Source organism: Azospirillum lipoferum (assembly GCF_024170005.1).
In the GTDB taxonomy this organism is placed as follows: domain Bacteria; phylum Pseudomonadota; class Alphaproteobacteria; order Azospirillales; family Azospirillaceae; genus Azospirillum; species Azospirillum lipoferum.
In genome coordinates this window covers 110,560-168,230 of the sequence record NZ_JALJXJ010000015.1, presented here as the reverse complement: position 1 = coordinate 168,230, position 57,671 = coordinate 110,560, and the positions used below count along the sequence as shown (strand labels likewise).

Annotated in this window: 49 protein-coding genes and 1 tRNA gene (2 of these 50 only partly in view); 24 read left to right on the top strand and 26 right to left on the bottom strand. The window is 64.3% G+C overall.

The annotated features are described in order from the left end of the window. The 7 genes in view from J2848_RS28590 to J2848_RS28560 are tightly spaced (at most 40 nt apart) and all read right to left on the bottom strand, a layout consistent with a single transcriptional unit that may run on beyond the window. Nucleotides 1-369, bottom strand: partial view of a CheR family methyltransferase gene (locus J2848_RS28590; RefSeq protein WP_149233900.1) — the 5' portion only. Its footprint begins 510 nt before the window's first position; the window shows 369 of its 879 coding nt (coding positions 1-369); its start codon is at nucleotides 367-369; the stop codon falls past the left edge of the window. A gap of 2 nt (nucleotides 370-371) precedes the next feature. After that, nucleotides 372-1,019, bottom strand: a complete 648-nt coding sequence (locus J2848_RS28585; protein WP_149233901.1) for a HEAT repeat domain-containing protein — start codon at nucleotides 1,017-1,019, stop codon at nucleotides 372-374. 26 nt (nucleotides 1,020-1,045) lie between these two features. After that, on the bottom strand, nucleotides 1,046-2,155 hold the full coding sequence (gene cheB / locus J2848_RS28580; RefSeq protein WP_149233902.1) for a chemotaxis-specific protein-glutamate methyltransferase CheB: 1,110 nt from the start codon (nucleotides 2,153-2,155) through the stop codon (nucleotides 1,046-1,048). 19 nt (nucleotides 2,156-2,174) lie between these two features. Continuing rightward, nucleotides 2,175-3,770, bottom strand: coding sequence for a chemotaxis protein CheW (locus J2848_RS28575; protein ID WP_246194182.1), 1,596 nt, complete (start codon nucleotides 3,768-3,770; stop codon nucleotides 2,175-2,177). A 5-nt stretch (nucleotides 3,771-3,775) separates the two neighbouring features. Continuing rightward, nucleotides 3,776-5,761, bottom strand: a complete 1,986-nt coding sequence (locus J2848_RS28570) for a methyl-accepting chemotaxis protein (protein WP_149233903.1) — start codon at nucleotides 5,759-5,761, stop codon at nucleotides 3,776-3,778. Between the two features lie 40 nt (nucleotides 5,762-5,801). Beyond that, entirely contained in the window at nucleotides 5,802-6,470 is a 669-nt protein-coding gene (locus J2848_RS28565; protein WP_149233904.1) for a chemotaxis protein CheC, read from the bottom strand. Nucleotides 6,471-6,495: 25 nt separating this feature from the next. Further along, on the bottom strand, nucleotides 6,496-6,891 hold the full coding sequence (locus J2848_RS28560; RefSeq protein ID WP_149233905.1) for a response regulator transcription factor: 396 nt from the start codon (nucleotides 6,889-6,891) through the stop codon (nucleotides 6,496-6,498). Nucleotides 6,892-7,102: 211 nt separating this feature from the next. Between J2848_RS28560 and J2848_RS28555 the strand changes: the two genes are divergently transcribed. After that, nucleotides 7,103-10,774 (top strand): tetratricopeptide repeat protein, encoded by a 3,672-nt coding sequence (locus J2848_RS28555; protein WP_246194183.1) that lies wholly within the window; start codon nucleotides 7,103-7,105, stop codon nucleotides 10,772-10,774. Here the strand turns inward: J2848_RS28555 and J2848_RS28550 are convergent. Genes J2848_RS28550 through J2848_RS28530 form a run of 5 tightly spaced genes read right to left on the bottom strand, consistent with a single transcriptional unit; the run spans nucleotide 10,746 to nucleotide 14,355 of the window. Continuing rightward, nucleotides 10,746-11,537 (bottom strand): MetQ/NlpA family ABC transporter substrate-binding protein, encoded by a 792-nt coding sequence (locus J2848_RS28550; protein ID WP_149233907.1) that lies wholly within the window; start codon nucleotides 11,535-11,537, stop codon nucleotides 10,746-10,748. The two genes, J2848_RS28555 and J2848_RS28550, sit on opposite strands and share 29 nt — an antisense overlap. Before the next feature lie 40 nt (nucleotides 11,538-11,577). Next, nucleotides 11,578-12,246, bottom strand: coding sequence for a methionine ABC transporter permease (locus tag J2848_RS28545; RefSeq protein ID WP_042695118.1), 669 nt, complete (start codon nucleotides 12,244-12,246; stop codon nucleotides 11,578-11,580). Continuing rightward, complete coding sequence (locus J2848_RS28540; RefSeq protein ID WP_149233908.1) at nucleotides 12,224-13,276, bottom strand: methionine ABC transporter ATP-binding protein; 1,053 nt, start codon at nucleotides 13,274-13,276, stop codon at nucleotides 12,224-12,226. The genes J2848_RS28545 and J2848_RS28540 overlap by 23 nt, the downstream gene beginning before the upstream one ends. A gap of 43 nt (nucleotides 13,277-13,319) precedes the next feature. Beyond that, nucleotides 13,320-14,099, bottom strand: coding sequence for a MetQ/NlpA family ABC transporter substrate-binding protein (locus J2848_RS28535; RefSeq protein WP_149233909.1), 780 nt, complete (start codon nucleotides 14,097-14,099; stop codon nucleotides 13,320-13,322). 55 nt (nucleotides 14,100-14,154) lie between these two features. Beyond that, entirely contained in the window at nucleotides 14,155-14,355 is a 201-nt protein-coding gene (locus J2848_RS28530; RefSeq protein WP_149198674.1) for a hypothetical protein, read from the bottom strand. Between the two features lie 519 nt (nucleotides 14,356-14,874). Between J2848_RS28530 and hisG the strand changes: the two genes are divergently transcribed. The 4 genes from hisG to J2848_RS28510 are packed head-to-tail and all read left to right on the top strand — an operon-like array spanning nucleotide 14,875 to nucleotide 17,885. Next, nucleotides 14,875-15,585 carry an ATP phosphoribosyltransferase gene (gene hisG / locus J2848_RS28525; protein WP_412506753.1) on the top strand — a complete coding sequence of 237 codons (711 nt, stop codon included), beginning with the start codon at nucleotides 14,875-14,877 and terminating at the stop codon, nucleotides 15,583-15,585. Beyond that, entirely contained in the window at nucleotides 15,569-16,873 is a 1,305-nt protein-coding gene (hisD, locus tag J2848_RS28520; protein WP_149233910.1) for a histidinol dehydrogenase, read from the top strand. Before hisG ends, hisD begins: the two co-directional genes overlap by 17 nt. Before the next feature lie 37 nt (nucleotides 16,874-16,910). After that, nucleotides 16,911-17,396 carry a UPF0262 family protein gene (locus J2848_RS28515; RefSeq protein ID WP_149233911.1) on the top strand — a complete coding sequence of 162 codons (486 nt, stop codon included), beginning with the start codon at nucleotides 16,911-16,913 and terminating at the stop codon, nucleotides 17,394-17,396. Between the two features lie 15 nt (nucleotides 17,397-17,411). Further along, nucleotides 17,412-17,885: an arsenate-mycothiol transferase ArsC gene (locus J2848_RS28510; protein WP_149233912.1), complete on the top strand. Its 474-nt coding sequence runs from the start codon at nucleotides 17,412-17,414 to the stop codon at nucleotides 17,883-17,885. Nucleotides 17,886-17,907: 22 nt separating this feature from the next. On the opposite strand, the gene J2848_RS28505 is transcribed toward J2848_RS28510, so the two are convergent. Continuing rightward, nucleotides 17,908-19,086 carry a PepSY-associated TM helix domain-containing protein gene (locus tag J2848_RS28505; protein ID WP_246194187.1) on the bottom strand — a complete coding sequence of 393 codons (1,179 nt, stop codon included), beginning with the start codon at nucleotides 19,084-19,086 and terminating at the stop codon, nucleotides 17,908-17,910. A 379-nt stretch (nucleotides 19,087-19,465) separates the two neighbouring features. Between J2848_RS28505 and J2848_RS28500 the strand changes: the two genes are divergently transcribed. From J2848_RS28500 to J2848_RS28470, 7 genes are all read left to right on the top strand, one after another. Further along, nucleotides 19,466-21,802, top strand: coding sequence for a hybrid sensor histidine kinase/response regulator (locus J2848_RS28500; RefSeq protein ID WP_246194189.1), 2,337 nt, complete (start codon nucleotides 19,466-19,468; stop codon nucleotides 21,800-21,802). A gap of 112 nt (nucleotides 21,803-21,914) precedes the next feature. Continuing rightward, nucleotides 21,915-23,099: a lysozyme family protein gene (locus tag J2848_RS28495; RefSeq protein ID WP_149233913.1), complete on the top strand. Its 1,185-nt coding sequence runs from the start codon at nucleotides 21,915-21,917 to the stop codon at nucleotides 23,097-23,099. A 167-nt stretch (nucleotides 23,100-23,266) separates the two neighbouring features. Further along, nucleotides 23,267-23,485 carry a translation initiation factor IF-1 gene (gene infA, locus J2848_RS28490; RefSeq protein ID WP_012977999.1) on the top strand — a complete coding sequence of 73 codons (219 nt, stop codon included), beginning with the start codon at nucleotides 23,267-23,269 and terminating at the stop codon, nucleotides 23,483-23,485. A 25-nt stretch (nucleotides 23,486-23,510) separates the two neighbouring features. Beyond that, nucleotides 23,511-24,152, top strand: a complete 642-nt coding sequence (locus J2848_RS28485; protein ID WP_149233914.1) for a Maf family protein — start codon at nucleotides 23,511-23,513, stop codon at nucleotides 24,150-24,152. Continuing rightward, nucleotides 24,149-25,396: a ribonuclease E/G gene (locus J2848_RS28480; protein WP_149233915.1), complete on the top strand. Its 1,248-nt coding sequence runs from the start codon at nucleotides 24,149-24,151 to the stop codon at nucleotides 25,394-25,396. The genes J2848_RS28485 and J2848_RS28480 overlap by 4 nt, the downstream gene beginning before the upstream one ends. 32 nt (nucleotides 25,397-25,428) lie before the next feature. Continuing rightward, entirely contained in the window at nucleotides 25,429-25,662 is a 234-nt protein-coding gene (locus J2848_RS28475; RefSeq protein ID WP_149233916.1) for a DNA gyrase inhibitor YacG, read from the top strand. 284 nt (nucleotides 25,663-25,946) lie between these two features. Beyond that, nucleotides 25,947-26,345: a hypothetical protein gene (locus tag J2848_RS28470; protein ID WP_149233917.1), complete on the top strand. Its 399-nt coding sequence runs from the start codon at nucleotides 25,947-25,949 to the stop codon at nucleotides 26,343-26,345. Here J2848_RS28470 and J2848_RS28465 read toward each other — a convergent pair. Further along, nucleotides 26,342-27,343, bottom strand: a complete 1,002-nt coding sequence (locus J2848_RS28465; protein WP_149233918.1) for an IS1595 family transposase — start codon at nucleotides 27,341-27,343, stop codon at nucleotides 26,342-26,344. The two genes, J2848_RS28470 and J2848_RS28465, sit on opposite strands and share 4 nt — an antisense overlap. A gap of 147 nt (nucleotides 27,344-27,490) precedes the next feature. Further along, nucleotides 27,491-28,431 (bottom strand): IS630 family transposase gene (locus J2848_RS28460; protein ID WP_246194191.1). Its coding sequence is split into 2 segments (ribosomal slippage): nucleotides 27,491-28,092 and nucleotides 28,092-28,431, totalling 942 coding nucleotides; the frame shifts between segments, so codons are not numbered across the junction. 211 nt (nucleotides 28,432-28,642) lie between these two features. On the opposite strand from J2848_RS28460, the gene J2848_RS28455 reads away from it, so the two are divergent. The 5 genes from J2848_RS28455 (at nucleotide 28,643) to J2848_RS28435 (ending at nucleotide 34,435) form a co-directional block, all read left to right on the top strand. Then, nucleotides 28,643-28,718 (top strand) — tRNA-Phe (locus J2848_RS28455). Nucleotides 28,719-29,048: 330 nt separating this feature from the next. Next, nucleotides 29,049-30,302, top strand: a complete 1,254-nt coding sequence (locus J2848_RS28450) for a tyrosine-type recombinase/integrase (protein WP_149233919.1) — start codon at nucleotides 29,049-29,051, stop codon at nucleotides 30,300-30,302. Between the two features lie 172 nt (nucleotides 30,303-30,474). Further along, complete coding sequence (locus tag J2848_RS28445) at nucleotides 30,475-30,843, top strand: hypothetical protein (RefSeq protein WP_149233920.1); 369 nt, start codon at nucleotides 30,475-30,477, stop codon at nucleotides 30,841-30,843. Between the two features lie 444 nt (nucleotides 30,844-31,287). Further along, nucleotides 31,288-33,123, top strand: coding sequence for a hypothetical protein (locus tag J2848_RS28440; RefSeq protein WP_149233921.1), 1,836 nt, complete (start codon nucleotides 31,288-31,290; stop codon nucleotides 33,121-33,123). A gap of 73 nt (nucleotides 33,124-33,196) precedes the next feature. After that, complete coding sequence (locus J2848_RS28435; protein WP_149233922.1) at nucleotides 33,197-34,435, top strand: hypothetical protein; 1,239 nt, start codon at nucleotides 33,197-33,199, stop codon at nucleotides 34,433-34,435. A gap of 40 nt (nucleotides 34,436-34,475) precedes the next feature. On the opposite strand, the gene J2848_RS28430 is transcribed toward J2848_RS28435, so the two are convergent. Further along, nucleotides 34,476-35,045: a tyrosine-type recombinase/integrase gene (locus tag J2848_RS28430; protein ID WP_149233923.1), complete on the bottom strand. Its 570-nt coding sequence runs from the start codon at nucleotides 35,043-35,045 to the stop codon at nucleotides 34,476-34,478. Between the two features lie 534 nt (nucleotides 35,046-35,579). Between J2848_RS28430 and J2848_RS28425 the strand changes: the two genes are divergently transcribed. Together J2848_RS28425 and J2848_RS28420 are read left to right on the top strand one after the other, a co-directional pair. Further along, nucleotides 35,580-38,558: a site-specific DNA-methyltransferase gene (locus tag J2848_RS28425; RefSeq protein ID WP_246194210.1), complete on the top strand. Its 2,979-nt coding sequence runs from the start codon at nucleotides 35,580-35,582 to the stop codon at nucleotides 38,556-38,558. Beyond that, the gene (locus J2848_RS28420) at nucleotides 38,558-41,698 is read left to right on the top strand and encodes a BPTD_3080 family restriction endonuclease (RefSeq protein ID WP_149233924.1); all 3,141 of its coding nucleotides are present in this window, start codon (nucleotides 38,558-38,560) and stop codon (nucleotides 41,696-41,698) included. Before J2848_RS28425 ends, J2848_RS28420 begins: the two co-directional genes overlap by 1 nt. Before the next feature lie 140 nt (nucleotides 41,699-41,838). Here J2848_RS28420 and J2848_RS28415 read toward each other — a convergent pair whose 3' ends face one another. Then, entirely contained in the window at nucleotides 41,839-42,039 is a 201-nt protein-coding gene (locus J2848_RS28415; protein WP_149233925.1) for a hypothetical protein, read from the bottom strand. A gap of 752 nt (nucleotides 42,040-42,791) precedes the next feature. On the opposite strand from J2848_RS28415, the gene J2848_RS36205 reads away from it, so the two are divergent. Beyond that, on the top strand, nucleotides 42,792-43,118 hold the full coding sequence (locus tag J2848_RS36205) for a DUF6626 family protein (protein WP_366520492.1): 327 nt from the start codon (nucleotides 42,792-42,794) through the stop codon (nucleotides 43,116-43,118). Between the two features lie 12 nt (nucleotides 43,119-43,130). On the opposite strand, the gene J2848_RS28410 is transcribed toward J2848_RS36205, so the two are convergent. Beyond that, nucleotides 43,131-43,325, bottom strand: a complete 195-nt coding sequence (locus J2848_RS28410; protein ID WP_149233926.1) for a hypothetical protein — start codon at nucleotides 43,323-43,325, stop codon at nucleotides 43,131-43,133. On the opposite strand from J2848_RS28410, the gene J2848_RS36200 reads away from it, so the two are divergent. The 3 genes from J2848_RS36200 (at nucleotide 43,247) to J2848_RS28395 (ending at nucleotide 45,157) form a co-directional block, all read left to right on the top strand. Beyond that, a complete protein-coding gene (locus tag J2848_RS36200) occupies nucleotides 43,247-43,981 on the top strand; it encodes a DUF6641 family protein (protein WP_366520491.1) in 735 nt (244 codons plus the stop codon). The genes J2848_RS28410 and J2848_RS36200 overlap by 79 nt on opposite strands. After that, nucleotides 43,978-44,319: a DUF3768 domain-containing protein gene (locus J2848_RS28400; RefSeq protein WP_246194193.1), complete on the top strand. Its 342-nt coding sequence runs from the start codon at nucleotides 43,978-43,980 to the stop codon at nucleotides 44,317-44,319. The genes J2848_RS36200 and J2848_RS28400 overlap by 4 nt, the downstream gene beginning before the upstream one ends. A gap of 574 nt (nucleotides 44,320-44,893) precedes the next feature. Continuing rightward, complete coding sequence (locus J2848_RS28395) at nucleotides 44,894-45,157, top strand: hypothetical protein (protein WP_170307190.1); 264 nt, start codon at nucleotides 44,894-44,896, stop codon at nucleotides 45,155-45,157. 446 nt (nucleotides 45,158-45,603) lie between these two features. Here J2848_RS28395 and J2848_RS28390 read toward each other — a convergent pair whose 3' ends face one another. The 3 genes from J2848_RS28390 to J2848_RS28380 all read right to left on the bottom strand — a co-directional run bounded on the left by J2848_RS28390 (nucleotide 45,604) and on the right by J2848_RS28380 (nucleotide 47,333). Then, on the bottom strand, nucleotides 45,604-46,011 hold the full coding sequence (locus J2848_RS28390; RefSeq protein ID WP_149233929.1) for a 3TM-type holin: 408 nt from the start codon (nucleotides 46,009-46,011) through the stop codon (nucleotides 45,604-45,606). Nucleotides 46,012-46,120: 109 nt separating this feature from the next. Further along, complete coding sequence (locus J2848_RS28385) at nucleotides 46,121-46,465, bottom strand: hypothetical protein (protein WP_149233930.1); 345 nt, start codon at nucleotides 46,463-46,465, stop codon at nucleotides 46,121-46,123. 307 nt (nucleotides 46,466-46,772) lie between these two features. Further along, nucleotides 46,773-47,333, bottom strand: a complete 561-nt coding sequence (locus tag J2848_RS28380; RefSeq protein WP_149233931.1) for a glycoside hydrolase family 108 protein — start codon at nucleotides 47,331-47,333, stop codon at nucleotides 46,773-46,775. Nucleotides 47,334-47,474: 141 nt separating this feature from the next. On the opposite strand from J2848_RS28380, the gene J2848_RS28375 reads away from it, so the two are divergent. After that, complete coding sequence (locus tag J2848_RS28375; RefSeq protein ID WP_149233932.1) at nucleotides 47,475-48,290, top strand: FkbM family methyltransferase; 816 nt, start codon at nucleotides 47,475-47,477, stop codon at nucleotides 48,288-48,290. A 130-nt stretch (nucleotides 48,291-48,420) separates the two neighbouring features. Here the strand turns inward: J2848_RS28375 and J2848_RS28370 are convergent, their stop codons facing one another. The 5 genes in view from J2848_RS28370 to J2848_RS28350 are tightly spaced (at most 11 nt apart) and all read right to left on the bottom strand, a layout consistent with a single transcriptional unit that may run on beyond the window. Further along, entirely contained in the window at nucleotides 48,421-48,750 is a 330-nt protein-coding gene (locus tag J2848_RS28370; RefSeq protein ID WP_149233933.1) for a hypothetical protein, read from the bottom strand. An 11-nt stretch (nucleotides 48,751-48,761) separates the two neighbouring features. Beyond that, nucleotides 48,762-50,954 (bottom strand): hypothetical protein, encoded by a 2,193-nt coding sequence (locus J2848_RS28365; RefSeq protein WP_149233934.1) that lies wholly within the window; start codon nucleotides 50,952-50,954, stop codon nucleotides 48,762-48,764. Further along, complete coding sequence (locus J2848_RS28360; protein WP_149233935.1) at nucleotides 50,954-51,817, bottom strand: hypothetical protein; 864 nt, start codon at nucleotides 51,815-51,817, stop codon at nucleotides 50,954-50,956. The genes J2848_RS28365 and J2848_RS28360 overlap by 1 nt, the downstream gene beginning before the upstream one ends. Next, the gene (locus J2848_RS28355) at nucleotides 51,814-53,328 is read right to left on the bottom strand and encodes a hypothetical protein (RefSeq protein ID WP_149233936.1); all 1,515 of its coding nucleotides are present in this window, start codon (nucleotides 53,326-53,328) and stop codon (nucleotides 51,814-51,816) included. Before J2848_RS28355 ends, J2848_RS28360 begins: the two co-directional genes overlap by 4 nt. A gap of 4 nt (nucleotides 53,329-53,332) precedes the next feature. Continuing rightward, nucleotides 53,333-57,671, bottom strand: the 3' portion of a protein-coding gene (locus J2848_RS28350; RefSeq protein ID WP_149233937.1) for an ATP-binding protein. Its footprint extends 113 nt past the window's final position; the window shows 4,339 of its 4,452 coding nt (coding positions 114-4,452); the start codon falls outside the window, past its right edge; it ends in the stop codon at nucleotides 53,333-53,335.

Genomic DNA, 57,671 nt, shown 5'->3' with positions numbered 1-57,671 from the left:
CTCCTCCCCGGTGGCGCAGCCGGCCGACCAGATGCGCAGCCGCGAGCCCTTCGGCCGTCCCCGCACCAGTTCGTCGAGGACGGAGTTCACCAGACAGTCAAACTGGTACTTCTCGCGGAAGAAATAGGTCTCGTTCACCGTCATCAGGTTGACAAGCCGTTGAAGCTCCTCCCCCGACGCCTGGAAGCGCAGCAGGTTCATATAGGCGCGCAGATCCGCCGCCCCGACCGCCTGCATGCGAGTGGCGACGCGGCGATCGACGAAATAGCGCTTGGCCTCGGTGAAGGACAGGCCGGTGCGGTCCCGCAGAAAGCCGCAGAGCGTCGCATAATCCTCCGGGGACAGGCCTTGCGGCTCGGCATCGGTCACTGTCACCCACCGCGGAAACTGGAACGGGCGGCATCGACGGCGAAGGCGACGAAGGCGTCGCCGGGAAAGCGGCGGGCCAGCGTCTCCAGGCTGGACAGCGCTTCCGGACTGCCGGCCTCGGCCAGCGCCTCCACAGCGGCGAGGCAGACATTCACGTCGGCGTCACGCTCCATCACCCGTGCCAGCCAGTCGGCCCGTCCAAAGGTAGAATCGCCGGGATGGACGAGGCTGCCCAGCCCCTGCACCGCGAAGATGCGCAGGTCGGCGTCGGCATGGTCGAGCAGCGGCAGCAGCGCCGGGGCGGCGACCTCCGCCGGCATCTGCTGCAGGCTTTCCAGAGCGGCGTTGCGCAACGCCGCATCCTCGCGGTCGAGAAAGGGGACCAAGGCCGCCGCCGCGTCGGGGGTGGCGATCCGGGCGAGTGCGGTCAGGATGGCCTCGCGCACGCCGGCATCCCCCTCCGCCTGAAGCCGGCGGGCCAGCGCCGCCTCCGCACCCGGAACCACCGCATGGCCCAGCGCGTGAGCGGCACCGCGGCGCACCGCGGCGTCGGCATCCTCCAGCGCTGCCAGCGGATCGCGCGCAGCCTCGGATCCGGTGGGCCCAGCCGGGCTGGTTTCCGGAGCGGCCTTCTTCTTCACCAGCCCCATGGCGTCACTCCTTCCCTATTCCGGCCTTACCCAATTCCGGCCCGCCGGGGGGCAGGCATCAGCCAGCGGGTCAGCTGGCCGGCGATCCGGTCCGACGGCAGCACGATATTGGCCCCGCCGCGCCGGATCAGCTCCTGCGGCATGCCGAAGACGACGGCGCTGTCCTCCGACTCCGCGACGGTGCGGCCGCCGCGGGCGTGAAGTTCCGTCATCGATACCGCCCCGTCATTGCCCATCCCGGTCAGCAGCACGCCCACCAGCCGCTCCGGCGGCAGCAGCCGCAGGGCGCTGGTCACCAGCCGGTCGGCATTGGGGTGCCAGGGCCGGTCGGGCGAAGCCGGGACGCTGACCGCCTGCAACCGCCCGCCGCGCCGCGCCAGCTCCACGTCGGCGCCGCCGCGGGCGATGCAGATCATGCCCGGCTCCAGCACCGTCGCCCGCTCCACCTCCACCACCCGCAGGGCGCACAGCTCGTCCAAACGGCGGGCCAGCGTCGCGGTGAAGGCGACCGGCATATGCTGCGCCACCACCACCGGCCAGGGGAAGCCGGCCGGCAGCAGCGGCAGGATGTCCTCCAGCGTGCTGGGACCACCGGTGGAGACGCCGACCAGCACCACCCCCTCGCCCTCGCCGCCCACCGCCACGCCCGCGGCCGACACCGCCGGCTGCAACGCCTCGGATGACACGAAATCCTCTCCGGCGATGCGGGCACGGGCCAGCCGCAGCCGCTCGCGCAGCCCCCGTACCCGGCGCGGGCGGGAGGATGCGGCGGCGCGCACCGTCTCCACCAGTTCCTCGCCGATGCGGCCGATGGAGCCGGCGGCCGGCTTCTGCACCGCCTCCACCGCACCCAGCCGCAAGGCCTCCAGCGTCTCCTCCGCCCCCGCCCCGGTGAGGGCGGAGACCATGACGACCGGCTTGGGATGCTCCACCATGATGCGGGCAAGGCAGGTCAGCCCGTCCATGCCGGGCATGGTAATGTCCAGCGTCACCACGTCCGGGTCGACGACCGGCAGGCGGGCCAGGGCCTCCTCCCCCGTCGCGGCGGTCTCTACCCGGAATCCAGCCTCGCCGAGCAGATCCGCGATGCGCCGGCGCATCAATGCGGAATCGTCGACCACCAGGACCGTCAGCACGCCGTCCCCCCTCCAACGATCATTGCGGGGTAACGAACAGGTCGGCCAGCCGGTCCATGTCGAGCAGGCTGTCCGCGTCCATCAGCAGGATCAGGCGGGCGCCGGCCGCGGAGTCCAGCGTCGCCACCCGGCGGATCAGCCGCCGCTGCGCCGCCGACACCGCCGGGGCCGGACCGATCCGTTCCGCCGGGACCGCCAGCAGGCCGGACAGCCCGTCCACCAGCAACCCAACCAGCAGCCCGTCGCGCCCGACCACCACCACCCGCCCGCGTTCCAGCCCGGAAGCCGAGTTGGCCACGGCGGCCGGCAGGTTCAGCAGCCGGCGCTGGTCGATCAGCGGCAGCACCTCGCCGCGCAAGGTCAGAACACCGGCGACGAAGTCGGGCGCGTTGGGAAGCGGCGTGATGCTGTCGGGCCGGCGCAGCACCTCGCGCACGGCGGATACCGGCAGGCCGTATTCCGCCCCGGCGAGGCGGAAGACGACGAAGCGTTCCCCACCCCCGTACCCCTCCGCAGGCAGCACCGGTTCCATCCCGTTTCCCTCCCCGCCCGCATCGGCGGCGAGCGCCGCGCCGTGGCGGAACAGCCGCTCCGCCGAAAGAACCGAGACCAGCCGCCGTCCACCGCCGTTCCCGCCATCCGCTCTGGCGATGCCGTCCAGATCCTCGAACTCCGGCTCGCGGGCCAGCAGCGGCGGCACCGGGTCGATCAGCGCCGGGTCGAGCCGCAGGATCTCGCGCACCTCGTCCACCAGCACCCCGACCGGCGCCTGCCCGCCTCTGGATGTCCCAAGGCCGGAGCGCACCACGACGACGCGGCGACCGGCGGCCTGTTCGCCGGCCGTGTCCAGCCCGAACAGGGCGCGCAATCCCACCAGAGGCAGCAGCCGGTCGCGCACCGCCATCACCCCCAGCAGATGCGCCTTGGCCCGCGCCATGCGGGCGACCTCGCTCGGGGCCGGCAGAATCTCGCGCACCCGGTCCACCGGCAGGGCGAATTCCTGCCCGGCGACCCCGAACACCAGCAGGGTCTGCCGGTCGAGCCCGACCGCCGACGCCGTCTCCCTGACCGTCGCTGGTCCTAAGCCGACCGCAGCGGCTCCCCGATCAGCCCGCTCCGCCTCGGCCCCGTCACCGAACTGGCGGTCGATCAGCGTGTCCAGCTTCAGGATGGTGGCCGGGCCGTCGCGCAGCAGACCGTCCAGCAGGACGGGGTCGAGCCCGCCCTCCTCCTGCGTCACCGGGTCGATGCGGTCGGGATCGGTGCGCAGGATGCCGGCCATGGCGTCCACCCGCAGCCCCACCGGCTGGCCGCGATGCCCGACCAGCACCACGCGCGTCTCCCGCGTGGCGGGTACTCCGCCCTGCCGGTCCAATGCTCCGGCCCCCAGTGCCTTCCCAAGGTCGAGCACCGGCACGGCCTCGCCATGCCACTGCGCCAGCCCGTCCAGGCTGGGCGGCCCGAGTGGGATGCGCACCAGCTCCGGCAGCCGGATCACCGCGCGGACCGCCGCCAGCGGCAGGGCGAGCCGCAGCTCGCTGACCATCACCGTGACGAAGGCGAGGGCGCTGCCGTCCCCCCCGCCATCCCCCTGGCCTGCCGCGTCCCCGGCCACGGCGGTCAAACCGCGCCCAGCAGGCTGTCGGCCATCGCCGCGATCTCCTCGATCGCCGACGCCAGCTCTTCGGCCCCCTTCGCCTGTTCCCGCGCGGCCTTGGCGGCTTCGGAACCGGCGAGGTTCGCGGCGGCGGCGGCGGCGGCCACCTGCTCCACCCCGACGCGGGTCTCGCGCAGGGCGTTGGTGGTCTCGGTGGCGGCGTCCAGGATCTCGCGGCTGCCGGCGGTGACCACCCGCAGTTCCTGCGCGCCGGCGGTCAGGGTGACGCCGAAGGCGCGGTGGCGGGCGATCTCCGTCACCGCCGTCGCCGATACCTCCTCCACGTCGCGGCGCACCCGCATCATCTGGTCCTGGATGTCGCGGACGATGTCCTTCACCCGTTCGGCACTGTCTGCGCTGTCGCCGGCCAGCTTGCGGATGTCGCCGCTGACCACGGTGAAGCCGCGGCCGAACTCCCCCGACCGTGCCGCTTCGATGGAGCCGCTGACCGCCAGCATGCCGGTCTGGATGGCGACGATGGCGATGGCGTCCACCACCTTGTCGATGCGCCGGCCGATCCGCTCCAGCGCGTCCAGCCGATCGCCTGCCCGGCGGGCGGACTCCACCGCCTCCAGCACGCCGTCGGCCAGCCGGTCGACGGTGTCGCGGGTCTCGCCCAGCAGCCCCTCCATCGCGGTGCAGCGTTCCACCGACTCGCCGGCCCTGCCGGCGGCCAGCGTCGCCGCGGCGTCGATCTCGGCAATGGCCGAGGCCAGCTGGTGGGTGGCGGCGCTCTGCGACTGCGCCCCGGCGGAGATCTGGCCGATGGCGGTCATGATCTGGGCCGCCCCCCGGTTGATCTCCTCGATGGCGGCCGACAGCTCCTCGGCAGCCGATGCCAGTTCGTCGGCGGTGGCGGCGAGATCGGCGGTGCCTTCCAGATCCTCGGCCAGTTCGGACAGCTGGCCGGCGGCGCGCTGGCTCTGGGCCAGGGCGAGGGCCTGCTCGCCAGCGGTCCTCAGCGCCTCCTCGGCGGCGGCGGACTGCTCCTCGGCGCTGGCGGCGATGGTCTCCGCCCCGCGCAGCGCCTCGCGCGCGGCCTGATCGGCCTCGACGGCGGCACGGATGGTCTCCTGCGCGCCCTGGACGATGGTGGTCATGTCCGACCGCACGCCCTCCAACTGCCGGACGATCTCGCGCCCGCGCTCCACCTCCGCCTTGGCGGCGTCGGACGAGGCGACGATGCCGGCGGCGATCGCCGCGACAGCCTCCTGGATTTCCGCGACCATCGCCTGGATGTCGTTGGCGCTGCGTTCCGACCGTTCGGCCAGCGCCTGCACCTCGTCGGCGACGACGGCGAAACCCTTGCCGGCCTCCCCCGCCCGTGCCGCCTCAATGGCGGCGTTCAGCGCCAGCAGATTGGTCTGGTCGGCGATGGCGGCGACGCTCTGCACGATGGCGCCGATCTCCTGCGCCCGGGCCTCCAGGTCGCGGACCAGCCTGACGGAAGCCTCCTGCCGTTCGGCAGCGCGGACGATGCCGTCGATGGAAGACAGGATCTGGCCGCTGACATCCTTCAGCGTCACCTGCAAGGCTTCGACCCGCAGCACCGCCTGCTCCGCCGTGCCGCGCGAGCGGGTCAGCAGCTCCGACGCGCGGCCGATCATGCGCTGGCTCTGCTGGGTGGCACCGGCCGATTCCTCGGCCCCGGCAGCGATCCGCTCCATCGCCCGGCGCAGTTGCTCCGCCGCCGCCGCCGCCTGGGTGACGCCGCTCGCCAGTTCGGTGGAGGCGGCGGCGATGCCGCTGGCGGCCTGCCGACGGCGCGAATCGGCGCGTGCCCGGCGGCGCTGCGGCGCGCCAGGCGCAACGGCAGCAGCAGAGACGGCGGGCGCGATGGCGGCCTCGGCAGCGGACCGCTCCAGCCCCTCTTCGGCGGCCTCGGCGGCACCGGGCCTGGTCCGGGCGGTGCGCGCCGTGTCGATCTTGGTCTTTTTGATGAGTGCCATGGTCCTTCCGCGCCCTTCCAGCCGGTTCTTCTTGTTGCCGTTACGCGACCAGCCGCCCGATATAGCGGCCCAGCGTCGCCTGAAGCGTCCCCGCGGAGCCGGCGTCGAGCAGCAGGACGACCCGCCCGCCAACCCCGCCCCCATCATTGCCTCCGTCGCCGCCCCCATCTCCCCTGGGCAGGCTGGTGCGCAGGTCGATGTGGAACAGCACGGCCGCACCCTCCACCACCCCCTCCACGGTCGGAACCGCCCCCGAACAGCCCCGCAGGATCTCCGCCGCACCGCCGCGGAACACCGCCGGCAGTCCGGTTTCGACCGGTTCGCCCAGCAGGTTGGCGATCTGAGCCAGCGCGCTGTTCAGCACGACGTTGCCCAGTTCCGCCAGCACCTCGTCCTCCAGCGCCGGTGCATCCTCGGCCGCAACGTCGGGCGGCAGGGCGGCGCGCACCAGCGGCAGGCTGCCGGCCTGGGGGAAGACCAGCAGGGCGCATCCCGAGAACAGGCCGCCCAGCGTTTCCGAGATGCCGACCAGCGGCGGTATCAGCGCCCGGTCCAGCAGCCTGGCCACCGCGTCCGGCGGCACCATCTCCACCGTCGGGACCGACAGGGTCACCAGCCCGCCCAGCATGCGGCCGAGCGCCGTCGATGCCCGGCCGATACCGATGTTGCCCAGTTCGGCCAGCGCGTCGCGCTCCAGATCGCTCAGCATGGCCTGTTCTCTTGGCTGGGGCCGCTCACTCCGGCGCGGCCTGGGTGGAGCGGCGTGGCGGCAGGGCGGTGGAGTTCAGGAAGCGGGTGACCTGCTCCTCTTCCAGCGGCTTCGGCATGAAGGCGGCGCCGACCGCGCGGATACCGGACACCACCGCATCCTGGGCATTGGCGGTGATGATGGCGATGTGGACGTCCGGGTGGCTTTGGCGCAGCTTCGCCGCGGTCTCCACGCCATTGTCGCCGGGCATGTTGTAATCGATGATCGCAACATCGACCGGCGTGTCCTGCAAAATCCTGAAGAGTTCGTCGCCGTTCGCAGCCTCGACCACCGCCCAGTCGGGCTTGTTGCGCAAGACCATTGCCCGCACATGCATGCGCGAAAGCTTGCTGTCGTCGACGATGATTGCAGTCTTACCCAAGATATACGCCTTTTGGATGGAAATCGGTCAAAGAAGCCGAATTGAACGAAAGTATACAGATTGAAGAGCATCACACCAGCCCTCTTAATTGCTTGTGAGATTTTGCCTGGGCGTCATCCGGCGGACTCATGCTATCGAGACGCTGCGTCCCTCCCGATCCGGCCACCGCCCCATGCCGCCCTCCGCCGACCCCGCCAGACCCTCCGCCAGATTGGCCACCCTCCTGCGCGAGGCGCTGGCCTACCACCGCGCCGGCAATCTGGACGGGGCGGAGCACACCTATCGCGCCATGCTGGCCGCCGACGGCCGGAATGCCGATGCTCTGCACCTGCTGGGCGTGCTGCACCACCAGCGCGGCCTGGAGGACGAGGCGGTCCATCTGATCGGACAGGCCATCGCCCGCCGCCCCGGTATGGCGGAACAGCACGCCAACCTCGGCCTTGCCCTCCACGCGCTGGGCCGGCTGGCGGAGGCGGAGGCGGAATACCGCCGGGCGCTCGCCCTGCGCGAAGCCTATGCGGAGGCGCACAACAGCCTGGGCAGCGCCTTGCAGGAGCAGAACCGGCTGGCGGAGGCCGCCGTCCATTACCGCCGCGCCCTGGACCTGAATGCCGGCTATGCCGAGGCCTGGGCCAATCTCGGCACCCTGCTGCGGGCGCAGGACGACTATGCGCAGGCGGAAACGGCGCTGCGCCACGCCCTGCGGCTCGATCCCGGCCATGCCACCGCCCTGACCAATCTCGGCGTCGTGCTGAAGGAGACCGGCCGCAGCGCCGAGGCCGAGGCGGCGCACCTGGAGTCCCTGCGGCTTGCCCCCGACGATGCCGAGACGATGGTGAATCTCGCCCTGCTGCGCGAGGCGCAGGGGCGCGGCGAGGAGGCGGAGTCGCTCTATGCCCAGGCGCTGATCCACGCCCCCGGCTTCGCGCTCGCCCGCTGGAACCTCGCCCTGCGGCTGCTCGGCCGGGGCCGGCTGGCGGAGGGCTGGCAGGAATATGAGGCGCGCTTCGCCTCCCGCCGGGTATCGGCCGGGCGCAGCCTCTCCCTGCCGGCCTGGGATGGTGCTCCCGGCGGGCGTCTTCTGGTCTGGCGTGAGCAGGGGTTGGGTGACGAGCTGATGTTCGGCACCATTCTGCCCGACCTTGTGGAACGGTTCGGGCCGGAAACGCTGGTCATCGAGGTCGATCCCCGCCTGACCGGGCTGATCGGCCGCGCCCTGCCCGGCGTCACGGTGCGGGCGCAGACGGCCAATCCCACCAATTCTGATTCCACAGGCGCCGACGCCCACCTGCCGATGGGATCGCTGCCCCGGCTGCTGCGCCCTACGCTGGCCGACTTCCCCGCCCGGCCGTCCTGGCTGACGCCCGATCCGCTGCGGCTGGCAGACTGGCGCGGGCGGCTGGCGGCGCTCGGGCCGGGCCTGCGCGTCGGCATCTGCTGGGGCAGCCAGAATATGCTGGGGGAGCGCAAGGCCTCCTACACCACACTCGCCGACTGGGCGCCGCTGCTGATCCTGCCCGGCCTGATCCCGGTCACCCTGCAATATGACGGGCGCGAGGCGGAGATCGCCGCGACCGAAGCCGCCCTCGGTCTGCGCATCCACCGCTGGCCCGGCACCGATCTGAAGAGCGACCTGGAGGGTGTGGCGGCACTGATCGCCAATCTCGACCTCGTGGTGACGGTGGCGAGTTCGGTGGGCGAGATGGCGGGCGCCTTGGGCGTGCCGGTCTGGCGCTTCGGCCCGGCGGGCGACTGGACGGCGCTCGGCAGCGGCGTGCGGCCCTGGTTCCCCTCCATGCGGCTGTGGAGCGCGACGCCCGGCGAGAGGCTGGCGGACGTGCTGACCCGCATGGCGGCCCACCTTTGCCGGCTGCTCCCAGCTTTACCCGTCCCAGCTTTACCCGTCCGAGAGTGGCTGGCCGAGGCGCGGGCGCTCCATGACGGCGGCCGCTGGCCGGAAGCGGAAAAGGCCTATCAGCGCATCCTTGATCAGGGCGGCGAAGTGCCGGCCGCGCTGGAGGGTTACGCCCTGCTTGGCCATCAGGCCGGCCGTCCCGACATCGCCGCCGCCCTGCTGACCCGCGCCATCGCAGCGGAGCCGACCGCCGACCGCCACAAGCGCCGTGCCCAGGCCCACCAGGAGATGGGCGCCCTGGCCAAGGCCGAAGCCGACTGGCTGGCCGCCGCCACGCTGGCGCCCGACGATATCGAGGCGCTCGGCAATCTCGGCGCCCTGCGCCTGTCCCGCGGGGCGGCGCCTGAGGCGGCGGAGGCGACCGACGCGGCCCTGCGGCTCGCCCCCTTCCATGCCGGGCTATGGACCAATGCCGGGCTGGCGCGGCAGGCTTTGGGCGAAGCGGGCCAGCCCTTCTTCCAGCGGGCGCTCGCCCTCGACCCCGCTTTGGCGGAGGCCTGGACCGCCCTGTCGGCCGAAGCCCTGCGCGATCCCGATCATGCCGCCGGGGCGGAGCGCACCGCTCACCGCGCCCTGTGCCTGCGCCCCGGCGACCCGGCGGCGGTCAGCAATCTGGGATTGGCCGTCCTGGCGCAAGACCGCCCGGCGGAGGCGGTGGCTTATCTGCGTCTGGCGCTATGGGGCCGGCCGGGCGATCTCGGCACGCTGGGCAACCTCGCCCTGGCGCTGGAGCGGGCCGCCGACGGGACCGCCGCCGGGCTGGCTTGGTGGCGGGTGATCCTGTTCGCCCCCGGAACCGGCGCCGGCTGGGCTGGGCTGGCCGACCTGCGGCAGCGCCAGGGCCGGCTCGACGCCGCGTTGAAGGGCTGGGGCCGCGCCCTGGTGCTGGAGCCCGAACGGGCGGAGTGGCGCTACAACCAGGGCAACGCCCTGCACGCCGCCGGCCGGCCGGCCGAGGCCGATGCCGCCTATCGGCAAGCGGTCGAGGATGACCCGGCCTTGACGCTCGCCGCCTTCAACCGCGGCTACGCAGCGCTGGCGCGGGGAGAGCTTGCCGCCGGCTGGACCGGTCTGGAGGCCCGCTTCGCCGCCGGCCGGGCCTTGCCGGACCGGCGCTTCCGCATTCCCGCCTGGAACGGCGGCGACCTGACCGGAAAGACGGTTCTGGTCTGGCGCGAACAGGGGGTGGGCGACGAGCTGATGTACAGCGCCTGCTACCCCGACCTGATTGCACGCGCCAGCCGCGTAATTGTGGAATGCGAGCCGCGGCTGGCGGCGCTGTTCGCGCGCTCCTTCCCGCTGGCGGTGGTGCGCGCCGCGACGGAGGATCCGGTGGATGCCGATTTCCACGTCCCGGCGGGGTCGCTGCCTTTGCGGCTGGGCTGGGGATTGGACGGCTTTGCAAAGCAGGGCGGATGGCTGTGCCCGGACGAGGCGGCGGTGGAGCGGTGGCGGGGTTGGCTGGATGGTTTAGGTGGCGACGATCGCCCCCTGACCGTCGGCCTCTGCTGGCGCAGCAGCCTGCGCAGCGCGTTGCGCGACGCCAACTACGCCCCGCTGACCGACTGGGCGCCGATCCTCACCCTACCCGGCCTGCGCCTGATCAACCTGCAATATGACGACTGCGAAGCCGAACTCGCCAACGCCGAACGGCGCTTCGGCATCGCCATCCACCGCCCGCCGCTCGACCTAAAAAACGACCTCGACGGCGCCGCGGCCCTGACGGCGGCACTGGATCTGGTGATCTCCGCCGGAACGTCGGTGGCGGAGATGGCGGGCGCGCTCGGCGTGCCGGTCTGGCGGATCGGGCCGGCGGGGGACTGGACGGCGCTCGGCACCGGCTGCCGGCCCTGGTATCCGTCGATGCGGCTGTTCGGGCCACGACCGGGTGGGACGCTCGGCGACGCGCTGGGCGCCGCCGGGCGTGCCCTTACAGATCTCAGAATGCCGGAACCACGGCGTTCTTGAACTTGGTGAGGATGAATTCCTTCACCTCGGGGCTGTTGTAGGCCTTCACCAGCTTGGCGACCCAGGGCTTGTCCTTGTCGGCCTTGCGCACGGCGATGACGTTGGCATAGGGGCTCTCGGCCGACTCACGCGCGATGGCGTCCTTGACCGGGTCGATGCCGGCCTCCAGCGCGAAGTTGGTGTTGATGGCGGCGGCGGTCACGTCGTCCAGCGAGCGCGGCAGCTGGGCGGCGTCCAGTTCGACGATCTCCAGCTTCTTCGGATTCTCGACGATGTCGATCGGCGAGGCCTTGAGAGTACCGCCGTCCTTCAGCTTGATCAGCCCCTTGGCCTGCAACAGCAGCAGGACGCGGCCGCCGTTGGTCGGGTCGTTGGGGATGGCGAACTTGGCGCCCGTCGGCAGTTCCTCCAGGCTCTTCACCTTCTTGGAATAGATGCCGATCGGATAGACCACCGTCTTGCCGACGCTGACCAGATCGAAACCGCGATCCTTCACCTGATTGTCCAGATAGGGCTGGTGCTGGAAGCTGTTGGCGTCCAGGTCGCCGCCGGCCAGCGCCTGGTTGGGGATGACGTAGTCGGTGAATTCCAGGATCTGGATGTCCAGCCCGTCCTTGGCGGCGATGGGCTTCACCGCTTCCAGGATCTGGGCATGCGGACCGGCGGTGACGCCGACCTTGATGGTCTCGGCGGAAGCGCCAAAGGCAAAGGCCATGGTGGCGGCGCCGGCCAACAATGACGCCAGCGAACGGAAGCGCAGCATCTCGAACACTCCTCGGGTTTCTTGGATCAGGTTTTTGGGATTAGGATTTCAGATTGCGTTTGTTGACGCGGCGGGCGATCAGGTCACCCGTCGACTGGACGATCTGCACCAGCACGATCAGCACGATCACCACCGCCAGCATCACCTCCGGCAGGAAGCGCTGATAGCCGTAGCGGATGCCGAGATCGCCCAGGCCGCCACCGCCGACCGCACCCACCATGGCGGAATAGCCGATCAGGCTGACCGCCGACAGGGTCAGGCCGGCGACGATGCCAGGCAGGGCTTCCGGCAGCAGCACCTTGCGGATGATCTGGAAGGGCGTGGCGCCCATCGCCTGCGCCGCCTCGACCAGTCCGCGGTCGACCTCGCGCACCGCATTCTCCACCACGCGGGCGATGAAGGGGGCGGCGGCGACGGTCAGCGGCACGATGGCGGCGTTGGTGCCGATGGAGGTGCCGGCGATCAGCCGGGTGAAGGGGATGATCGCCACCACCAGGATAATGAAGGGGGTGGAGCGGGTCATGTTGACCACCGCCCCCATCACCTTGTTGAAGGCGAAATTCTGCAACAGCTCGCCCCGGCCGGTGACGGCCAGCATCACGCCGATGGGCAGGCCGATCAGCGTCCCGATGGCCCCCGACACCGCCACCATCTGCAGCGTGTCGATCAGCCCCTTGATCAGCAGGTCAATGATTTGCGGGGAGAGCATGGCCCAACACCTCGACACCCAGATTGTTCTCTTTCACCAGCGCCATGGCGGCCTCGACCTTGGCCTGATCGCCCAGCGCCTCCACCACCAGCGTGCCGAAGGGGGCACCCTGGATCTCATCGATCTGGCCGTGCCAGATGTTCAGATCCAGGTTCAGCTGGCGGCTGATCGCGCTGATGACCGGGGTGGTCGCCTTCTCGCCGGTGAAGGTGATGCGCAGCACCGGGTTGCTCCCCAGGCCGGGCTGGGGCGACAGCCGGCCGCGCAGGCTGTCGGGGATGCCGCGGTTGATGACGGGATCGACGAAGCTGCGGGTGGTCGGGTGCTGCGGGTGGGCGAAGATGTCGAAGACCGGTCCCTGCTCGATCACCCGGCCGCCCTCCATCACCGCCACCTTGTGGCAGATCTCCTTGATGACGGCGATCTCATGGGTGATCAGCACGATGGTCAGGCCGAGCCGCCGGTTGATGTCGGCCAGCAGATGCAGGATCTGCGTCGTCGTCTCCGGGTCGAGCGCCGAGGTCGCCTCGTCCGACAGCAGCACCTTCGGCTTGCTGGCGAGCGCGCGGGCGATGCCGACGCGCTGCTTCTGCCCGCCCGACAGTTCCGCCGGGTAGCGGTCGCGCTTGTCGGCCAGCCCGACGAGGTCGAGCAGCGGCTCCACCGTCTTCCGGATCTCGGCCCTGGCCATGCCGGCCAGTTCCAGCGGCAGCGCCACATTGTCGAAGACGGTGCGCGAGGACAGCAGGTTGAAATGCTGGAAGATCATGCCGATCGAATGGCGGGCCTTGCGCAGCTCCGCCGCCGACAGGGCGGTCATCTCCACCCCGTCCACCGTGACGCTGCCCGAGGTGGGGCTTTCCAGCAGGTTGACCGTGCGCAGCAGGGTGGACTTGCCGGCGCCCGACCGGCCGATGATCCCGAAGACCTCGCCGCGTCCGATGGAAAGGTCGATGTCCGCCAGCGCGTGGACCGGAGCCCCGCCGCCGCGCGCGGCGTAAGTCTTACGAATGTTTGTTAGCGTTATCATCATTTATTCGGCAAAAGGGGACGTCCAGCGTCCCCCAGCCCCCTCACCAAGTCGGAATGATGGAACCGTTGAAGCGCGTTTCGATAAACTGCCGCACTTCGGGCGAACGATACAGCGCAATGAAGCGCTTGATCGTCGGGTCTTCCATGCGATCCTTGCGGACCGCCCACACCAGGTTCCACTTGGACTGGTCATCCTCCAGCAGCAGGGCCTTCTTCGGCTCCAGCCCGGCCAGCACGGCATAGTTGAGGGTGATGACCGACGCATCCACGTCGTCGAGCGAGCGCGGAAGCTGGGCGGCGTCCAGTTCCACCAGCTTGATGCCCTTCGGGTTGGCGACGTCGGCGATGCCGGTGTTCAGCCCCGCCCCGTCCTTCAGCCCGATCACGCCGGCCTTGGCCAGCAGAAACAGGGCGCGGGCGCCGTTGGTGGGATCATTGGGGATCGACACCGACGCCCCCGGCTTCAGGTCGGCCAGCGCCTTGACCTTGCTGCTGTAGACGCCCATCGGCACCACGACGCTCTTGGCGACGGAGACGATGTCGTAACCGCGCTGCTTCACCTGATTGTCGAGGAAGGGCTGGTGCTGGAAGTTGTTGGCGTCGATGTCGCCGGCCTGGAGCGCCGCATTGGGCATGTTCCAGTCGGTGAACTCGATCACCTGCGCCTCGATCCCTTCCTTGGCGGCCAGCTTGGCGGTGAATTCCAGGATCTCGCCATAGGGGCCGGCCGACACGCCGAGCTTCAGCGGGGCGGCGAAAGCGGAGGTCGCGGCGGTCAGCAGGCCGGCGGCGACGGCCACCGACATCAGGATACGCTTCATGGGGGCTTTCCTCAGGATTCTATCGGGTGGGCTTTTATAAAAGGCCTGGGGGTCTTCAGCGGCGGCGGGTGTCGGGCAGCCGGCTGTAATGCTGGTGGGCGGCGCGCTGGGCCTGTCCGACATTGCGGAAGACGCGGCGGTCGAGATCGCGGAAAGCCCAATCGGACACGAAGAAGGTGAAGCCGCCGCGTTCGGCGACGACGATGCCGGCGGAACGGCCCTGGACTTCGATGGCATAGGCGTTGGCGTGGGTCATGGCGAGGCTCTCCCCTGGGCGCGGTTGGCCCCCGGCAAGGCGGGGCTGCGGCGCGAATGCGTTCAGGACTGGCTGATGTGCGGGATGGGCGCTGTGTTTCTGGGCCGCGGGATCAGCGGCAACACAGGCCCGAACGCATCATGCAGGCCGGGGAAGCGGTCCGACGCACGAAGGGGGGAGTGGAAACTCGCGAAGTCATTCCGGTCTCTCCTTCTTGAAGAGGTCCACGACCGGTATCGTGGCGCTTTAGCGTTTGGTGACGCGGCGCAAGCTGCAGAAGTCAAATTGCCGCGGGATGCCCCGACGGGGCGTCCATGGGTTTTATCTACTCTTTCAATGGGGTTTGGTCAAACCCATTTTTTCAGCTTGTGTGAAATTTCTCATTAGGCAAAGAAAATCCGTAAAATTTCTGCGTCGCGACAGTGACAGGTGACGGGCGCGTGGAATGTGCTATCTATCGCGGCGATGGTTCATCCGGGGCTCCCACACCGCCCCGGCGAGCGATGCGAGGAGAGTGTTTTGTCCGCCGATACCAGCGCCCTGGGCTTGCCGGCCGCCGAGGTTCCTGTCGACGATCAGCTCGTGCTGGCCCTGCCCAAGGGCCGCATCCTGAAAGAGCTGCGCCCGTTGCTGAGCCATGCCGGCATCCATCCGGAGCCGGCCTTCGACGACGACAGGAGCCGGCTTCTGCGCTTCGCCACCAATGTGCCGAACCTCAGCATCATCCGCGTCCGCTCCTTCGACGTGGCGACCTTCGTCGCCTTCGGCGCCGCCCATCTGGGCGTGGCGGGCAACGACGTGCTGATGGAGTTCGACTATCCGGAAATCTACGCCCCGCTCGATCTCGGCATCGGCGCCTGCCGCCTGTCGGTCGCCGAACCGGCGGAGATGCTGGAGAGCGACGATCCGTCACGCTGGAGCCATGTGCGCGTCGCCACCAAATACCCGGAGGTGACCAAGCGCCACTTCGCTGCCCGCGGCGTCCAGGCCGAATGCGTCAAGCTGAACGGCGCCATGGAGCTGGCGCCGACGCTGGGCCTGTGCCGCCGCATCGTCGATCTGGTCTCCACCGGCTCGACGCTGAAGGCCAACGGGCTGGTGGAGGTTGAGCACATCGCCGACGTCACCTCGCGCCTGATCGTCAACCGCGCCGCCTTCAAGACGCGGACGGCCGAGATTTCTCAGTGGATCGACAAGTTCCGGGAGGCGGTGAATGCCCGTCAGGCTTGATATTCGCGACGCGGAGTTCGCTGCCGGCTTCGAGGCGCTGCTGCACGCCAAGCGCGAGGCCAGCGAGGATGTCCAGACGCTGGTCGCCGGTGTCATCGAGCAGGTGCGCACCCGCGGCGACGCCGCCCTGATCGACTACACCGCCCGCTGGGACCGCCAGACCCTGACGGCCGACACCCTGCGCATCGGCCGGGACGAGATCGACGCCGCCACCGCGAAATGCTCCGCTGAAACGCTGGAGGCGCTCGACCTCGCCGCCGCGCGGATCGAGGACTTCCACCGCCGCCAGATCCCGGAGGTCACCGACTACCGCGACGCCGCCGGCGTGCGGCTGGGGGCGCGCTGGACCCCGGTCGGCGCCGTCGGCCTCTATGTGCCGGGCGGCACCGCCTCCTACCCGTCCTCGGTGCTGATGAACGCCCTGCCGGCCAAGGTCGCCGGCGTGGAGCGCGTCGTCATGGTGGTGCCGACGCCGGACGGGGCGATCAACCCATTGGTGCTGGCCGCCGCCAGGCGTTGCGGCATCGACGAGATCTACCGCATCGGCGGCGCCCAGGCGGTCGCGGCGCTGGCCCACGGCACGGCGACGATCCGGCCGGTCGACAAGATCGTCGGCCCCGGCAACGCCTTCGTCGCCGCCGCCAAGCGGCAGGTCTACGGTCTCGTCGGCATCGACAGCATCGCTGGTCCATCGGAGATCCTGGTGGTCGCCGATGGGAAGAACGATCCGGCCTGGATCGCCATGGACCTGCTGTCGCAGGCCGAACACGACACCTCCGCCCAGTCGATCCTGATCACCGACGATGCCGCCTTCGCCGACGCGGTCGCCTCGGCGGTGGACAAACATCTGGAGACGCTGCCGCGCACGGCGATCGCCGGGGAAAGCTGGCGGGAGCATGGCGCCATCGTCCTGGTTGGCGACCTGACGGCCGACGCGCCGGCCCTGGTCGACCGGCTGGCGCCCGAACATCTGGAACTGGCGGTGGAGGATCCGGACGCGCTGACGGCAAAGATCCGCAATGCCGGCGCCATCTTCCTCGGCCGCTACACGCCGGAGGCCATCGGCGATTACGTCGCCGGTCCCAACCACGTGCTGCCGACGGCGCGCAGCGCCCGCTTCTCCTCCGGCCTCAACGTGCTGGACTTCATGAAGCGGACGACCTTCGTCGCCTGCGACGCCGACAGCCTGCGCGCCATCGGCCCGGCAGCGGTGACGCTGGCGATGGCCGAAGGGCTGGAGGCGCATGCGCGCTCCGTCGCCCAGCGGCTGCCAGACTATAAAGATTAAGGCCTATAAAGACTAAAAACAGCGGGGGAGGCGGGGCGTGACGACGGCAAAGAGCAAGCGGCGCATCACCCATGTGACGCTCGACGAGCGGAGTGTCGTCCGCCACAAGCCGGAGGTCGAGCATGAGCGGGCCGTCGCCATCTTCGACCTGCTTGAAGACAACGAGTTCTGCCCGTGCGACTTCACGGAGGATGGGCCGTACCACCTGCATTTGTCGATCGAGGACAACCGTCTGGTCTTCGACATCCGGCGCGAGGACAACAGCGAACTCGACCGGCTGCTGCTGCCGATCACCGGCTTCCGGTCGATCGTCCGCGATTACTTCCTGATCTGCGAGAGCTATTACGCCGCTATCAAGCGGTCGACGCCCTCGCAGATCGAAGCCATCGACATGGGCCGCCGCGGCCTGCACAACGAGGGGTCCGAGATGCTGCGCGAACGGCTGGCCGGCAAGGTGGAGATGGACCTGCAGACCGCGCGCCGGCTGTTCACGCTGATCTGCGTCCTGCATATCCGCGGCTGACGGCACGGGCGGCGCATGGCCATGGCGGCGACCCCGGTCCTCATCCCTCTGCCGGTGACGAGCGTCTTGTTCGCCTGCACCTACAACATGATCCGTTCGCCGATGGCGGCGGCGATGATGCGCCATTACCACGGCGCGCGCGTCTATGTGGATTCGGTGGGCGTCCGCGAGGGCGACGAGGTCGATCCCTTCGCCGTCGCGGTGATGGAGGAGATCGGCATCGATATCTCCAGGCACCGCTGCCGCACCTTTGAGGATCTGGAAGACACCAATTTCGACCTGATCGTCTCGCTGTCGCCAGAGGCGCAGCACCGCGCCATCGAGATGACGCGCACCATGGCCTGCGACGTCGAGTTCTGGAACACCTTCGACCCCACCCTGGTCGACGGCACCCGCGACGCCATGCTGGAAGCTTACCGTCACGTCCGCGACGGTCTGCTGGCCAGGGTAAAGCAACGCTTCCCCCTGACCCGTGGGCCGACGGTCTGACGGCTTGGCGGTTTAACGGCTGTCAGCCGCCCCGCGCCGGCCGCGTCCGCTTCTTCTGGCGCCAACGCACGATACCGGTGGCCAGCATCAGCGCCGGCAGCAGACCGGCCACCGCCACCAGGATGCGGCAGCACAGGCCGAAGCACTCGCCGTTGTGCAGCGGATGCTGCCAGCCGAAAAAGGCGTCGCCGAAGGTCCAGCGGGTGGGATCGCGGAAATCCATGATCGTGCCGTCGCCGCTATTCACCCAGACGCTGGTCTTGGGGAAGCGCCAGCCAGGCTCGCCGGCCTGGAACAGGCGGATGTGATAAGCCCCTCCGGCCTGCCCCGGCACCTCGACCCAGCGCGGTTCGGCCCGGGGGAAGCGGGCGAGCGCCGCGGCGAGCGCCGCATCGGCCCCGACCACCGTCCCGCCTTGTGCGGAGGACTGTGCGGAGGAGAGGGCGGGCGCTGCCGTCACGGGGGACAGCCGCTCCACCACCGGCTTCACCCAGTCCGGCCGCTCCATGACGATTCCCGTCACGATCAGCGGCAGCAGGACGACGAGACCGTAGACCCCCGCCAGCACATGGATGTCGAACACCTGCCGGACGAAGCCGGAGCGCAGCCGGGGCTGCAAGGCCCGGCCCCACTTTCCCGCCGCCGGCCACCAGAGATAGACCCCGGTGGCGAGAATCAGCAGGCTGCCGACCCCGCCCAGCGCCATCACCAGCTGCCCGCTGTCGCCAGCCAGCAGCAGGTAATGCAGATCATAGATCCAGGTCATCGCCGTCCGGCCCCAGAAGCGGGAGGACAGCACCTCCCCGCTGTAGGGGTTCACCGCAACCATCAGCGGGGCGAAGGACTTGCCCGCCGTCTCCTCCGGCTTCATGTAGCGGGCCATGATCGGATGATCCGGCGCATGGGGAAGCTCCAGCCGCCAGCCGCCGCTGCGCGCCGGATGGGCCTCGCGCAGAACCTGCACCACGTGGTCCAGCGGCACCGGATCGCCCCGGCTCTCCCCCTGTCCTGCCGACACCACCAGTTCCGGCGTCAGCATGCGGTCGATGTCGACATAGAAGACCAGCAGACTGCCGGTCAGCGCGGTCAGCGCCAGCAGCGCCCCCACCGCCAGCCCCAGCGTCAGGTGGGCCATCAGCATGAAGCGACGCACCCGCTGCCGTGACAAGCCGGGGAAGATGCCGGCTCCCCAGCCGGCCACCTCAGGGTTAGCCGCCGCGGTGGCCGAACCTGCGGCCGCTAACCCTGAGACGGCCGGCCGTGCCGGATTGATTCTGTGCTCGCTTTCCGTGTGCATTGGGAGGGTTCCTTGACCTGGAGTCGGCGCAATGCCCGAACCATCTCCGAAGCGCGTCCCGCCGCCCTTGACGGCCGTCAAATGATCGCGGAGGCTCCATACGGTCATGCGGCCCTCCACACGGGATGGTCGGTAATAAATTTGGTATTCTTCAACTTTTTACGCGGCGCTCTGTTCACATTGCATCCCCGCCAGTGCTATTGAGCTGTGTCATCGCAACGCGCCGCGCGACGCTATAGGCTCGGGGGCGTCGACGAACATTCCCGCGGAGAGCCATCCATCCATGCCCGCCGGTCTGATGCCCCGCCTGCTCCGCGCCTTCAGCCCGCGCAGCCTGCGCGCGCGCCTGATGGGCGTGGTGCTGGCCTCGCTGGCGCTGCCGCTGGCGGGCGCGCTCTACCTCGCCGACCAGCAGCTCGACGACCGCATCGACGCCGCGCGCGAACTGGCTCTGCATCTGGCCGACGACGGGGTGGAGCGCCAGCACGACCTGATCGGCGAGGCGCGCAACCTGCTCGGCGTGCTGTCGCTGGTGCCGGCGATCCGCAACGCCACGCCGGACCAAACCGACGCCTGCGTCGCCACCCTGGCGCCGATGCCGCGCCAGCACCGCTGGACCACCGGCGTCTGGCTGACCGACGCCGACGGCAACATCATCTGCGACACCACCGGCCCCGGTGCCGGCATCTCGCTGCGGGAGCGTGAGTATTTCCAGCGCGTGCTGGACACCAAAAGCTGGGTGGTCAGCGATTTCATCATCGGCAAGCGCTCGCTGAAGCCGCTGATCATCGTCGCCAGCCCGATCATCGAGGACGGGCGGATCGTCCGCGTGATGGGCGTGGCGGTGGACCTGACCTGGCTGACCGATCTGGTCAAGGTGCTGAAGCAGCCGGACGCCCGCGTCATGGTCCTGGACCGCCACGGCGTGATCGTCGCCCGCCAGCCCGATCCGGAAGGCTGGCTGAACCGCAACGTCGGCCAGATGCCGCATGTCCGGCAGATGCTGAAGGAAAAGGACGGAACGCTGGACGCCGAAAGCGCCGACGGCCGCGGTCGGCTGTGGGCCTTCCGCCATTCCGACGAGACCGACACCGTCTTCGCCGTCGGCATGCCGACCGGCCCGATCCTGGCGGAGGCGCGGCGCGACCTGTGGCAGAGCCTGGGCCTGCTGGCCATCGCGGCGCTGGTCAGCGTCACCGCCCTGTGGGTGCTGCTGCGGGCGTCGGTCCTGCGCTGGGTGTGGGAACTGGGCAGTGCGGCGACCCGCATCGGCGACGGCGGCGGCGGCACCATGATCGAGGCGGACCGCGCGCCCCACGAATTCCGCGTCGTTTCCCACGCCTTCAACCACATGTCGCGCCGCCTGAAGCAGCGCGAGCAGGAATTGCGTTCCGCCATGGAGGAAGCGCGCGCCGGCAGCCGCGCCAAGGAGGAATTCCTCGCCACCATGAGCCACGAAATCCGCACGCCGATGAATGGGGTGATCGGATTCGCGGAAATGCTGCTGGAAACCCCGCTGACCGCGGAACAGCGGCGCTACGCCTCGCAGGTGCGCGATGCCGGGCGGTCGCTGCTGACCGTCATCAACGACGTGCTCGACCTGTCGAAGCTGGAGGCGGGGCGGCTCGATCTGGTCAGCGTGCCCTTCCGGCTGGACGATCTGGCCGACCGCTGCGTCGCCATCGTCCGGCTGGCCGCGGAACAGAAGGGGCTGGAGTTGCAGACCAGCATCTCCGCCACCGCCCGCGGCTTCGTCATGGGCGATCCCGACCGTCTGCGCCAGATCCTGCTGAACCTGCTCAGCAACGCGGTGAAATTCACCGACCGCGGTTCGGTCCGCCTGACGGTGAAGGCGGTCGAGGACAGCGGCAAGGGTGCCCGCATCTGCACCTTCACCGTCACCGACACCGGCATCGGCATCGCCCCCGAGCGGCAGCGCGACCTGTTCCAGCGCTTCACCCAGCTGGAACGCGGGCGCGGCGGCACCGGGCTGGGGCTGGCGATCTGCCGCCGGCTGGTGGAACTGATGGGCGGCGAGGTCGGCATGGAAAGCCGGATCGGCTCCGGCAGCACCTTCTGGTTCTCGCTGCCGCTGCTGCCCGCCGGCAACGCCGCGATCCAGCCCGACAATGCCATCCTGTCCGGTGCCGAGTTCGGCCCCACGAGGGCCCGCATCCTTCTGGCGGAGGATCTGGCGATGAACCGCGATCTGGCGGTGACCATGCTGACCAAGGCGGGCCACCATGTCGATGCGGTGGACGACGGTGCCGCCGCGGTGGCCGCGGTGCAGGAACAGTCCTACGACCTCGTGCTGATGGACGTGCAGATGCCGGTGATGGACGGGCTGGAGGCCACCCGCCGCATCCGTGCCCTGCCCGGCCCGGTGGGCGGCATCCCCATCCTGGCCCTGACTGCCGGCGTGATGCAGATCGAGGTCGAACGCTGTTTGCAGGCGGGCATGAACGCCCATCTGGCCAAGCCGCTGGAAAAGACCAAGCTGCTGGCCGCCATCGGCCGCTGGGCGCGCATGGCGCATCGCGACGATCCGCATCTTGACGACCTGCCCTCCGCTGACAGTCAGGACGATGCCCCGCGTCCACAGTTGATCGCACATCGCTGACGAGTCGGTGCTATAGTGCCTTCGCCCGTCCGGCCACGCTCACGCTCAACGGGCGTGGACGGGCGGGGGGTTCTCCCGGCTGGCCCGGCCGGTCCGCAGCGAAGTGTGTGCCATGAAGGTTGCGCAGCCCCCTCTCGCCCCCGTTCCGGAGCGCAAGCCCGACGTCTCTCCGGTGCTGGCCCCCACGCTGGCCGACGGCACCGTCGGCGAGCCGTCCTTCCGCGACACGCTGGTCCAGACCACCAGGCCCGGTTCCGGAACCGTGCCGGTCGGCCGGCCGGCGAACGGCCAGAAGACGCCGCCCCTGCCGACTGCCAAGCCGACGGCCCCGATCCTGCTGAGCGACGGCACCCAGGTCCCGCTGCCGGCGGCTAAGCCGGTCACCCCCATCCGCCTCGCCGACGGCACGACGGTGCCGGTTCCCGCCGCCAAGCCGGAAGCGCCGGTCCTGCTGGCCTTCGACTCCGCGGCCGGGGAAACCGCACCGCCGCGCGCGCCCTTGCCTGGATTGAAGCCGGCGGCACCGACACGGACTCCGGTTCAAACCCCGACACCAAGCTCCGCCAAGGTGGCGGAAACGGTGAAGGCCGTGGCCGCCGAGGATCCGGCCGCCACGCGGGTGCTGGTCGCCTCGCAGCAGGTCGCCGGCCTGTCGGGCCACAGCTTCACCGCCATCCTCGCCCAGGCCACCCAGGAAAGCGGGCTGGACAGCGCGGCGAAGAACAGCCGCAGCTCCGCCGCCGGCCCGTTCCAGTTCCTCGAATCGACCTGGCTCGACCTGTTCCGCCGCCATGGCGCCGCCTATGGCCAGGGCGAGCTGGCCTCGCACATCCAGGTCCGCAACGGCGTGTCCAGCGTCAAGGATCCGGCGATCCGCCGCCAGATCCTGGAGCTGCGCCACGACGTCGACCTGTCGGCCGGCATGGCCGCCCGGTATCTGGCCGAAGGGCGCGAGGCGCTGGAAAAGCGGCTGGGCCGCCCGGCCAGCGAATCGGAAAGCCGCATGGCCTATGTCCTGGGCTCCGGCGGGGCGGCGAAGCTGATCCGCGCCGCCGAATCGACACCGGGTGCCGTCGCCGCCGACCTGTTGCCCAGTGCGGCGAAGGCCAATCACAACCTGTTCCACGACCGCTCCACCGGCCGCGCCCTGAGTGCGGCGGAAACCGTCAGCCGCCTGACCCGCCGTATGGAGATCGACCAGCGCGAGATGTTCGCGGCGATCGGCAAGGCGGTGGACCAGCCGCGCCGCCTGGAAGAAGGCGGTGCATCGCCGCTCAACCCCTATCAGTCGGTCTGACGCAAGGGCTCAGCGGTAGTTCCAGCGGACATGTCCGGCACGCAACGCGGGGCTGCCCCGCGCAGATGGCTGCGGCCGAACGCATCGGCGATGGGAATCCCCCTTGACCCGGCGGCCTTGGGAGGTCAGTTATTGCCGCGAAACTTTTAGGACGGACATAAGGGCCTATGGCAAAGGAAGATCTGATCGAGTTTTCCGGGACCGTCGTCGAATTGCTTCCGAACGCGATGTTCCGGGTGAAGCTCGACAACGATCACGAGGTTCTGGCGCACACCTCCGGCAAGATGCGTAAGAACCGGATTCGCGTCCTGGCGGGTGACCGCGTCAATGTGGAAATGACGCCGTACGACCTGACCAAGGGCCGCATCACCTTCCGGTTCAAGTAGCATCCTTGCTGCTTCGCGGTTCCCCGTGACGATCCCGTCCAAGGCGCCCCGGCTGGTGCTGGCTTCGGCTTCGCCCCGCCGGCTCGACCTGCTGCGCCAGATCGGCATCGTGCCCGACGCGGTCGATCCCGCCGATCTCGATGAAACGCCGCTGCGCGACGAACTCCCGCCCCAGCACGCCCTGCGTCTGGCGGCGGAGAAGGCGTCGTGCGTCGCCGCGCGCCATCCCGATTCGTGGATTCTCGCCGCCGACACCGTGGTCGCCTGCGGCCGCCGCATCCTGCCCAAGGCCGAACGGGAGGAGGAGGCGCGACGCTGCCTGTCCCTGCTGTCCGGCCGGCGGCACCGGGTGCTGGGCGGCATCGTCCTGCTGGTGCCCAACCCTGAAGGCGGTCCGGAAGGCCACCGCCGAATCGACCGGTTGGTCCGCACCGACGTCACCTTCAAGGTGCTCGACCGGGCGGAAACCGACGCCTACATCGCATCGGGCGAATGGAAGGGCAAGGCCGGCGGCTATGCCATCCAGGGCCGGGCGGGGACGCTGGTGCGCTGGATCGGCGGCTCCTACAGCAACGTCGTCGGGCTGTCGCTGCACGAGGTCGCCGGCATGCTGCACGGCGCCGGCTTCCCGCATCCAGCACCCTCCGATCCCCCATCCGAACAATGAGCAGGCTTGAGCTGCTGGTCGACCGCGACGGTCCGCTGACGCGGGCGGCGGTGCTGGCCGACGGCCGCCTGACCGACCTGCACATCGACCATGCCGGCCGCCCGTCGCTACTGGGCGCCATCATGCTGGGCCGGGTGGAGCGGATCGCCACCGGCCTGAACGCCGCCTTCGTCGATCTGGGCAACGGCTTGGGCAACGGCCTGTCCGGCCTGCTTCCCGCCGCCGACGTGCGCCGCCCTGTCCTCGACGACGATTCTCCGCAGTCCCGGCCCCATCGCCCGGGCGCCAAGCCGGCGCCGATCGGCGCGCTTCTGCGCACCGGCCAGCCGGTGCTGGTGCAGGTGAAGGCCGACGCCGCCGGGGCCAAGGGTCCATCGCTGACGATGGACATCACCCTGCCCGGCCGCTTTCTGGTGCATGCGCCGCTCGGCCGCGACATCGCGGTGTCGAAGCGCCTCGGTTCCGGCCCGGAGCGCGCGGCGCTGGCCCGCCGCATCGAGGAGCTCGCCACCGGCGCCGGCTGGATCGTGCGCGCCGGCGCCGCCCAGATACCAGACGAGTTGCTGGCCGCCGAATCGGAGGCGCTGCACCTGCAATGGCGCGCCATCCGCGACGACGCCCGCGCCGGCTCCACCCCCCGCCTGCTGCATCCCGGCCCCGACGCCCCGACCCGTGCCCTGATCGAGCAGGGGGCCGCCGCTCCGGCCGCCATCCTGGTCGACGACCAGCCCCCTCCCGGCGGAATCAGGATCGGCGACGGACCGTTGCTTGCGGGTCTGCGCGACTGGTGCGGCCGCCACGCCCCCGACCTGCTGCCGAGGCTCGGCGCCCATACCGATGCCCGGCGCCTGTTCGACCTGCGCGACCTCGACTTTGCGATTGCCGGGCTTCTCGACGTCCGGGTGCCGCTGCCGCTCGGCGGTTCGCTGGTGATCGAGCGGACCGAGGCGCTGACGGTGGTCGACGTGAATGCCGGGGAGCGCGGCAACCCGCTGGAGGTCAACCTCGACGCCGCGGCGGAGATTGCCCGCCAACTCCGCCTGCGCAATGTCGGCGGCATCGTGGTGGTGGATTTCGTCAACATGCGCAGCCACGGCGATGCCGAGCGTGTCCTGGCCGCCCTGTCGCACGCGGTGGAAAGCGACCCGGTGCAGACCCAAGTTTACGGCATGTCGAAACTGGGCTTGGTCGAATTGACCCGCGCCCGCCGCGGTACGCCGCTAGCAGCCCTGCTGCGGCCCTGACCGCTTGAAGCAGCTCGTTACGGAGGCCTTTCTTGTCCGACCCCCGATCCCCCAGCGCGCCCCAGCGCCCCCAGACCCATGCCGGCGCCAAGGTGGGCACCAACTGCCCGATCTGCGGCCGCCCGACCGAACCGGCCACCCGCCCCTTCTGTTCCAAGCGCTGCGCCGACATCGACCTGTCGCGCTGGCTGGGCGGAGTCTACCGCATCGAAGGCCCGGAAAACCCTGCTGCGCCCGGTGGATCCGATCCCGATGAGGCGCTGTGAGAGGGGGCGAAAATTTTCGGGACTATAACCCAGACTCAAACGCGACTCATAATTAACCGCAGAGAACCATCGGAGTTGTGAGCTAAATACGGGCACAACTCAGATGGGGAGAGGGAATATGCGTTGTCCGGTACACGGATGTCTGGTAGAGGTCAAAGGAGATCCAGATCTGGATGCCGTTTTTGATGCCATCACACGGCTGCCAGAAAGCTTATTCGCGGCTGTCCCAGAAGTGGTGGCTGAACGGATGATTGTGGAACATCGAACTCTTATGACGAGAATAGATGAAAGGCTTGCCAATGTCTGCCTCTGTCCAGCAGCAGATCGCCACCATCTGGAATGAGATGAAGGAAAAAGTCCAGCAGCTTGATCTGGCGAACCATACCCAAAGCGATTTCATAACCGGCGTTATTGAGCAAATCGGAAGAAATTATTCCGATATGGCGGACATATTTGAGAGCACAAAATCTGGTCTGATTAAAATCAGGGATGCGACGCCAGTAGGTAATCGTGAAGACGTTAATATAGATGGAATCATTCTGCAATTAGAGAAGATTGCTGAGAAGAGAAAGCTGGAAGAAAATCAAGTGAGAGAGCTTTTTGAGAAAGAAATAGTCAGTGGGTTTAGCCCGCGTCTCGCGAAAATAATTAAAATACATGAAGGCGGTTCCGGAGCAAGTTAAGCCACGACCATGATTCCGCCAGTTTTACGGTTGCGGCGAACATTGCAACCAACAGCGTGACCGAAGATTACCCGCAGGCGATCCAGCAGGGGCATCTTCTCCATCAGGATCTTGCGGACCCGCTGGCCCTTCTGGGTCACTTCCCGCTCGACCGCTACCCGGAGGTTCCACCGAGTCATAACATCATTCACGTACCGCTGCATGTGGTCCTTGGACACGAAAAAGTGGACATCCCGCATGTGTTCGACCCAGGAATTGAACGACTCGGCGGTGTTGTTGTGTACACCATCCTTGGAGAAGTCCCAATCCCGGTGGCTGCACTGGCTTTGCAGGGCAAACGACCGGGCAATCTTGGCGAAGGTTCCGTCGCCGTCTGACATGATGTGAGCCTGGGGATCAACCTGGGCTTCGGCCAAGGGCCGGATCGTGTCCTCGGCTTCGTTCGGGACCACTGTGGCCCGGACTTCGCCCTGCCGTTCGGCTGCGACGAACACCGCCTGCTTTTTGGTCCCGCGACCCCGTTTGTTCTTGACCCGGTTGCCCTCCGCGTCCTTCTGTTTCCGGGGCTGGCCCCCGACATACTTGGTGTCGAACTCCACGGTGTTGGTGAGCTTGTCCGTCAGGGTGAGCCAGAACCCCTGGAGTTCCCTGAACGCCTGTAGGATCTTCCACACGGATTTCTGCGAGACGCCAGTCCATTCGGAAATCCGGGTAGATGCCATGCCGAAGCTGCTGTTCACCGAGTAGTACAGGATCTCGAAATACTTCGTCAGTGGGAGTTTCCGGCTGTGGAGCCACGTACCGGACGTGACGGTGAATTGCTTGTGGCAGTCCCGGCAGTGGTACAGGTGGCGTTCCGCCGCTTTTCCACCCAGAGGAACGGTATTCAGGCAGCCGCACTCGGGGCAATGCCGACCATTTACCCAGACGGTTTCCTCAAGAAACCGCATGCAGGCCGTGTCATCCGGGAAGGCTTCTTGGAAATCAGTGAGTTTCATGGCCAGTTTCCTTTACCAAATCATTGTCTCACGAGTCAAATATGAGTCAATAACTCCGGCATGGATTCTTTTGTCATAGAGTTACTTTGTCGTTACTCCATACCGCGATTGCGAAGCAATCGCGTCTGATTCTAGAGCGGATTCCGATCATTCTGGTTCGTAGCCGGCGGCGGTGAAGAAGGCTCGGCTATCGCTTGGCGTGACGTTGTCAATGGCGTCTCGGATGGCATCCCACAGTTCAGGGAGCGTCCTTGCGGCGGCTTTCCTGAGGCTCGCCTTGATCTTGGAGAAAGCCATCTCAATGGGGTTGAAATCGGGGCTATAGGGCGGCAGGAGCTTCAGGACGGCGCCTGTCCGCTCGATTGCCACCCGCACGGCCGGAAGCTTGTGGGCGGGCAAATTGTCCATCACGACGACGTCTCCGTGGCTCAGCGTCGGCCCCAGAACGCGCTCGACGTAAGCGAGGAAGGCCGCGCCGCCCATGGCTCCGTCGAGTGTCATCGGGGCGGTGACGCCCGACAATCGAAGGGCGCCGACGAAGGTCGTCGTCTTCCAGTGCCCATGGGGAACCGCAGCGCGGCAGCGTTCTCCTCGTGACGCGCGACCGTACATCCGCGCCATCTTGGTGGAGGTGCCGCATTCATCGATGAACACCAACCGCTCCGGGTCCAGGTCCGGCTGGGCGTCAAACCAAGCCTGACGGCTGGCGGCTATATCCTGTTCGGCAGCGTGCGCCGTCTTTTTTTCCGCGTCACACTATGACGCTGGAAGAACCGGCACACGATGCTGGGCAGCGGCCGATATCCCACCGCCTCGTCCAGACGCTCGGCAACCTCCGTCAAGGTCAGATCGGACTTCTCTTCGATCCAACTCAGGATGAGGTCCCGGTGCTCGTCAATCCGATGAGAGCGGACATTGCCACCGCGCTTGTCCGGCGTCAGATCACCGCGTGTTCGCGCACGGGCCACCCACCGGATCGCCGAGGAAACCCCAAACTCAAAGCGCGCCGCAGCCGCCCGGCAAGACGCTCCAGCCGTAACCGCCTCCACCACGCGCCGACGAAGATCGACGGACAGTGCTTTCGCCATCCAGACCGGCCTCCTTCAGTCAGTCCGAATCTTGAATCACAACTGCCCGCCTTTGGGAAGCCCCGATTCAGATGCCCGGCAATCCGCTCTAGGTTATAGCCCCGAAATTTTTTGAATTTTCCTCTAGACAGCCCGTCCGAACCTCTCTAAAAAGCGCCCCACACGACGCGCCGTACCGACCGAAACGGTCACCCACCAAGCGGCGCCGGATGCCCAGGTAGCTCAGTTGGTAGAGCAGGGGACTGAAAATCCCCGTGTCGGCGGTTCGACTCCGTCCCTGGGCACCATTTTCCTCTTGTAGATCAAGGGGTTAATGGTGAGATAGGTAAAGCCAGCTTACCTAACACAGACCTAGCACAGTCGCAGAGGACAACTTTCCTCTCACGCTAAGTCATTGATTTCCCTCACATTAAAATCCCCGCTTATCCCTGTGCTAGCACAATCGCAGCACAGTCTCGACAGCAGTATGAACCCCTGTGGGCGACGATTTCCGCGCCCGAATCACCCCCTGAAAATCGCCCCTGCCGGCTGTGCTAACCGTTGTGCTAAATTCGCCCATAAGCGACAGTGACGATGCTATAATACAACCTATGGGTTGATGTCGTCAGGAGAGGGCAATGCCAGAGCCGTTCCAGCTTTTCCAGCGCACCGGCAGCAGCAAGTGGTGGGTTCGGTTCTCGATCCGCGGCCAGGGCCAGATAAGGAAGTCGCTCGACACCACGGACGAAGCCGAGGCGAATCAGCGGGCGCGCAAGGTCTACTATGAAGCCCTCTACCGCACCGAGAACGGTCTGAACGCCACGGTGAAGACCTTCGGCGATATGGCCGAGGAGTTCATCGCCAAGATCGAACGTGAGGTCGAGCGCGGCGAGCGTAAGAAGGAACAGGGGGAGAAGTTCCCCGGCATCATCCGGCGCTACATGGTGGGCTATTTCGGCGACCGGGCGATGGACAGCATCACCGACCGCGACATCGACGCCTATGTGGAGTGGCGCAAGGATTACTGGAGCAAAGGACCGGGCCGGGATGTCGCGTTCATCACCTACGAGCGCGCTGGCCGCCAAATCCGCCGCCCTATTACCAAGCGCGATCCCCCTACCCTCTCCCGCCAGCGTAACGAGGCGGTGCTCCTCCGCACGCTTCTCCGATTCGCTGCCAAGCAGGGCTACATCAAGCAGGCGGCTATCCCCGAGGTCGAGGTGGTGAAAGCACCGGACGTGCCCCGTCCCAGCTTCAGCGCCGATGAGTTTGGCCGGCTGGTCGAAACCTCGATGGCCCGTATGAGCGATCCGAAGCTCAATGAGCACGTTCGACGGGACCGGGCTATCCTGCACGCCTACATGATGATCGCCGCATTCACCGGCTGCCGGCCGACGGAATTGAAGGGGATGAACTGGGGGGATGTGCTGGGCTACCGGGAAGGGCGCAACAAGCCGCTCCGTGACCGCGACATCCGTCTTCGGGTCCGTGGCAAGGGTAAGGCTCGCACCTTCGTTCCCCAGGAAGCCGCCCTGCTTTGGTTCGACACTTTGTGGATGCTCTGGGTTCGAGCCATGAAGCGCGATCCGCTCGACGCTGAGCCGGTCTTCGCCACGACGGCCGGGAATCGGCTCGACAGCGTGAAGAAGAGCCTCGCCGAACTGCTGAAGGCATGCAACCTGCTGACCGACCATCGCGGTGTCCGTCGCACGTCCTATTCGTTCCGCCACTTCTACATCAGCCAGCAGCTCATTGCTGGCGTGGACATCTTCATCCTGGCCCGCAACACCGGCACGAGCAGCGACATGATCCATCGCTTCTACGCCGACGTGAAGCTGGAACTGATGAAGGATCACCTGCGACCCGAGTGGAAGCTTTTGGTTACAGTCTGATGAAGTATGCGCATCGCGCTAACCAACACGCTTCTAAACTGCGGCTAAAGCGCACTATTTGCGTTCAGCGATACTGCTGCTCGCACTGCGCAGTTGAACCTAGAGTGCGCTGCGGTACAAGTTTGGCGCTCAATATTGCGCATAGGTCGGTTCAGTTGAGAAGGATCTCACCATGGCGAAACGTGCTTTGTTCACCACCTTGACTGAAAAGGGCGAGCCATTCTACAAGCACGTCTTTAAGCTTTGGTTCGACGCTCGCTCAACTACCGATGATCGTGGCTACCGCACTATCTGTTGGGCAGACCAAGAGTGGATAGTAAAATATGCAGCTCCTTCTGGAAAAACTGGGGGCAAAATCACAGCAAAGATGCTGTGGTACCCAAAGGATCAGTTCGGAAATGGCACAACGTTGTCCATAAAGATTGTCGCGGATAGTAGCTCCGGAGTTTGGAGTGTTGGCTATACCGTTGATGGAAGAGCCGAAGAAGACCGTAATAAGATGATGGACCTACTGTCCACATTGAAGCTTGCAGCGCTCTAACACACAACCATATCAACCGCCTCCACTGGGTTGATGGCATGATCAGTGTAAGGCTGTCCGACCTATGCAGTATACCCTCAAGGTCGCAGCTCCTGCTGACAGTTTGGATGCAAAAAGATAGCCTGTGGCAAGGAGCAGATTGCGCCAGTCTTTTGAAAAGACTGGCGTTAATCATTTATTAACAATAAAAAGTTGGACCACTCTCAAATTACTCCTTGCTTTCAATCTTGTCCATGGTAGTGTTTGAAAGTGGTCGCGCTGGTCAATCCCAGCAGATCACATTCGAGTTCGGGCTTCCTTGCCCAATTCGCTAGCGTTGATGGTTCTTCGGGGTGGTTCGATTCCACCTGAACGCTCCAAACGAATGGTTCGTTTGACGGCTCAGATCAATCTGACCGGCGAATTCAACGCACTATTTCTAGTGCGACGCAAGGAGCGTGCCTTATGACTACCGAAATCCCGAATGTCCCGGCTTATACTGTTGCTGATGCTTCCCACGACGGGGAGGCGGATCGCGATCCTACTGCCGATATCGCAGTGGCAGCCAGCATCTTTGAAGGTAATGGGCTCACTGTCACGACCGACAATGGCCAAGCTGAGCAGCTGGACAGCGAAATCACCGCAGCTATCCCTACGCTTCCGGCTCATCCGTCCTCCGCTGACCGTAAGCGTTGGCACACATCTGTAGGTGACATTACAGCTATCCGTCAGCAGGTGGAAGAGCGTGGCCACCACGCGGTGATGGTACAGTTGGCCGTCATGTATTTGGGCTTCCGCATGGAAGGTGACACCGACGACGAGCGGATGGCCGCCTTCAAGGACATGGTCGCCGATCTGGAACTGCTCTCGACCGCGAGCAAGTGGCCCAGCGCCAACGCCGTCATCGCTTATCTTCGTCTTGACCTCAACACTTCCGATGCCACCCTCAAGAAGCAGCGGCGCAACGAGATTGAGCGCAATGCAGCAGCCATCAAAGGCCTTGACCTGCTGGTGCGGGAGAAGGAAGCGCAGGGCCTCGTCCTCTCCTATAACGCCGTCACCGTGCAGAACCTTGTGTCTCTGGTGAAGCTCCACGGCATTACCGGGCTGGGTGAGTTGGCCCGCAACGCCGATGACGCTGGCGAAGCGCCGAATCAATCTGGCCTGATCGAACTTGATGCAACAGGGGTTAAGAACGTCATCCTCCGTCGCGTTACGGAACCCTTTGGCGGTGCCATGCCGGATGTGGGGCTGATCCTCGATGAAGGTGGCGAGCGCCGTGTGGTTGGCCAGCTTCCCATCTCTCAGGACCGCATCCTGGCTCTATTGGCAGAGACGGCAAAGCCGGAGCCGCGCGTTGCGCTGTTGAGCGAGTTGTCGCGTCTTGCACTCGCTATAAAGGTTTATCCGACCGACATGCCGGTCAACGTCAGGGAGGGTTTCGACGATCCGGAGTATGAGGATAGTCCCCGTCGCCCGGCCTCGCGGGCATGGTGGTTGCGACGGGATGGTCGTATTCGCATTACGCAATTCCTCCGTCCTACGGGGCACGTCATCCTGGAAGCGACCCCGGTCGACAACTTCCTGGATGGGCTGCCGGACGAGGATTTGTGGTTTCGCACTCATGAATTGGATGCAATAGCCGCCAATTTGCTGGAGCCGTCACGGGCGCTGGTCTTTTCATCGGAAGTGGCCGACATGCGAACAGAAAAGCTAAAGCAGCTTCGTTATCGGATCACTGTATCGACCGACGCAGCAAAGGAGGAGGAGCGCAGCGCCATCAAGCTGCCTCTGCTCGCCGCCCGTCAAGAAGGTGTTGAATTTCAACCGAATGAGCTTGACCTCAGCGACTCGGTGTTCAAGCCCATGGTGATCGGTCGGCTGACGGAGGGGAGCCTTGCAGACCTTGCAACCTCCACCAACCCCAAGCTTCGCCGCCAAAAGAAGTTGGACCGAATCACCCTGACCGTTGAAGGGGGCAAGCTGACCCTGTCCGGCGGGAATGCGAAGGGTGACCAGCCGACCATCGTGGAGCGGGCGGCAAAGTCGCTGGTTGTCAGCATTCATCCCGAAGACTGGTTTGCCGTGTCGAAGGCGCTCACTTCGATTGCCACCAGTGACGGTCAGTTTGTGTACAGCATCGACCCCGAAGGGCTGTTGCTTGTCGAGTTTCAGACGGATGCTGCCCGCTACCGTCTTGGCGTGCCGCTGCTGCGTGGTAGGGAGCGGTCAAACCGCCACCTGAAGGCATTCGAGCCGGTACGGTGCGATCCTGACGCGGACGCAGCGGATACGCTGTAACTCCCATTCCGTCCATACCCTATAAACGACCGCCTGGGGCCGGGTGACCGGCCCCAGCGCAAGAGTGCGACCAATGATCAATCTCACCAGCGAACAAACAGAATACGCAACGTTTACTCCGGCCGTTCAGGACTGGTTTGCCGAAGCCGCTTTGCCCGCCGGCATCGCTGCCACGCGCTGTCCAGCCGGTCTGAAGTCCGAAGACTTGAACTTTCTCGCCCCTAACCCCTTGTTCATACTGAAGTACGCTCTGGCAAGCTATGGCCTGCCCGGCAATCGGACGGGGCGAGCCTGTATGATTAAGAAGCTGGGACGCCCCCGCAACGCCGTCGTAATTGGCGATAGCGGTGGATTCCAGGCGATCAAGGGATTGCTCGGCACGATAGACGCCGTGCTGTGCCGCGACGTGCTGCGTTGGCAAGAGCAGCACTGTGACGTGGGAATCGTCCTTGACGTGCCGACGGCGGCGATCTCTGAGCCGAAATCCGGCTTCACCTCGTTCGAGCAATGCCGCGATCAAACCGTCAAGAACGTTACGTGGGCTGCCGACAACCGCAAAAGTAGTGACCTGCGTCTGCTCAATATTCTCCAGGGCCGCAACGGCGACGAGGCGGACAATTGGTATCGGGCGGTGCGGGCTTTCCCCTTGGAAGGTTGGGCCTGGGGTGGGCCTCTGAAATTCGATCTTTACGAAGTCTGCCGCCGTATCATCATCATGCTGGACAACGGCGACCTCACGGGAAGGTCGGCATGGCTTCACTTTCTCGGCGTCCAGCAACCGACGATGGCCGTGGTGCTGACGGCGTTGAAGCGGGCACTGCGGGCGAAGGGGCTGGCAAATCTGGAACTGACCTTCGATTGTGCGACCGCTTTCGTCTCGGCGGCGCAACGGCGGCAGGCGACCATCGGCTTGAGCTATGACGGCAAGTTCAATCTCGACACCTTTCTGTTCGAGCACACCAGCACCCTTGACCCGGCCATCCGCTTTCCTTTCCGGAGCCCCTTGGGTGAGCGTCTGACCCAGGGCGATTTGTTCGGCGTGCCGACGGGGGTGGGGCGCACCTGGGACGAAGCTGGGCGGGTGCTGCTGGCTCATCACAACGTCTACGCGACACTGCGGGGCATCGCCGACGCCAATCGGCTCATCGATTACGACGAGAAATTGCCCCGCTTCGTTCCACATGACGTTCGGAAAGCAGTCAAGGCAATCCACGCCGTGTTCGAGAGCGATCAGCCCATGGCGATCTTACAGAAGCACAAGAAGACCCTGAAGTTTCTAGCTGGAAGTGCCGATGTCAACGATGACCACTGATCTGGTTCACGAGGAAGTCTTTTTAAAAGACGCCTCCTTTCTACAATATCTCGACCGCCGCTCGCATCAGTTCGTCGTTGACCTCGATGTAGCGTTGGGTGGTGGTCAGGTGCTTGTGCCCGGCCAAGGTCATGATCACCTTTGGGCTGACGCCGCTGTGCGCCAGCTTGGTTATGAACCACCGGCGACCACTATGGGAGGTCGCCCCGTCGAGGCCGGCCTGCGCATAAAGCTGCCCCATCAGTTGACACAGGGTATTGGCGCTGAACGCCGTCCGCTTCTGGGTGACCAGGAGGGGCCTTTCGGCTTTCACCGAGCCGCCCAGAGTGCCGAGGTACCGTTCGATCTCCTTACGGAGCCGGTCATTCACAAACACCACACGGGAGTGACCGCCCTTGGTGATTTCGGCGCTCAGTCTGATCTGATCGCGCACCGCGCCGTTGCTCTCCAGCAGGTCACCCCAGGTCAGTGCCGCGATCTCTCCGACCCGCAGACCCGCAAGATAGGACAACGTGACGGCCATCCGGTTGCGGGCGGCGTGTCGGCCTTGCGCGATCACGGCCAACAGCCGCTTCTGCTCCTGCTCCGTCAACACCCGCGCCTGCTTCATCGGAAACCTCACTGTGCGTCGTCAATCCACACAAGACATTATGTTTTCCGAATAGGCTGCGCTCAAGTCATGAACGAACCCGAGGAATGGCGCGGCTCTCAGCGAAAACATCATAAAAGCAGCATTTTATGGTGTTTGGGTTTCGGCTCTTCGCACATCATTGTGATTCGCGACGAGTGCCCATCTTCCCAGCTCGACGGTATTCATTCAGGTTGTACCGAACTGCTACACCACGGTCCCGACGGGCTGGGAATGTATCTCAATTACTATCCCAGCCCATCCACCGTTATCCCTTCATAACGTAGCTGGACAAGGTGGTTTTTAACTGTGCCTGGAAGACAGGCCATCAGACTGCCGGTAGCAAAGTCACGTAAGCAAATCGTGCTTGCGGTTGCGCTTGCCCTAGTTGAAACTCGCGCACTCGAACGGAGGAGTGTACCTCTAAAGTTGGGGCCGGCTCGGCGCCGCGCCCGACACTGAGACGCAGCGTGGCGATCGGCGTACTGCGCCGGGAATGGAAGGGACTTGCTCGACATGTCGGATGCTTTAAAGACGCTAATTTTGGAATTGGTCCCGTCGAATGGTGAGCGCATGGGCAATCAGGCGCTTTTCACGGCGTTGCGTCAGCGCCTTGCGCATGTCAGCGAGGACGAGTATCAGGCCGTCAGAGAAGAGCTTGTCCAAGAGGGGCTTCTGGCGAAGGGGCGAGGCCGTGGAGGTTCCGTCTATCGACTCAATGGTCATATGACGGCGGCGAGCACGTCAGCCGAGACTTCACATAATCCGAAGCCCAAATCAGCGCCGACTATGCCATCCGGTAATGGTGCTGCCGCCTATGCGCACGCGGATCAAGCGGTGCTCCGTCCTGATGCCGGTGTCGAGGCTCAGTTCTCACACCGCAAACCGCCGCGCACCTACCGGTACGACTCCAGTCTTGCGCCCGAGCTGTCCTGGGACGAGAACGCCGGTCGGGCCTTCACCGAGTGGCTTCTGAACTTGGTGGCGGAGGCCGCCGAAAAAGGTGAGGCTGCGGTCTTTGCCGAACCGCAGGTCTGGAAGGGAACGGAGGAGCGGTTTACTTCGCTCTCGCAATGCGCTGCGCGGCTGCGCAGCTTGACGCAGCCCTTCCTGAACTGGGCGGGCAAGGCTGAGCGACAGCAAATAAGTGTACCGACACTGCCACTGTTCGTGCACGAGCGACATTCGACGCAGGCGATCCTTGAGACGCTGAAGTCGCACAAAGCTCGTGGACAAACGTTGGACATGTTCGGAGACCTGGACCTCGACATCGCCGACAGGCTTGATGCCTATAAGTATAAGGGCCCCTGGACCAACCGCTTGATCCTTGGAGACTCGCTTCAGGTGATGAACTCGCTTCTCGAATATGAGGGGCTAGGCAGTCAGGTGCAGATGATCTATTTCGATCCACCCTATGGCGTGAAATTTGGCTCAAATTTCCAGCCTTTCGTTAGAGATCGGAAGGTGACAGAGAATCACGGGAAAGACGAATATATGATTCGCGAGCCCGAAATGGTTAAAGCTTATCGGGACACCTGGGAGCTTGGTCTGCACTCTTATCTATCCTACATTAGGGACCGTCTGTTCGTTTCAAAGAACCTTCTAAGTGAGTCAGGGTCTATATTTGTACAAATCTCTGATGATAACATTCACCATGTCCGAGAACTGATGGACGAAGTATTTGGAGAGAACAACTTTTGTGCGATTATTTCATTTCGTAAAACTAGCGGATTCAGTTCAAATCTAATTTCCAAAGTTTCTGACTATCTTCTCTGGTACGCAAAGGATAAGAGTCAGGTAGCGTACAATCCAATTTACCTTCAAAAAGCTGCTGGAGAAGAAGGAGCTACCCAGTACAGCTATGTGGAATCTGAGGATGGGACTGTTCTGAGGTCGATGACCTCAGAGGAGAAAGCTGATCCGTCACTTATACCTGAAGGGTACAAGATCCTAACGCACGGAGACCTTGCAGCGCAGGGCGCATCAGGCAACACAGAACCGTTTGAATGGAATGGGCGCGAATTCAAGGTTCCGGCGAATTCACACTGGAAAACGACACCGGAGGGCATGAGAAGGCTTGCTGCCGCAAATCGGATCATGGCGCTTGGAAACACCCTGCGTTATAAACGCTACCTCGCGGATTTTAACTATTTTCCCGTATCCAATGTTTGGACTGATACCGGAACCAGTGGATTCGCGGGGAAAAAGCTATACGTTGTGCAGACCAATCCTCCGGTTGTTGAGCGTTGTATTCAGATGACCACTGACCCCGGTGATTTGGTACTAGACATTACCTGCGGATCAGGGACTACAGCAGTTGCCTCGGAACTGTGGGGGCGGCGATGGATTGCGGTGGATACTTCGCGTATTCCTGTTGCGCTTGCTCGTCAGCGGCTGCTTACGATGGCATATCCTTGGTTTCGACTTAAAGACCCGAAGAATGGCCCCTCAGGTGGATTTGTCTACGAGAGAAAGAAAAATCGGAAAGGTGAAGAAGTCGGCGGCCTCATTCCAAAGATAACGCTTAAGTCTATTGCTAATAATGAGGATCCGTCTACTGTTACTTTGGTGGATCGCCCTGAAGTCAACAAGGCGATCACTCGCGTCTGTGGAACATTCACAGTCGAGGCCACGATTCAGGCCGCCATGAGCATGGAGAGCGCTGCCGAAGGCGGATCAGCCCAGTTGCAAATCTCAAGTCCACGCGCCTACCTCGACCGCATGATCGAGGTACTTCGCCAGAGTAAATCGCTTAACCTGCCCGGCAACATGACTCTACAACTCGACAACGTTCGCCCACTCGCTGACCGCGAATACCTGCATGCCGAGGCTGTGGCGAAGGACGGCAACGAAAAGACTATCGCTATTGCTTTTGGCCCTGAGGATGGTGCCATTAGCGAGAACTTTGTACGGGATGCACATGAAGAGGCCGGTAACAGCAACTTTCGGAGTCTCTTTATTTTCGGTTTCGCTATACAAGCGAACGCGCACGCGCTCTGCCCAAAGCTTCGGCGCCCTGAAACGCACTACATTTCGGTAACGCCGGATGTCGTCATGTCGGACTTGCTGAAGACGACGAAGAGCAGTGAAATTTTCTCGATCACCGGCCTGCCCGATGTGCGGCTGGAAAAGGTTGGTGCGAAAGACGATGGAACACTGCTTTACCGTGTGGTGCTGCGTGGGCTCGACATCTTCCGCCCTGACACGATGAAAACCGATGCCATTGAGGCCGAGAATCTACCCTGCTGGATGCTCGACACTAACCACAACGGCTTGGCGTTCTATGCAAGCCAAGTGTTTTTCCCCAAGACCAGTGCCTGGGACAATCTCCAGAAATCGCTGGCAGGCCAGTTCGAGAACAGCGTCTGGGGCCATCTGGCCGGAACGATCAGCGAGCCCTTCGCGCTAGGTGACAAGAAGCGTATCGCCGTGAAGGTCATCGACGAGCGCGGCAATGAGCTGATGGCGACCCGAGCCCAAGAGGATGCTGTCTGATGCCCGCAGCCAACAACCAAGAACTGCCGCTGACCGCTGCTGAGGTCGAGTCGCCGATCATCAACTCGCCGTTCCAAGAGCCACAAGTTCACTGGAAGATCGAAAAAGCAAAACCACCCTACAAAGCCGAGGGACGCCGCCGCGCGAGTTATTTCTACCGCGTGCCGGAACATGCCAGTCGAGGACGGGGGAACCGCAATCAGGCGGAGCTCTTTGAAAGCCAGACAGGCGAAGAGGTTGAACTTGAGATCGTCAACACAATCCGGAGCCGCGTCAAGGATTGGCGCGCAGGCGCACATAGTGGTGGTGTACCCTATGACGGTGCATCACAAGTAACTCGAGAGCTATTGGACCTCTGGCGCAGCGATCAGCGCATGCAGCGCCTGTTTTTCGCCCAGCTTGAGGCGGCCGAGACGATCATCTTCCTCGTCGAGGCGCAGGACATCTACCACAAGGGCCTGCCCGAGGTACCGAAGGACGAGCCTGGGCTGGAGGCCAAGGCCACCGGTGTTCGCGCCTTTCTGCGCTACGCCTGCAAGATGGCGACCGGCAGCGGCAAGACGACCGTTATGGGCATGCTGACGGCGTGGTCGATTCTGAACCGAGTCGCGGCCCCGCGTGACGACCGCTTTTCGGACACGGTTCTGATCGTCTGCCCGAACGTGACAATTCGCGAGCGGTTGCAGGAACTTGACCCCGCTTTGGGCGACCTGAGCCTTTATCGCACCCGCCAGCTCGTGCCGCCGCACCGAATGGAGGAGCTTCGCCGTGGCGAGGTTATGATCGCGAACTGGCATCGATTGGCAAAGAAGGAGGCGAACACGGTCAATGGCGACAGCGCAAAGGTTGTCAAGACGGGAGAGCCGGTCGAGGTTATCAAGAATGCCGGGAAAGTGAATGAGAGCGCTGAAATCAAGTTCTACGAATCCGACCAAGCTTGGCTCAAGCGCATCCGAAGGGAACTCGGCAACGGCAAGGGCCGGAGTCCGCATTGGCTAATCTTCAACGACGAGGCTCATCACGCGTATCGCCGTGGGGATGCGACGACCGAAGAAAACCTCGAAGAAGACAAGGATCTTGCAAACAAGAACGCTCGTGAGGCGACGATTTGGATCGAAGGACTGGATCGGATCAACAAGCTAGCGGGTGGCAGTCGGCGGAAAGGGATAAAACTCTGCGTCGATCTGTCGGCAACACCCTTCTATATCCAAGGTTCTGGCAACGAGGTCGGGAAACCCTTCCCCTGGATTGTATCGGATTTCGGGTTGCTCGACGCGATCGAGTCTGGCTTGGTGAAGATCCCACAGTTGCCGACGCGCGATGTTTCCGGTGCCGAGGAAGCCGCCTACTTTAATATCTGGCGATGGGTTCAAGCCAAAGCCAAAGAGGACGGCCTCGGCGCGAATATAACGCCTGAGATCGTAATGAACTATGCTTCTGCTCCGATCAACCTGCTAGCCCAAGAGTGGCACGAACGGTTCGTCGAATGGGAACAACATTCGAAGCAGCAGCAGAAACATCCCGTCCCACCGGTTTTTATCGTGGTCTGCCGAGACACGTCGGTTGCCAAGGAGGTCCACCACTGGCTTGCAAATGGGAATGACACTTACGGCGTTTCACCCCCGTGGTTCCAGAACGCTCCCGGCCAGGAAGTCACGGTCCGGATTGACTCTAAAGTCATAGAAGACATTGAGGCGGGCGGATCGAAGGACGAGAACAAACGGCTGAGGTTCATCTTAGACACTGTCGGAAAAGCAGAGTGGCCGGGTGGCAAGGTTCCTGATGACTGGTCCGAACTCGTTAGGAAGCATAACGATAAGGTTGCCAGCGACGACAACGATGGCTCGCTGAAGTGGATTGACGAGCGCATCCCACCCGGTCGCGACATCCGCTGCATTGTTTCGGTTGCGATGCTGGCCGAGGGCTGGGACGCAAACACCGTTACTCACATTGTAGGGTTGCGGCCATTCGGCTCCCAGCTGCTCTGCGAGCAGGTCGTCGGTCGAGCTCTACGGCGAAAAAGCTATGCCCTCGACGGGGAAACTCAGATGTTCGCCGAAGAAACCGCGAAGGTCTTCGGCGTACCATTCGAACTCATTCCTTTCAAGGTAAAACCTGTTGGGCCGCAGCCGCCCCAGCGAGATCCCAGCCACATCTATTCGGTTCTTGAGAAAGCCGAGTACGAGATCACTTTCCCCATCGTCTCGGGCTATCATCAGTCGGGCAAGTTTGAAGTATTTGTGGACTGGAGCAAGGTCTCCAAGGTCACAATAGACCCAATGAAGATTCCCCAGGTCGTCGAGCTCACACCACTTACAACGCCCGATGGCACTCTTGCGGTCTTTGGCCCGGGCGAGCGACCGGTGTTGTCCCTTAAGGAGTGGAGGTCACGCTTCCGTGAACAGCAGGTGGCGTTTCGGCTCGCCCGCGAGGTCTGCGCTCGCTGGCAATCCGACAATGGTGCGGAAGCTGTTCCTGTTCACCAGCTGTTTCCAAAGGTTGCGTTTGCAGCGAAACGCTTCTTAGCGGAGAAAGTTGATTGTAAAGGTGGAAGTCGTCCATGTGACGTTCTGCTCGTGGGAGAGTACATGCAGGCGGCCATAGGGTCTTTGCATGAAGCTATCAAGAAGGGCGCAACCACAGGAGAGGGAGAAGTCGCTATCATTCCGCAGGGGGCGGCCGGTCGCGGCAGTACGCTCCACGTCGAATTCCATACAACCAAGCCGATATATCCGGTTATGCGGTGCCATCTAAATGCGATGGTCGCCGACACGCGCAAATGGGAGCAGAGTGCAGGCTTCCTTTTGGACAGTCACCCGGGTGTAAGTAAATGGGTCAAGAATGATCGCCTTGGCTTCTTTATTCCTTATCGGCATCGTGGAATAATGTCCAAATACATCCCGGACTTCATCGTAGTCACCGACCGCAATGAGAACGTTATCGTCGAAATCAAAGGCCAAGTGACTGACGATGCGGATGCTAAAGCGAAGGCCGCCGCAAGATGGACAGAAGCTGTTAACCGTCTTGGGCTGCATGGGCGATGGCATTACGTGATGGTCGAGGACCCGGGCAGGGTAGGGCTCGAGCTTAATAAGTTCGCAGCGGCGAAGTGGAGCGAGGGACCGTTCGAGCTGAGTTGATTCCGTCGAGTTATGGCTCTGCTCCATCATGATGGATGGTGACCGCCAAGCGGCTTGGCGGTCACCTGTCTTTTTAAAAGAATATCGTTCACCATATGATCCAACAGGCCGTCTGTAGCGAAGGAACCCGTGCTGTAGACTTATGAGTTGCGGCTTGCGGCCGCGAGATCGCGTTGCTTAGCGGCAAGCTGCTGGCGGGCTTTCATCACAGATGCGCGCTTTTTTGCCAGCTTGCCGCGTTTAACCAATTGATCGGCCTGCCGGCTCGCCGCATCGGCCGTTGCATCAGCAAGCCCAAGCTCTGCAAGATGCTGGTTCCATTCCTCTTTCGTAATCCTCATGATCTCGTGTAGTCGCATTGTATATATCCCCATATCATTGTTGATGTATGCGCGAACGCTCACGCATTCGCGACCGTTTAGTGGTTTCTCGGCCTCGTAAACTCGTCCGGCAAACCACCAAACGTGGTGTCTTCTAATCTCTCGTCCTGCGTCAATGCTGGACAGAGCACATTCCCCCCTGTGATAGCCGTTCACTTGAAGTGAAGCACATGTGTGCTTGCGGGTATCACAGGGGGGAATTGTTCGTTCTGCGTATAAAGCCGTCATCGCCCCTTCCGTCGAGGTGTTTACAGCAGGCGGAAACCCGATTTCCTGCCATCCTCTCATTCCCTGGCTCGCGCCAGTTTCGGTGCCATACGCCGACCCGGAAGGTGACCGTCGTATAGGTGGTGGTTGTGGTCTCGTCACAGAGCCACCGTCTTTTTCTAGCTGCCTCCCTGACGCATTTCCGAATGCCTATGGGTTTGTTCAGCCGTGTCCTACTTGCGGGGCCGTTACCAGCCACCTTATACCGCCGACCGCCCTGGATAGGTTGGTGCCATTACAGGGGTTACTTTGCGGTGCCCTCCTGGTGGGCTGGCCTACACTCCACTCGGCCTTCGCGGGTTTGTTTTAAAATGCTTCTACTCCCCGAAGGGATCTTTGCCCGCAGCGGACACTACACCGCCATACAATCCAGGTATGTGCTTTTCGATAAGTATTTATGCGCCGCGCAGAGCGGTGCTCGACGTAAAATTACATAAAGGTGAGAAATGTTGGGCGATATATACAATTTCCTTTTGTCTAATTGCTTTTGCTCATCCCAGGTTGAATTTAGCCGTGTATGGCTCGGCTCCAGCAGTCGCTATTACAGCAATCTTCTTGCTACTGGTCGCACCCCTAGCATACAGGTGCTGACGAGCCTTGCGCTTCGGTTGGAGCGGCTCTCTGCCACGTTGGCGGAACGCAACCCGTATTCAGCGATAGCTGCCCGCCTACGGGATTGTGCAGACGCCGTGTGGATCGACATTGACCAGCGTAGTCTTTGCCGCTTGCCACGTCGCCGCACAGTGCGTTCCGCCTCCGTGCTTGCGCAGTAGCAGCCTTGACGATCAGTCGCACTGGTTGCGCTTCTGGCGCGCTTGGCGTGCTAATTCAATGTCGGCGGCACATCGATGTTGGATGAGGCGAACGCGAGTCTTAAGGTTCTTCATGTCTTCCTCAGGCAATGGCTTGGTTCCTGGCTGGGTTTGGATTGGTAGATCAGCATCGATGCGTTGGATATCGTCGATATACGTCTTGTCCATATTTTATCTCCTCGTTGGACATGCAAGCTACTACACGAGTAGCAGGTGTATTTATCTCGTACAACGAACAGCCCTTCACTTTAGATGATGTCAGCGTCGAGAAATTTAATGAAGGGGACTCAACCTCTGGCATTGAGTGGTGCTACCGGGGCGTTACCATACGAAAGTCGAACGTATGGAGAACGCTAATGAGCATTCTGGAAAGCTTGACCCTCACGAACATCGCCAAGCAGCGCGAAGCCAGCCCAGAAGGGATTGCCCGTCGCAAGCTGCTCGACGCACTTGCGCTTCAGATCGAGGCCGCGACGGCGACGATCAAAGGCGAGGTGTTCATCCGCCGTGTCGGCCGGTGGGTGGAGGTCGATGGCACGAAGGAACGTCGCGACGTGCCGGTGCGGTTCCGCCCCTGGTGGTGGAAGGACGAGGCTGGAACATTTCACCTCCAGATCCACTATGGCAACCAGCCGCTCGAACTTAGGCCCGGCAAGTCGGTCATCACCGTGGGCACGATGGATCGTCTGGTGCCGGTGCTGGAACAGGTCGGTCAGGCTGTCACAGCAGGGGAACTCGACAAGGTGATTGCCGGCGCGGTCGCGAGCCGTCAGCGGGTGCTGAAGAAGCCGATGACGGCCAAAGCCGGAAAGACCGTGCAATGACCGACAAGGCGATGGGGCGTGCGGCGGAAATCGCACGCCTCAACGACCATCTGCGCCGCACCTTCGAGGGTGGCCGGGTGGTCATCACTGCTGGCATCACGGCGCTCGATCCCCTGCACGTCAGTCTCATCCTGGCAGGGGTTCGCACCTTCAACGCCTTCACGGTGGATAACGATCCGCATGGCGAACATGACTGTGCGACGATGATGGTGCGGGAAACGCGGATCATGTGGAAGATCGACTACTACGACCCTACCATGACCTACCTGTCCTCCGATGCCGCCGATCCCAGCTTGACCGTGCGAGTGCTGACGATCATGCTGTCAGGCGATCATTAGGTATTTCTGAGCTCTCCTCTAGCATTGTGCTGCGTTGATTGGCCTCAACCCTGAACCAGATCTACGCAATGCCTAAGTGTGTCGCTTAAGAAGGGAAGCGAATCGTTGTGGGGCGCAGAACCCCACTCATTAGTAATAAGTCTCGACGAATTGTCGCACTGCAACTCACAGCTATGCATGGCGGAGCTAGAAGGGTAAAATCACCGCTCGCGTACCTAACCCCGTTTCACTACAGGTGTGTCTTGGCGGATGATGATATCACGCAGGTAGTGGAAACCAATCCACTTGATACCCCTCAAGTGCGCTCCCCAAATCAGCCCCACGAAAAGGGAGAGCTCGGAGAACACGTGGCTGCGGTCGCTATTCAAAAGGCCTTTCCGGGATACCGGCTTGTGCCATCAAAAGCAGACGGCATAACCGGCCCTGATCAAGTATGGGTGTCCGACGATCCAACAAAGCCAGTGTTAATTATTGAAGTCAAAACGATAGACGGTTCATCCATGACAAATAATCCGACACGATATCTAAAGAAGACTAAAAGCGGTCGACAAGGAAGTCAAGAGTATGTTGAGAAATGGGCGCACAACGTTATAAATGGAAGGAAGGCGCAATGAAAAAACCAAAAACCCCCAGAGAAACTGCACTTCTCATAAAAAATACTCCAGACTCTAAAATAAAGCGCATTATTGTCACCGTTGATCCAAAAGATGGTATGGTAAAAATGTCTGTTCTGAATAAGGATGCTACCAATACAATTGGTATGCCAGATCAGCTACTTAAAGGCCCTGGATCTGCAGAGTTCATAAAACGAATTTTTGAAAATACTAGAGCTAAATGAGTTTTCATTTTTCTGCTAGTTAGCTCTCCCATCCAAATCTTCGAGATAACTCGCTAATTTTTGGCAAGGTTCAGGACCCGTCATAGAGCAACCAACCCAAAGAAGGATAATATACCTAAGGCGGTAGCATTAGCACAATGCTAGCACATAACGCAGCGTAATCATTCAGAATCAACAGCTTAAGCTACGCTGTTTGCAACTGAAAATCCCCGTGTCGGCGGTTCGACTCCGTCCCTGGGCACCATCTTCCCTCCTTTAAGATCAGCGGGTTGGTTGGTGCAGGCGAAGCCACTCGGGCTTTTACGCCTGTTTTGCTGTGTCTGCTCTAACCCGCAGAAATCCTAGCCCGCCCGAACGCGCCCGCATGGGCCTGTGGCGGATGTTGTGGCGAGCCTTGTGGCGGATGTGGCGACAGGCCGTCCCGCATCGAGACGCCCTTTGCCGTGTCAACGCGCCACCCCCTTGACCTTCTCGAAGGTTCGGTATCCAGCCAACCCCAGCATCGGCACCAGCAGGCCCATCAGCGTGTCGGTGTCGATCTGCGGCATGGGCGTGCCGGGTGACCAGATGGACAGGCCCCACCCCATCAGCGGATAGCCGACGGTCTGGACCAGCAGGCCCAGGACGCAGACCCAGCCGACAGCCGGCCGCCAGCCCGAGACGAAAACGGACGGGTTGGTCGCCTCTGCGGCGTTCACCTGGAGCTGCGCCGCGTCGCCAGCCTGGAGCATGCCCACCAACTTGGCGTTGGCTTCGGCTGCCGCCTTAGCCTTGGCGTCCGGATCGGGAATACGGTCGATCAGGTCGGAGATGAGGGGGGTTAACGCGGTGATGAGCGGGATAGCTACGGCCATGTTAGTTGCCCCTCCTTCTGGCAAAGAAAAGGCCCGCCGGGAAGGGCGGGCCGTGAAAGGGAGCCCCAGGCCGGAGCGATCCGGACCAGAGGTCAGGTGGCGCAAGGGGTTAAGCGGAGTAGAGATCGTAGGTCACATGGATACCGCCACCTGCCGGCGTACCTTCGGGGCGCAGCCACAGCCCCTTACCGGGCGGAAGCTCAATCGAATAGGGAATGACCATTCCCGAAGCCTGCGGCGCGTAGTGGCTGGAGAGAACTGACGTGCCAGTTCCGATGGCACCGGGTGCTGAGGTGCCGGTGATAAGATAGACCACCCCCGCGCCGTACAAATTCAAGACTGCTGTACGAACGATCGCACCAGCAATATTGGCAGACGGGCTAATGATTTCCAGAGAAGTATTGTTAGAGGCGACATTGTTGAAAGAGAAATGACCAGCTTTCACGGCGTTCATTGCCTTACCTCCCAGTTGAAAACGATAAGAAGGAGAATAAGCCCAAAAAAATGAAAATTTATGATTTTATGCATTGATTTTGCGGATTTTTTGTGATCCGGAATTGAAAATGGAGCAGGCGGTTTGTGGTGGTAGGATGCGTTTCTGCGAAGCGGTTCGGCCGTTTAGTGGCGGGGGAGCATTTGCTCAGCACGTTCACGTCGCAGCCCATGACCGCCGGACGACCGGGCAAATACCGCAACCGGCTCGCCGATCCTGCCCTGGCAGCGGGTACGGAATACAGAGGGGGTGGCGTCCTACCCGGTGGTCACACCTCTATGAACTCGGCCAGCCGGTTGAGCCACCCGGCAGCATTTAGCGCGTCGTCTTCGGTCCGTCCGCGCTTGCGGGCGTCTCCGGTGATGATCTGACCATAGAACCGCATGCGGCTTGCGAAGACGGAGCGCCACAACTCGGCCGCATCGGCGCCGTTGACCGCCGCCAGCGTCTTAGGGCCGACAGCGCCGTCCACCTTCAGCAGCGGCCGACCGGCAACGTCGTTGACAGCGTCCTGGAGCCATGTGGACGCGCGCCCGGTTCCGTGGTTCACGCCGCTGTCGATCACCAGGGCGCGCAGGACGTCGTCGGTGATGCTGGCGAAGCCCGGCTCCTCGATGTAGCGGACGCGGTAGATCGCCCGCACCTCGGCCTCGTCCAGGGCGGCGACATCGGCCGCTATGACCGGGCGCTTCCTCCAGCTGGTCAGCGTCTCCAGCGTGATGCCGCCCTTCGTCGGGCCGCCGCGGTCGCTGGACCGGTCGGTGTAGCGTGGCCATCCCTCCCGGCGGAGGATGGTGTCGATGATGGTTTCGGTGGTGAGCGTCACCATGGTTCAGATCCTCCGCGCATGAAAAAGGCCGCTCGCGGCGGCCGGGCAGGTGGAGTGTTGTCGCAGGGCTACGGGGCACTACCGCGCGGCTGGAAAGTACGGTAGTTGTCCCTATAAGATCATTCTCTTGAGGGATCGCTCATGACCGCCGAGGCATTGCTAAAAATTGTCGCAACGCATATATCGGGAAACTTAGGAGATGCTCAACAAGAGTACAAGAAATATCTAAAATCTTTTCCTGGAGATCCAATTGCTACCGCCCTTTTTGCTCTTGTAAATGGCCAATCAGTATTTACCAGAATGTCGAAGCACATGGCATTAGCGATCCTTCAGAACGGGGGGTTCAATCCCGCCACTGTCTTTGACGTTGGAGCACAGTTCGGAACACCACCGCTCATTAATGTTTTCCCTCACGCACATCATGTGATGTTTGAGCCTGTTGCTGAATGCGAGCATGCTCTTCAGTCCTTGTGCGCAAAGCTCAAAAGCGCCGAATACCATATGGCTGCGGTTACTGCTCAAAGCGGCCCAATAAATCTGTGGATATCGAAGAACCGTCTTTACTCGACGATTGGAGATAACCCACATGAAGAGGGAGAGGTGTACCGAACAGTAAACGGCATATCCCTCAACGACATCCGCTCAAACTCGAACTTCAAAGGCCCGTATTTGGTGAAAGTTGATGTTGACGGCGCGGAGATTGAAGTTTTGAAAGGGGCGACATCTCTCATAACAAAAGAGTCGGTTTTTGTGGTAGAGGCCACACTCCTGGATGAAAATCCGAGATTTTCAAAGATTATCAATTTTTTCGAACCATTTGATTTCATCCCATACGACGTGGTCGACTTCTTGTATCGCCCCGCAGACAGCGGGCTATGGCAAGTGGATCTTATTCTTGTTCACAAAGACAGCCCCTACCGTGCACTCAAGACCTGGAACCGCCCGTCTGCTGTATAAAATGACCCCCTCATTTATTATAAGGTTATCGAGCGACCGATCTTGCGAAGGTCGCCCGCGTCTTCCTTCCAGGCATGAAAAAGGCGCCTCGCGGGCGCCGGATCAGTCAGGAGTTGGAGTGTTGTCGCGGCTATTCAGCGAGAGGCATTTCGCTGATCTGCGCCTCCAGCTGGGCTACGCGTGCCAGGGCGGCGTCGCGCGCGACCATGGCCGCATCCCGTTCGGCGTCGGCGGCGGCCTTTGCCGTGAGGGCGTCGATCTGCACCTGGGTCAGCATGGCGCTCAGCGGGAAGCCGGCGGCGGTGTCCAGCGTCAGCGGTTCGGCCGGCCCAAGGGTCTCGCCGATCTTGGTACCGTCATCGTCAAGGATGACGTAGCGATGTTGGACGTGCGCGCCGGACAGCTGTCCGGTCTGGTCCCAGCGCACCAGAAATTCATAGGGGTACTTTTGGGTCTGCATGTTGATGCTCCTCAGGAAACGGTGGTGCCGTCAGCCCAAATCCAGGCACTGCCGGTCGACCATGCCGGCCGGTTGCCGCGGTCGGAGATGGCGATGTTCTGCTGCGCGGGCGATGCGCTCGGCAGCGTTGCGAAGGTGTAGGCACGCAGGCACAGATGGCTGCTTGCGTTCACGATGGTGGTGCCGTTGTTGCGGTGGGTCATCGTGCCGTCGCCGCTGATCCGCAGCCGCTCAACCGGCGATCCGCCGCCGGTGGCAGTGGTGCCAAAGACCAGCATGCCCGGCATGTAGCCGGCCGATGGTGTGCCGTCGATCCAGCCTCGGATATCAGCGGCAGGCATGAAGGTCGTGCCATCGCTGGCGGTAAACCAGATACAACCGCATTCGTCGCCGTTCACCAGGGCGCCATGCGTCCCGATGGCACCGCGGCTGTGCGCGAGGGTCAGCTGGGCGCCGAAGACGCTGGCGGCGTCCCAGCGGCAGGAGCCGATGCCGGTGTTGAAGCCGGTCCCGTGGGTCTGGACCTGCGGCGACTGGCCGCCACCGGCACCGATGGACAGCCCGGTCGTATGCCCCTGGATCAACGCGCCCGCGCTGTCGATCACCGTCCGAACGGCCCCGCCGGTCGCGAGGCCCAGCTTGTCGGAGCCCAACCGGTAAAGACCGGTGTTGGTGTCGGCTGAGAAGGCAACCGCGGGGGCGGATGCGGAGCCATCCGGCAACAGCGCAGGAGCGGCGGCCTGCCAGCCGATGGTGCCGTTCTTGTCGGTGACGCGAGCCACCTGCGACATCGGCGGCAGAGTGCCCGCCACGGTGACGCTGCCCACCGTGCGGATGTCGTGGAGGTGCAGGCCGGAACGGATGGTCGCGGCGTCGACGTAGATGACGGACCCGGTGTTGCCCGTCACGACGAAGGGGCCGACCTCGATGTTGTCGACATAGTCGCCCGTGCCCCAGCCTTTGCACACCTCCACCACGTTGGGCGCCCAGCTCCAGGCCGCAACATCCTGTACCCCGTCGATGATGCCACGCACCTTGACGTTCCGGACGATGTGCCCGCGCGCTGTCGTATCAACGGTCCCGTCCGCCAGCGTCTTGCGCAAGCCAAAGAAGCCGCCCCGCTGGGCGTAGCCGGCGTCCTTGCAGGTGATCGTGACGTCAATGTTCTCCAGCAGGATCGGGGTGTCGGAACGCAACTCGAAATCGACACAGAAGCCGCCGGCCTCGTCCACCGTCCTGTCTTCAGACAGATAGTTGATCCGCACGTTGCGCAGGATGGCCGGCGTGGTGTTCGCCCCCATCTTGCACGAGTGCGATGTGTGGTTCTTGTCGGAGATGTCGAGGTCGATGTCTTCGACGCCGTAGGCGATGAACGACCGCCAGCAGCCGTCACAGCGTACCCGGCCGGTGACGTTGGAACCGGCAGAGGCGAGATTGAGGCCGTAACCGACACCGATGGCTTCGATGTCCACGTCGATGTAGCGGCTGTTGTAGCTCGCCGGGTCGGTCGGATCGCGCCAGATGAATAGGGTGTTGATGCCGCCGGTCTGCTTGAACCGGGAGCGCACATGCTGGCACCCACCAGATGTTGCAGTGCCGTACAGGTAGAAGCTGCGCCATCCGCGCTGGTACTGCTCCGTGCGCGGCTGGACGGCCCCAATGATGTGGCCAATGTCGATGTCGACGAAGTAGCAGCCAGCGAGCCGGATCAGGTCGAAATACTCGGACCCGGTGAAGGTGCGGTCCACCTGGATCGTCGAGCCCGGCATGTCGAAGTGGACGCCCCGGCAATCGGTCAGCGTGGCGAGCGTCGTGAGGGCACCGGAGGTGTAATCGAGCCGGTAGGTAGCGCCGTGTTTACCGACGATGCGTCCACCGCCCATGGCCTGGATGCGGGCGAGGGCCGCGGCGAATGCCGGCCGGTCGTTGGCAATGCCGTTGCCGACGGCACCCATAGCCTCCAGATACACGACGCGGCCGAACAGAGCCGCCAGCGATTGTGCAGTCGTTCCGCCCGTCGGCATCACCGTCACCGCCGAGCCGTCGCCGGCAACGTCCAGCTTCGACGCGCCCAGTTCAGTACGGCGGTCATCCATTTCGGCGATGACGTCATCCCAGAACTGATCCCAGTTCTCGGCATATTTGTATCCATCCTCCCCCGAGAAGTCGGCGAAGGTCCAGTCGGTACCGTTGAACGTCGCCATCAGATCAACTCCTCGGCGGTGATACCCCAGCTGTAACGGCGGGGAATGGTGGCGGTGGTGGTAGTAATGCCGCTGGTGTCGGTCAGGGCGGCGTAGACGGTGCGGCGGAAACGGATGGCGGGAGCGTCGTCAGGGTCGTAGATCAGCAGGAAATCGCCGCTCTTCCCAAGCTGCCGGTCGATCTCGAAGGCGGTCGCCATGGCGTCCCGCTCGGTTATGTGCTCGAAGCTGATCGACAGCTCGCGATAGCGCGGCAGACGGCGCACCAGCCGCCGGCCGCCCCGGGTCCGCCGGGCTTCGCTCGGGTCTGCTGTCCGTACCTTGACGCCAAAGGCCATCGACTGCGTCCACACCTCGCCAGCCATGAAGCGCCCCAGTTGGAGATAGCCGGCCGGGTTGTTGATGTCGGACAGGTAGGTGAAGAGGTAGCGGCCATAGACGGTCGACGGCGCGACGTGCAGGTCGACCAGACCGCCCGGATAGGCAGCGGTGTCGATGCCGTCGAAGGGGAAGGCCCCGAAAGGCTGGGCGCCCCAAACCTCCGTTGGGGTCCGCATCCGCTGCCAGCCGGTGTCATAGACCGGCACATCGCTGTCAGTCGGGCTGTTGGTGACGACGTGCCGGCGGCGAGCCGCCGTGCTGCCGTTGTGGTTCAGCAGCGCGAACATCGACAACGGTGTCAGCCGGCCAAGGTCGATCCGCCACCACGTCGACGACTCGTCCGTGTCGGTTGAGCGGGCCAGCTCCATGACGTCCTGGCTGGTCAGGTTGTCCAGGGCCAGCCCGCCGCTGTCGATCCACGACCCGCCCGTATAGGCCCCGGCATCGGTCGGCTTCTTCCACAGCACATGCAGAGGCTTCATCCCAGCACCGTCAGCTTCATGGTTTCCTCGTCGGCATCCCGTTCGAGTTCGAGCACAAGGCCGTTCCAGCCGGCCGCCAGCCCATATCGGGGATCGGTCAGCGCCACCGTGTGCCCGACCGTCAGACCAGTGGTCAGCGGCACGGTGACGTCGAAGGCCTTGCGCTTGGCGGCATGGAGCGCCAGCCGGCGGTTGCGCTCGGCAATGGCGTCGGCTTCCACGTCGAACAGGGTCTTGCCCTCGTCCTCGGTTGCCAGCAGCGAGGCGGCGGCAGCGGCAGCATCGGCTGCTACCGCCGTCCAGCGGTATTCGGTCTGGAAGGCTTCGACATCGGCCGCCGTGACGTTGACCTGATCCAGATCGGACGCGGTGAAGGTCACGCCGAAGGGGCGGTAGCCCAGCTTCAGCGACTTCATCCGGCGGTCGACGGACCGCGGCGTCAGGTCGATGATGTCCCGTTCACCGAAGGCGAAGTCGGCAGTCGCGGCCGGACCGTCGTAGCGTCCGAGCGACAGCAGCCGATCCTCGCCGAAGCCCCAGTAGGCCCCGACCGAGTCGGCGATCTGGTCGATCACATCCCGGACCTTCGGCACGCTGGAGCCGTCGCACCAGTAGCCCAACACCGCTGGTTGGAGCGTGTTGAAGGTGGTGAAGGAGGCGTCCAGCAGGCTGGCCCCGGTCACCGTCGTCATGCTGGTGACGAGGTGCCGCACCAGATCGGCGAAGCGGTAAATCCAGCCGCCGGAGACCTTCACCCCCTCCGCGTCGATGGTGAAGCGGCCGGCGGGAGCCTGCCCCAGACGGATCAGCCCGGCCGCCTTGGATGTCGCGACGTCGGTGCCGGTCAGCGAGGCCGCCACCAGGGCGTCATAGGACGCGTAATCCCCCACCGCAGCCGGGTAGGCGACACCCTTGTCGCGGGTCGCCAGCAGGGAGCTGAAGCCGGCAGGGTCCACCATGTAGACGTTGTTGGCGGCGTCGATCAGCACCGGTTCGATCTGCCGCCGCCGGCCGATCAGCCAAGGCTTGTAGCGGCCCTTCAGCTCGGCAGTGCCGTCGATCCCGCCGGTTCCACCGAACTGCCCGCGCGAGGCCGGAACATCCAGCAGCACCACCAGGTCGCGAAGCTGGATTTCGATCAGGTCGCCCGGCACCAGCTGTTCGGCCGCCCCGCTGAACAGCACGGCGAAGTCGGACAGCGCCGGCCGCTCCTTCGGCGTGTACAGAATCTCCACCAGCCGGCCGTCCCAGTCCAGATCGGCCAGCCAGTCCAGCCCACCGTCGTCGTTCGCCAGGGTGGCGGACCCGAAGCTGGTCTCGGAGAAGCCTCCCACCGCGGAGCCATCGAACAGGGAGCGGCGGACCTGCAACGGCGTCTCGATCCGGCGCACGAAGTACGTGTTGGACGGCGCGTCGCCCGGTTCGCTGGTGAAGCCGATGTCGGAGAAGAAGAGGGGCCGCACGGCACCCAGGCTGGCGTCGTAGGGCTCGACACGCATCAGGTAGGGCATGGGATCACCCGTTCACGGCGCGGCGCTGACCGACCGGCGCGGCGGAGCGGTCGAGCCGTCTGGCAAGACCGGAGATGGCCGATACCGTCTCGTCGTCGCCGTCCTCGATGGCACCCAGGATGCGTTCCAGCACCGCGACCGCCCGGTCGAGCCGCTGTTCCAACCCGGCGGTGTTGATGACGATGGGCGGGATGCCGGGAGCGCGCAGGGCGGTGACGTTGCCGCCCCAGCGGTCGTTCGCCGCCTGGAAGCGCCGGGCCATCGCCATGCTGGCTTCGTGCGGATAGACCCGCTCGCCGCCGGCCATCTGCACCAGCTCCGGTCCACGCTCGCCCACCCAGGCCAAGCCCGGCAGGGCGGAAGGCGTGCCGACCGCATAGCCGGGAATACCGGCCAGATGCGCCTGCGCCCGCACCGCCGCCTCGAAGGCCGCCTGATGCCCCAGCTTCACCCAGGCGTTCAGCCCGCTGTCGATCCCGCCGTCGTAGCCAGCGGCGCGGACCGCTGCGAGCTGCTGGGCCTGGGTCAGCGCCTCCCAGGCCCGGCCGACCTCATCCGGTGCGCCATAACGGGCACCGCCGGCGATGGCGGTGACGTCGGCGCCGAAGGTGGTGGCGCGCTGGGTCGAAGTGGCCAGCCAGATGTTGAAGGCTTCATCGATGTCCCCGCCCCAGCCCATCGCGCGGGCGATGCCGTGCTGCTGCTCGGCCGACAGGCCGTCCCAGGCCGACTGCACCGCCGCCGGCGCGCTGTAGTGCGGTCGGTTGTCGTTGGTGCCGGTCAGCGCCTTCAGCGGGCCGAGCGCCGCCAGCCACACGGCGTAGCTCTGATCCATCACATCCTTGAGCCCGGTCAGCGCGCCGTACTGTTTCTGGCCCAGGCTGGCCGCATCGGCTCGCTGGCGCTGAAGCTCCTTCAGCGTGGCGTTCGCGGTGTCGAGCTGCTGCTGCGCGGTGTCGACGCCGTCCGACTGGAGGCCGGCGAACTCGGCGAAGACCTGCCGCACCCGGTCGTAATCGCGGGTGTCGGTCGAACCGTAGAAGCCCTTCGCCAACTGGACCAGTGTCGGTCCGAGCTGCTGAAGGGTGGCGAGGGCCGCCGTCTTCTCCGCCTCGCTGGCGGAGGCGTCCTTGGCGGTGGCATACGCCGTCTCGAACTGGCGGCGGGCTTCGGCCAGCCGGTCGCGGGCATTCAGCGGGCTGTTGTCGTTGACGGCGAGCGCATCGTAAGCCTGCCGGAACTGCTTCACCGCCTCGGCCCCGGCCTGGAGGCTTTCGACCAGGGCCTGCTGCGCGGTGATCTGGACATCGTAGGCGGCCAGCACATCGGCCTGGGCAAGCTGGAAGGCTTTGGCTGAACGTTCCGCCGCCTGCACCATGCGCAGCTGGGTGGTGTCGTAGCCGGCAGCCCTGGCCTGGGCGAGTTCCACCGCCTGCTGCTGGTCCAGCGCGATCAGCCCGGCACCGCGGTCGTTGCCGAGCGCGGCGTACATCCGGCTGTTCAGGTCAGCCTGATAAGCCGCCCGCTCCGCGGCCTTCGTCGCCCCCTCGGTCGCCGCTGCCGCGTCGCGCATCCCGACTGCCAGGTCGTGGATGCTGCCGGTGAAGCTGGCCGCGATGATGTCGAGTTGCGATGCATCCAGCCCACCCAGCAGGCTCTTCAGCGAGGCGTCGAAGATCTCGGTCGCGCGCTGGGTAGACAAGCCGACCGCCGTCAGGTTGCGGGCATTGGTGTCGCGCGTCTTCACCAGATCGTTGATGAAGTTGAGATAGTCGCGGCCCAACGCGCTGTTGAGCTGGCGGTTGGCGTCGTCCTGCACGCTCGCCTTGATGCGCGCCCGCGTCTCCGCCTCGATCTGGTCGACGGTGGCGGCCAGGGCCGGGTTGAGCTGCTGATAGGCCTCGCGGATCGCGGCGAACTGACCGGTCAGCGCCGCCATGTCCTGTTCGGTCTGGGTGTAGTCCGGCGGGTTGCGCAGTTGGTCGAGGTAGGCGTTGAGCTGATCGGTGGCGAGCTTCACATACTCGCCGCTCAGGTCCAGCCCCTTCGCCCGCTCCAGCTCGTCCAGCATCGGCTTCAGCGACTCCGTGGTCGCATCCTTGGCCGCCCTGGTGAAGCTGTTCAGCGATTTGTCGAGCGCAGCCAGGGCGGTGGTGCCGGCGTCGATGCCGGACCCCAGCGCGATGTCCTTGGCGGCATCCTCGTAGCTGGTCGCCTTGGTGTTCCGGATCGCCTTGGTGACCGCGGCCCCGGCATTGGACAGCCCGCCCTGTTCCAGCAGGGTGTAGCGCAGCAGGTTGCCCAGGGCGTCGTCGCCCTTGCCGAACTCCCGGTAAGGCACACTGCCACTGACATAGAGTCCCTTGGCCGCGGTCTGGCCGATGCCGAAATCCTGCTTCAGCGTTCCGCCACCGGCCGCCGCCGCGGTGAAGATCGTGCTGAAGGCGGTGCCCAGCTTCTGGGCGTCTTCGATCTTCCCGTCGTTGTCGACCTGGAAGTTGCCCGCCGTGGCGCTCTTGCCCCCGGCGTTGATCGTGATGTCCGCCGATGCGGTGGGACCGACCGTCGCCTTCTGGGTGCCGACCAGCCCCATGATCAGGCCGACGACAGCACCGATCGCGGCGCCGGCCGGGCCGCCGAGAGACGACAGGCCAATGAGGGTGGAGAGATATCCCGCCCCAGCGCCGGCCACAGCACCGACGCCACCGCCCACCACTTTGCTGTTGGTGGCGGTGCCGGCCAGCCCCCCGAGCATGCCGCCCAAGGACCCGGCGCCGGCCGCCCCCAGGACCCCACCCAGCGTCGCGCCACCGCCGGTCATGGATGCGGTGTTGGTGATGGCCTCTGAACCGACGACATCAACGAAGCCGGGGGCGATGCCCGACGACCCCGTCCACAGCGGGGTGTTCATCAAGCCGGACATGCCGCCCGTGATGCCCAGCTTGTCCATCGCCCAACTGCCGCCCTGCGACAGTGCCGTATTGGTCAGGCTGCTGGTCAGGCTGTTGGTGGCGGTGCCCGCCGCGCCGGCAGGCGCCTGGATGCCGAACAGACCCGGTGCGCTCCCAACAACCTGGGTGACGATGGGCAGGACGATGTTGGTTTCCAGGGCGGCAATGGCTATGCGCTTGAAGATGGACTTGAAGACGTCGACCACGCTGGTGGCCTTGCCGGGGTCCATCAGCCGGTCGTACAGCGCTTCCGAGATGTCGCTAGAGATTTCCTTGGCGGTCTGCTGGACCGACTTCAGATAGTCGATCATCGCCCGCTTGTCGGCGATCTGTTCCTGCCACGCCAGCCACTGCCGCGCGCCGTCCTCGCCCAGCTCCGCCACCTTGCGGGCGGCCTCCTGCTGGTTGCGCAGGGTGGTCAAGGCGCGCTCGCGCACCGGCTCCGCCTGCCCCATCAGCTCCAGTTCCCGCTGGGCGAGAACGAGGTTGTCGTTGGCGCTCTGGCGTTCCTGCTGGAGCCGGTTGTTGTCGTTGGCCGCCCGGTTCTTCCGGTAGGCGTCCATCGCAGCGTTCAGCGCCTGCTGGGCTTCGGTGCCGGCGACGGTGGCGTCGGTGCCGAGCTTGCGGATCAGGGCGAGCTTGTATTCCTGCTCCTGCGCCACCCGGACGGCAGCCCCGCCAGCCGCCATCGCCGTGGTCAGGGCGTTGGTGTTCGCCGTCTCCAGTTCCAGCGACCTGACCGTCTCGTTGCGGATCTGCACGATGGCCGCCGCCTCTTCCCGACGGTTGGCGGCCTGCACCGCCAGGACGTTGCCGTTGCCCTTGGCCGCTTCCTGCGCCAGCTTGGTGGCATAGGTCGCCTGCCGCGTCGCCGCCTCGCCCAGGCCCGCCGCCTGGGCCATGACCATCTGGGCATCGGCCGCCAGCAGGATTTCCTTGGCGGCCTGCCCGGCGGCGGCCCCGGCTCCGGCGATGGCAAGGTCATAGGCTTGCTGCGCATTGGCCGCCGCGACCGCCGGGTCTACACCGCGGGCGACCATTTCCGTGACCGACTTCTGCCGCTCCAACTTGGCCGCCAAGGTCGTGTTGCCGGCGGCCTGCGCCGCGGTGATCTGCTTTTCGAGGTCGAGCACCTTGGCGCGGGCGGCGGTGGCGGACTCCACCCGCTTGGTCTCCACCTCCTGCGCCTTGCCCAGCAGGGTCAGGTATTCCGGGCTGACCGTGGTCAGCGGGGCCTTGCCCTCCTTCTCCCGCTGCTGGTTGATCTGCTGCAGGACATTCAGCGCCGAGCGGGCAGCCCCTTCCGCGGCGCCGAGCTGGCCGATCTCCCGGTTCATGTCGGCGATGGCCGACGCGACCGGGTCGATCTTCAGCTTCAGGGCGTCCATGACG

Coding starts and splice junctions, on each gene's coding strand:
- J2848_RS28585 (WP_149233901.1), bottom strand. CDS start 1,019: ATGGGGCTGGTGAAGAAGAAGGCCGCTCCGGAAACCAGCCCGGCTGGG.
- J2848_RS28570 (WP_149233903.1), bottom strand. CDS start 5,761: ATGGCACTCATCAAAAAGACCAAGATCGACACGGCGCGCACCGCCCGG.
- J2848_RS28565 (WP_149233904.1), bottom strand. CDS start 6,470: ATGCTGAGCGATCTGGAGCGCGACGCGCTGGCCGAACTGGGCAACATC.
- J2848_RS28550 (WP_149233907.1), bottom strand. CDS start 11,537: ATGCTGCGCTTCCGTTCGCTGGCGTCATTGTTGGCCGGCGCCGCCACC.
- J2848_RS28545 (WP_042695118.1), bottom strand. CDS start 12,246: ATGCTCTCCCCGCAAATCATTGACCTGCTGATCAAGGGGCTGATCGAC.
- J2848_RS28540 (WP_149233908.1), bottom strand. CDS start 13,276: ATGATAACGCTAACAAACATTCGTAAGACTTACGCCGCGCGCGGCGGC.
- J2848_RS28535 (WP_149233909.1), bottom strand. CDS start 14,099: ATGAAGCGTATCCTGATGTCGGTGGCCGTCGCCGCCGGCCTGCTGACC.
- J2848_RS28530 (WP_149198674.1), bottom strand. CDS start 14,355: ATGACCCACGCCAACGCCTATGCCATCGAAGTCCAGGGCCGTTCCGCC.
- hisD (WP_149233910.1), top strand. CDS start 15,569: ATGCCCGTCAGGCTTGATATTCGCGACGCGGAGTTCGCTGCCGGCTTC.
- J2848_RS28510 (WP_149233912.1), top strand. CDS start 17,412: ATGGCCATGGCGGCGACCCCGGTCCTCATCCCTCTGCCGGTGACGAGC.
- J2848_RS28500 (WP_246194189.1), top strand. CDS start 19,466: ATGCCCGCCGGTCTGATGCCCCGCCTGCTCCGCGCCTTCAGCCCGCGC.
- J2848_RS28495 (WP_149233913.1), top strand. CDS start 21,915: ATGAAGGTTGCGCAGCCCCCTCTCGCCCCCGTTCCGGAGCGCAAGCCC.
- infA (WP_012977999.1), top strand. CDS start 23,267: ATGGCAAAGGAAGATCTGATCGAGTTTTCCGGGACCGTCGTCGAATTG.
- J2848_RS28480 (WP_149233915.1), top strand. CDS start 24,149: ATGAGCAGGCTTGAGCTGCTGGTCGACCGCGACGGTCCGCTGACGCGG.
- J2848_RS28470 (WP_149233917.1), top strand. CDS start 25,947: ATGAAAGGCTTGCCAATGTCTGCCTCTGTCCAGCAGCAGATCGCCACC.
- J2848_RS28465 (WP_149233918.1), bottom strand. CDS start 27,343: ATGAAACTCACTGATTTCCAAGAAGCCTTCCCGGATGACACGGCCTGC.
- J2848_RS28450 (WP_149233919.1), top strand. CDS start 29,049: ATGCCAGAGCCGTTCCAGCTTTTCCAGCGCACCGGCAGCAGCAAGTGG.
- J2848_RS28445 (WP_149233920.1), top strand. CDS start 30,475: ATGGCGAAACGTGCTTTGTTCACCACCTTGACTGAAAAGGGCGAGCCA.
- J2848_RS28440 (WP_149233921.1), top strand. CDS start 31,288: ATGACTACCGAAATCCCGAATGTCCCGGCTTATACTGTTGCTGATGCT.
- J2848_RS28435 (WP_149233922.1), top strand. CDS start 33,197: ATGATCAATCTCACCAGCGAACAAACAGAATACGCAACGTTTACTCCG.
- J2848_RS28430 (WP_149233923.1), bottom strand. CDS start 35,045: ATGAAGCAGGCGCGGGTGTTGACGGAGCAGGAGCAGAAGCGGCTGTTG.
- J2848_RS28425 (WP_246194210.1), top strand. CDS start 35,580: ATGTCGGATGCTTTAAAGACGCTAATTTTGGAATTGGTCCCGTCGAAT.
- J2848_RS28420 (WP_149233924.1), top strand. CDS start 38,558: ATGCCCGCAGCCAACAACCAAGAACTGCCGCTGACCGCTGCTGAGGTC.
- J2848_RS28415 (WP_149233925.1), bottom strand. CDS start 42,039: ATGAGGATTACGAAAGAGGAATGGAACCAGCATCTTGCAGAGCTTGGG.
- J2848_RS36205 (WP_366520492.1), top strand. CDS start 42,792: ATGTTGGGCGATATATACAATTTCCTTTTGTCTAATTGCTTTTGCTCA.
- J2848_RS36200 (WP_366520491.1), top strand. CDS start 43,247: ATGGCTTGGTTCCTGGCTGGGTTTGGATTGGTAGATCAGCATCGATGC.
- J2848_RS28410 (WP_149233926.1), bottom strand. CDS start 43,325: ATGGACAAGACGTATATCGACGATATCCAACGCATCGATGCTGATCTA.
- J2848_RS28400 (WP_246194193.1), top strand. CDS start 43,978: ATGACCGACAAGGCGATGGGGCGTGCGGCGGAAATCGCACGCCTCAAC.
- J2848_RS28395 (WP_170307190.1), top strand. CDS start 44,894: ATGGGCGCACAACGTTATAAATGGAAGGAAGGCGCAATGAAAAAACCA.
- J2848_RS28390 (WP_149233929.1), bottom strand. CDS start 46,011: ATGGCCGTAGCTATCCCGCTCATCACCGCGTTAACCCCCCTCATCTCC.
- J2848_RS28385 (WP_149233930.1), bottom strand. CDS start 46,465: ATGAACGCCGTGAAAGCTGGTCATTTCTCTTTCAACAATGTCGCCTCT.
- J2848_RS28380 (WP_149233931.1), bottom strand. CDS start 47,333: ATGGTGACGCTCACCACCGAAACCATCATCGACACCATCCTCCGCCGG.
- J2848_RS28375 (WP_149233932.1), top strand. CDS start 47,475: ATGACCGCCGAGGCATTGCTAAAAATTGTCGCAACGCATATATCGGGA.
- J2848_RS28370 (WP_149233933.1), bottom strand. CDS start 48,750: ATGCAGACCCAAAAGTACCCCTATGAATTTCTGGTGCGCTGGGACCAG.
- J2848_RS28365 (WP_149233934.1), bottom strand. CDS start 50,954: ATGGCGACGTTCAACGGTACCGACTGGACCTTCGCCGACTTCTCGGGG.
- J2848_RS28360 (WP_149233935.1), bottom strand. CDS start 51,817: ATGAAGCCTCTGCATGTGCTGTGGAAGAAGCCGACCGATGCCGGGGCC.
- J2848_RS28355 (WP_149233936.1), bottom strand. CDS start 53,328: ATGCCCTACCTGATGCGTGTCGAGCCCTACGACGCCAGCCTGGGTGCC.